55 protein-coding genes, 1 tRNA gene, 3 pseudogenes and 1 riboswitch are annotated in these 56,194 nt (G+C 59.8%); of the genes and pseudogenes, 26 read left to right on the forward strand and 33 right to left on the reverse strand.

Features of this window, described 5'->3' with window-relative positions; translation table 11 throughout:
• Window positions 1-180 (reverse strand): annotated as a pseudogene (locus C7534_RS24975) (IS110 family transposase); the annotation flags it as partial.
• A 203-nt stretch (window positions 181-383) separates the two neighbouring features.
• Between C7534_RS24975 and C7534_RS24980 the strand changes: the two are divergent.
• From C7534_RS24980 to C7534_RS24995, 4 genes are all read left to right on the forward strand, one after another.
• Window positions 384-1,478 (forward strand): serine hydrolase domain-containing protein, encoded by a 1,095-nt coding sequence (locus C7534_RS24980; protein WP_109787365.1) that lies wholly within the window; start codon window positions 384-386, stop codon window positions 1,476-1,478.
• Window positions 1,475-1,804 carry an amidase gene (locus tag C7534_RS24985; protein ID WP_077430759.1) on the forward strand — a complete coding sequence of 110 codons (330 nt, stop codon included), beginning with the start codon at window positions 1,475-1,477 and terminating at the stop codon, window positions 1,802-1,804. The genes C7534_RS24980 and C7534_RS24985 overlap by 4 nt, the downstream gene beginning before the upstream one ends.
• Window positions 1,805-2,041: 237 nt before the next feature.
• On the forward strand, window positions 2,042-2,632 hold the full coding sequence (locus C7534_RS24990) for a YceI family protein (protein WP_109787366.1): 591 nt from the start codon (window positions 2,042-2,044) through the stop codon (window positions 2,630-2,632).
• Window position 2,633: 1 nt separating this feature from the next.
• Entirely contained in the window at window positions 2,634-3,791 is a 1,158-nt protein-coding gene (locus tag C7534_RS24995) for a phospholipase D-like domain-containing protein (RefSeq protein WP_046029409.1), read from the forward strand.
• 144 nt (window positions 3,792-3,935) lie between these two features.
• Here C7534_RS24995 and bglX read toward each other — a convergent pair whose 3' ends face one another.
• Complete coding sequence (gene bglX, locus C7534_RS25000; RefSeq protein ID WP_046029410.1) at window positions 3,936-6,227, reverse strand: beta-glucosidase BglX; 2,292 nt, start codon at window positions 6,225-6,227, stop codon at window positions 3,936-3,938.
• A 236-nt stretch (window positions 6,228-6,463) separates the two neighbouring features.
• Here bglX and C7534_RS25005 point away from each other — a divergent pair, with 236 nt between their 5' ends.
• From C7534_RS25005 to C7534_RS25020, 4 genes are all read left to right on the forward strand, one after another.
• On the forward strand, window positions 6,464-7,072 hold the full coding sequence (locus C7534_RS25005; RefSeq protein WP_046029414.1) for a LemA family protein: 609 nt from the start codon (window positions 6,464-6,466) through the stop codon (window positions 7,070-7,072).
• 50 nt (window positions 7,073-7,122) lie between these two features.
• Window positions 7,123-7,878, forward strand: coding sequence for a TPM domain-containing protein (locus C7534_RS25010; RefSeq protein WP_046029415.1), 756 nt, complete (start codon window positions 7,123-7,125; stop codon window positions 7,876-7,878).
• Between the two features lie 28 nt (window positions 7,879-7,906).
• Entirely contained in the window at window positions 7,907-8,524 is a 618-nt protein-coding gene (locus C7534_RS25015; protein WP_046029417.1) for a TPM domain-containing protein, read from the forward strand.
• Window positions 8,525-8,799: 275 nt separating this feature from the next.
• Window positions 8,800-10,014, forward strand: a complete 1,215-nt coding sequence (locus C7534_RS25020; protein ID WP_046029419.1) for a class I SAM-dependent methyltransferase — start codon at window positions 8,800-8,802, stop codon at window positions 10,012-10,014.
• Window positions 10,015-10,097: 83 nt separating this feature from the next.
• Here the strand turns inward: C7534_RS25020 and C7534_RS25025 are convergent, their stop codons facing one another.
• Entirely contained in the window at window positions 10,098-10,988 is an 891-nt protein-coding gene (locus C7534_RS25025) for a DMT family transporter (RefSeq protein WP_046029420.1), read from the reverse strand.
• Window positions 10,989-11,283: 295 nt separating this feature from the next.
• On the opposite strand from C7534_RS25025, the gene C7534_RS25030 reads away from it, so the two are divergent.
• The 3 genes from C7534_RS25030 (at window position 11,284) to C7534_RS25040 (ending at window position 12,612) form a co-directional block, all read left to right on the forward strand.
• Complete coding sequence (locus tag C7534_RS25030; protein ID WP_046029422.1) at window positions 11,284-11,865, forward strand: DJ-1/PfpI family protein; 582 nt, start codon at window positions 11,284-11,286, stop codon at window positions 11,863-11,865.
• A 14-nt stretch (window positions 11,866-11,879) separates the two neighbouring features.
• Window positions 11,880-12,188 (forward strand): ribbon-helix-helix domain-containing protein, encoded by a 309-nt coding sequence (locus C7534_RS25035; RefSeq protein ID WP_109787367.1) that lies wholly within the window; start codon window positions 11,880-11,882, stop codon window positions 12,186-12,188.
• 79 nt (window positions 12,189-12,267) lie between these two features.
• Window positions 12,268-12,612 (forward strand): YegP family protein, encoded by a 345-nt coding sequence (locus C7534_RS25040; protein ID WP_046029425.1) that lies wholly within the window; start codon window positions 12,268-12,270, stop codon window positions 12,610-12,612.
• A 101-nt stretch (window positions 12,613-12,713) separates the two neighbouring features.
• On the opposite strand, the gene C7534_RS25045 is transcribed toward C7534_RS25040, so the two are convergent.
• A complete protein-coding gene (locus C7534_RS25045) occupies window positions 12,714-13,733 on the reverse strand; it encodes a DUF4917 family protein (protein WP_109787368.1) in 1,020 nt (339 codons plus the stop codon).
• Window positions 13,734-13,889: 156 nt separating this feature from the next.
• Here C7534_RS25045 and yiaY point away from each other — a divergent pair, with 156 nt between their 5' ends.
• Window positions 13,890-15,038, forward strand: a complete 1,149-nt coding sequence (gene yiaY / locus C7534_RS25050; protein WP_109787369.1) for an L-threonine dehydrogenase — start codon at window positions 13,890-13,892, stop codon at window positions 15,036-15,038.
• Here the strand turns inward: yiaY and C7534_RS25055 are convergent.
• Both C7534_RS25055 and C7534_RS25060 read right to left on the reverse strand, forming a co-directional pair.
• The gene (locus C7534_RS25055; protein ID WP_109787370.1) at window positions 15,035-16,201 is read right to left on the reverse strand and encodes a multidrug effflux MFS transporter; all 1,167 of its coding nucleotides are present in this window, start codon (window positions 16,199-16,201) and stop codon (window positions 15,035-15,037) included. The two genes, yiaY and C7534_RS25055, sit on opposite strands and share 4 nt — an antisense overlap.
• 17 nt (window positions 16,202-16,218) lie before the next feature.
• Window positions 16,219-17,454 carry an aminotransferase class I/II-fold pyridoxal phosphate-dependent enzyme gene (locus C7534_RS25060; protein ID WP_109787371.1) on the reverse strand — a complete coding sequence of 412 codons (1,236 nt, stop codon included), beginning with the start codon at window positions 17,452-17,454 and terminating at the stop codon, window positions 16,219-16,221.
• A gap of 200 nt (window positions 17,455-17,654) precedes the next feature.
• Between C7534_RS25060 and C7534_RS25065 the strand changes: the two genes are divergently transcribed.
• The 4 genes from C7534_RS25065 to C7534_RS25080 all read left to right on the forward strand — a co-directional run bounded on the left by C7534_RS25065 (window position 17,655) and on the right by C7534_RS25080 (window position 22,424).
• Window positions 17,655-18,563, forward strand: coding sequence for a LysR family transcriptional regulator (locus C7534_RS25065; RefSeq protein WP_109787372.1), 909 nt, complete (start codon window positions 17,655-17,657; stop codon window positions 18,561-18,563).
• A gap of 239 nt (window positions 18,564-18,802) precedes the next feature.
• Window positions 18,803-19,996 (forward strand): CaiB/BaiF CoA transferase family protein, encoded by a 1,194-nt coding sequence (locus C7534_RS25070; RefSeq protein WP_109787373.1) that lies wholly within the window; start codon window positions 18,803-18,805, stop codon window positions 19,994-19,996.
• A complete protein-coding gene (locus C7534_RS25075) occupies window positions 19,993-20,919 on the forward strand; it encodes a hydroxymethylglutaryl-CoA lyase (RefSeq protein WP_046029435.1) in 927 nt (308 codons plus the stop codon). Before C7534_RS25070 ends, C7534_RS25075 begins: the two co-directional genes overlap by 4 nt.
• Window positions 20,920-21,092: 173 nt before the next feature.
• Entirely contained in the window at window positions 21,093-22,424 is a 1,332-nt protein-coding gene (locus C7534_RS25080) for an MFS transporter (RefSeq protein WP_077430752.1), read from the forward strand.
• A 75-nt stretch (window positions 22,425-22,499) separates the two neighbouring features.
• Here the strand turns inward: C7534_RS25080 and C7534_RS25085 are convergent, their stop codons facing one another.
• The gene (locus tag C7534_RS25085) at window positions 22,500-22,988 is read right to left on the reverse strand and encodes a DMT family transporter (protein WP_109787374.1); all 489 of its coding nucleotides are present in this window, start codon (window positions 22,986-22,988) and stop codon (window positions 22,500-22,502) included.
• A 78-nt stretch (window positions 22,989-23,066) separates the two neighbouring features.
• On the opposite strand from C7534_RS25085, the gene C7534_RS25090 reads away from it, so the two are divergent.
• The 6 genes from C7534_RS25090 (at window position 23,067) to C7534_RS25115 (ending at window position 27,360) form a co-directional block, all read left to right on the forward strand.
• On the forward strand, window positions 23,067-24,008 hold the full coding sequence (locus tag C7534_RS25090) for a LysR family transcriptional regulator (protein WP_109787375.1): 942 nt from the start codon (window positions 23,067-23,069) through the stop codon (window positions 24,006-24,008).
• Between the two features lie 10 nt (window positions 24,009-24,018).
• Window positions 24,019-24,435 carry a fosfomycin resistance glutathione transferase gene (gene fos / locus C7534_RS25095; protein WP_109787376.1) on the forward strand — a complete coding sequence of 139 codons (417 nt, stop codon included), beginning with the start codon at window positions 24,019-24,021 and terminating at the stop codon, window positions 24,433-24,435.
• Between the two features lie 65 nt (window positions 24,436-24,500).
• On the forward strand, window positions 24,501-25,139 hold the full coding sequence (locus tag C7534_RS25100) for a LysE family translocator (RefSeq protein WP_109787377.1): 639 nt from the start codon (window positions 24,501-24,503) through the stop codon (window positions 25,137-25,139).
• 18 nt (window positions 25,140-25,157) lie between these two features.
• Window positions 25,158-26,507 (forward strand): sensor domain-containing protein, encoded by a 1,350-nt coding sequence (locus C7534_RS25105; RefSeq protein WP_109787418.1) that lies wholly within the window; start codon window positions 25,158-25,160, stop codon window positions 26,505-26,507.
• A 117-nt stretch (window positions 26,508-26,624) separates the two neighbouring features.
• Window positions 26,625-26,783, forward strand: coding sequence for a KGG domain-containing protein (locus C7534_RS25110; protein WP_077430748.1), 159 nt, complete (start codon window positions 26,625-26,627; stop codon window positions 26,781-26,783).
• Window positions 26,784-26,856: 73 nt separating this feature from the next.
• Window positions 26,857-27,360, forward strand: a complete 504-nt coding sequence (locus tag C7534_RS25115) for a DUF4142 domain-containing protein (RefSeq protein WP_109787378.1) — start codon at window positions 26,857-26,859, stop codon at window positions 27,358-27,360.
• A 66-nt stretch (window positions 27,361-27,426) separates the two neighbouring features.
• Here the strand turns inward: C7534_RS25115 and C7534_RS25120 are convergent, their stop codons facing one another.
• The 3 genes from C7534_RS25120 to C7534_RS25130 form a co-directional block, all read right to left on the reverse strand.
• Window positions 27,427-27,837 carry a low affinity iron permease family protein gene (locus C7534_RS25120; RefSeq protein WP_046029446.1) on the reverse strand — a complete coding sequence of 137 codons (411 nt, stop codon included), beginning with the start codon at window positions 27,835-27,837 and terminating at the stop codon, window positions 27,427-27,429.
• A 237-nt stretch (window positions 27,838-28,074) separates the two neighbouring features.
• Window positions 28,075-28,593 (reverse strand): AidA/PixA family protein, encoded by a 519-nt coding sequence (locus tag C7534_RS25125; protein ID WP_109787379.1) that lies wholly within the window; start codon window positions 28,591-28,593, stop codon window positions 28,075-28,077.
• Window positions 28,594-28,718: 125 nt separating this feature from the next.
• On the reverse strand, window positions 28,719-29,222 hold the full coding sequence (locus C7534_RS25130) for an inclusion body family protein (RefSeq protein WP_046029450.1): 504 nt from the start codon (window positions 29,220-29,222) through the stop codon (window positions 28,719-28,721).
• Between the two features lie 351 nt (window positions 29,223-29,573).
• Here C7534_RS25130 and tam point away from each other — a divergent pair, with 351 nt between their 5' ends.
• Window positions 29,574-30,344 (forward strand): trans-aconitate 2-methyltransferase, encoded by a 771-nt coding sequence (tam, locus tag C7534_RS25135; RefSeq protein WP_109787381.1) that lies wholly within the window; start codon window positions 29,574-29,576, stop codon window positions 30,342-30,344.
• 91 nt (window positions 30,345-30,435) lie between these two features.
• Here tam and C7534_RS25140 read toward each other — a convergent pair.
• From C7534_RS25140 to C7534_RS25225, 17 genes and pseudogenes are all read right to left on the reverse strand, one after another.
• Window positions 30,436-30,714: pseudogene (locus tag C7534_RS25140) on the reverse strand (type II toxin-antitoxin system HicB family antitoxin); the annotation flags it as partial.
• Window positions 30,715-30,788: 74 nt separating this feature from the next.
• Window positions 30,789-31,058 (reverse strand): hypothetical protein, encoded by a 270-nt coding sequence (locus C7534_RS25145; protein ID WP_046029454.1) that lies wholly within the window; start codon window positions 31,056-31,058, stop codon window positions 30,789-30,791.
• Between the two features lie 541 nt (window positions 31,059-31,599).
• Entirely contained in the window at window positions 31,600-31,965 is a 366-nt protein-coding gene (locus C7534_RS25150; RefSeq protein WP_109787382.1) for a DUF7079 family protein, read from the reverse strand.
• Entirely contained in the window at window positions 31,950-32,732 is a 783-nt protein-coding gene (locus C7534_RS25155; RefSeq protein ID WP_046029458.1) for a hypothetical protein, read from the reverse strand. The genes C7534_RS25150 and C7534_RS25155 overlap by 16 nt, the downstream gene beginning before the upstream one ends.
• 10 nt (window positions 32,733-32,742) lie before the next feature.
• Window positions 32,743-33,289 (reverse strand): annotated as a pseudogene (locus C7534_RS25160) (PAAR domain-containing protein).
• 294 nt (window positions 33,290-33,583) lie between these two features.
• A tRNA-Gly gene (locus tag C7534_RS25165) sits at window positions 33,584-33,657 on the reverse strand.
• 169 nt (window positions 33,658-33,826) lie between these two features.
• Complete coding sequence (locus tag C7534_RS25170) at window positions 33,827-34,711, reverse strand: alpha/beta fold hydrolase (RefSeq protein WP_109787384.1); 885 nt, start codon at window positions 34,709-34,711, stop codon at window positions 33,827-33,829.
• A 311-nt stretch (window positions 34,712-35,022) separates the two neighbouring features.
• Entirely contained in the window at window positions 35,023-35,715 is a 693-nt protein-coding gene (locus C7534_RS25175) for a pseudouridine synthase (RefSeq protein ID WP_046029461.1), read from the reverse strand.
• Window positions 35,716-35,772: 57 nt separating this feature from the next.
• A complete protein-coding gene (locus tag C7534_RS25180; protein WP_046029463.1) occupies window positions 35,773-35,967 on the reverse strand; it encodes a cysteine-rich CWC family protein in 195 nt (64 codons plus the stop codon).
• 5 nt (window positions 35,968-35,972) lie between these two features.
• Window positions 35,973-37,460, reverse strand: a complete 1,488-nt coding sequence (locus tag C7534_RS25185) for a sensor domain-containing diguanylate cyclase (protein ID WP_077430744.1) — start codon at window positions 37,458-37,460, stop codon at window positions 35,973-35,975.
• A gap of 214 nt (window positions 37,461-37,674) precedes the next feature.
• Complete coding sequence (gene atzF, locus C7534_RS25190) at window positions 37,675-39,447, reverse strand: allophanate hydrolase (protein WP_109787385.1); 1,773 nt, start codon at window positions 39,445-39,447, stop codon at window positions 37,675-37,677.
• Window positions 39,448-39,472: 25 nt separating this feature from the next.
• Window positions 39,473-43,105: an urea carboxylase gene (gene uca / locus C7534_RS25195; protein ID WP_109787386.1), complete on the reverse strand. Its 3,633-nt coding sequence runs from the start codon at window positions 43,103-43,105 to the stop codon at window positions 39,473-39,475.
• Window positions 43,106-43,407: 302 nt separating this feature from the next.
• Window positions 43,408-44,049, reverse strand: coding sequence for an urea amidolyase associated protein UAAP2 (locus tag C7534_RS25205; protein WP_077430742.1), 642 nt, complete (start codon window positions 44,047-44,049; stop codon window positions 43,408-43,410).
• Between the two features lie 11 nt (window positions 44,050-44,060).
• A complete protein-coding gene (locus tag C7534_RS25210; RefSeq protein ID WP_109787387.1) occupies window positions 44,061-44,786 on the reverse strand; it encodes an urea amidolyase associated protein UAAP1 in 726 nt (241 codons plus the stop codon).
• A gap of 12 nt (window positions 44,787-44,798) precedes the next feature.
• Window positions 44,799-45,587 carry an ABC transporter ATP-binding protein gene (locus C7534_RS25215; protein WP_109787388.1) on the reverse strand — a complete coding sequence of 263 codons (789 nt, stop codon included), beginning with the start codon at window positions 45,585-45,587 and terminating at the stop codon, window positions 44,799-44,801.
• A complete protein-coding gene (locus C7534_RS25220) occupies window positions 45,584-46,399 on the reverse strand; it encodes an ABC transporter permease (protein ID WP_109787389.1) in 816 nt (271 codons plus the stop codon). The genes C7534_RS25215 and C7534_RS25220 overlap by 4 nt, the downstream gene beginning before the upstream one ends.
• A 16-nt stretch (window positions 46,400-46,415) precedes the next feature.
• On the reverse strand, window positions 46,416-47,483 hold the full coding sequence (locus tag C7534_RS25225) for a putative urea ABC transporter substrate-binding protein (RefSeq protein WP_109787390.1): 1,068 nt from the start codon (window positions 47,481-47,483) through the stop codon (window positions 46,416-46,418).
• Window positions 47,484-47,545: 62 nt separating this feature from the next.
• A riboswitch (guanidine-I (ykkC/yxkD leader) is annotated at window positions 47,546-47,645 on the reverse strand.
• Window positions 47,646-47,928: 283 nt separating this feature from the next.
• Between C7534_RS25225 and C7534_RS25235 the strand changes: the two genes are divergently transcribed.
• Both C7534_RS25235 and C7534_RS32955 read left to right on the forward strand, forming a co-directional pair.
• Window positions 47,929-48,186, forward strand: a complete 258-nt coding sequence (locus tag C7534_RS25235; RefSeq protein ID WP_077430740.1) for a hypothetical protein — start codon at window positions 47,929-47,931, stop codon at window positions 48,184-48,186.
• A 168-nt stretch (window positions 48,187-48,354) separates the two neighbouring features.
• Window positions 48,355-48,834, forward strand: coding sequence for a hypothetical protein (locus C7534_RS32955; protein ID WP_109787391.1), 480 nt, complete (start codon window positions 48,355-48,357; stop codon window positions 48,832-48,834).
• A gap of 51 nt (window positions 48,835-48,885) precedes the next feature.
• Here the strand turns inward: C7534_RS32955 and C7534_RS25245 are convergent, their stop codons facing one another.
• Entirely contained in the window at window positions 48,886-49,998 is a 1,113-nt protein-coding gene (locus C7534_RS25245; protein WP_109787392.1) for an enoyl-CoA hydratase/isomerase family protein, read from the reverse strand.
• 132 nt (window positions 49,999-50,130) lie between these two features.
• On the opposite strand from C7534_RS25245, the gene ung reads away from it, so the two are divergent.
• Complete coding sequence (gene ung / locus C7534_RS25250; protein ID WP_046029483.1) at window positions 50,131-50,823, forward strand: uracil-DNA glycosylase; 693 nt, start codon at window positions 50,131-50,133, stop codon at window positions 50,821-50,823.
• A 28-nt stretch (window positions 50,824-50,851) separates the two neighbouring features.
• On the opposite strand, the gene C7534_RS25255 is transcribed toward ung, so the two are convergent.
• From C7534_RS25255 to C7534_RS25275, 5 genes are all read right to left on the reverse strand, one after another.
• On the reverse strand, window positions 50,852-51,739 hold the full coding sequence (locus C7534_RS25255) for a hypothetical protein (protein WP_046029485.1): 888 nt from the start codon (window positions 51,737-51,739) through the stop codon (window positions 50,852-50,854).
• Window positions 51,736-53,112, reverse strand: a complete 1,377-nt coding sequence (locus C7534_RS25260; protein WP_052961881.1) for an AAA family ATPase — start codon at window positions 53,110-53,112, stop codon at window positions 51,736-51,738. The genes C7534_RS25255 and C7534_RS25260 overlap by 4 nt, the downstream gene beginning before the upstream one ends.
• Window positions 53,113-53,177: 65 nt before the next feature.
• Window positions 53,178-54,215 (reverse strand): AbrB family transcriptional regulator, encoded by a 1,038-nt coding sequence (locus C7534_RS25265; RefSeq protein WP_046029486.1) that lies wholly within the window; start codon window positions 54,213-54,215, stop codon window positions 53,178-53,180.
• The gene (locus C7534_RS25270) at window positions 54,208-55,722 is read right to left on the reverse strand and encodes a tripartite tricarboxylate transporter permease (protein WP_046029488.1); all 1,515 of its coding nucleotides are present in this window, start codon (window positions 55,720-55,722) and stop codon (window positions 54,208-54,210) included. The genes C7534_RS25265 and C7534_RS25270 overlap by 8 nt, the downstream gene beginning before the upstream one ends.
• A gap of 1 nt (window position 55,723) precedes the next feature.
• Complete coding sequence (locus C7534_RS25275; RefSeq protein ID WP_077430736.1) at window positions 55,724-56,182, reverse strand: tripartite tricarboxylate transporter TctB family protein; 459 nt, start codon at window positions 56,180-56,182, stop codon at window positions 55,724-55,726.
• Window positions 56,183-56,194: the final 12 nt, after the last annotated feature.

A 56,194-nucleotide genomic window follows, 5' to 3' on the forward strand; every position in this document is an offset into this window, starting at 1 on the left:
GAAATGGGCGCCGCCACAGGCTTCCATCACGACGGTGCAGGGTTCCAGTTTCGCCAGATATTGGGTGAGCGCTGCCCGCGTAAACTTTTTGCGGTAAAGCTCATGACCATGATCATCTTGAGCATGCAGATGAAAGGAGTGTTTTCCCAAGTCGATGGCGGCAATAGCTACGTTGTTCATGGCAACGATCTCCGATGAGCCCCCTGTGAAAGCTTAGTGGGCGATCACAGGGGGCAGCGGGGGTAGCCATTTCATTAGTGGAATGCATTCCAAACTGTAGGAGCCGGGCTTGCTCGCGATGGCGGCCTCAAGGCCAATACAAATCCCAAAACTGTCATCAACCTCAACTAGGCTCAGCACGTTAATCCCTCCGAGCCCCTGCCATGTTCAAAGGCTTGTCCCTGACTTTCATGCTGTTGCTCAGCCTCCCGGCCCACGCCGAAAACTGGCCCGGCGAGCAATGGTCGAACGGCCCGACGGTTACCGGGCCGGCGCTTCAAGCCCTGGAAACCTACGCCTTCCCACCCCGCGACGACAGCACCCGAAAAGGCATTCGCACCGATGCGTTGCTGGTGATCCGCGACGGCCAATTGATCTACGAACGCTACGCCGGCCCGGCCCGCGCCGACACGCCACACTTGACCTGGTCGATCAGCAAAAGCCTCATGGCCACGGTGCTGGGCGTGGCCTATGGCGAAGGCCTGTTCAAACTCCAGGACCCGGTGCAGACGTTTTATCCGCCGATGAAACAACACCCCGGCGTGACCATGGCCGACCTGCTGCACTGGGCCTCGGGACTGGACTGGCAGGAAGATTACGAGTACGCCCCGTTGAAATCCTCGGTGGTGGCCATGCTCTACACCCGTGGCCATCAGGACATGGCTGCGTTCACCGCCGATCACCCCGAATACGCCGCACCCGGTCAGGCCTTTCGCTATTCCAGTGGTGAAAGCAACCTGCTCTCCGCCGCGCTGAAAAACATCGTCGGCCCTGCCCGTTACCCGGACTATCCATGGACCGCACTGTTCGAGCCGCTAGGTATTCGTCATGCCGTTTGGGAAACCGATGCCACGGGCACCTTCGTCGCTTCGTCTTACGTCTACCTCACGGCTCGCGATCTGGCGCGGGTCGGTTTGTTGATGGCGCGCGACGGGCGCTGGCAGGGGCGCCAATTACTGCCCCGGGATTGGGTCGCCTTCAATCGCGAACCGTTCGCCCACTATCAAGCCCATCAGGATGACAGCGTGCCCGGTGGTCAGTGGTGGCTCAATCGTGCGGTGGCGGGCGCGCCACAACCCTGGCCTGATGCTCCCGCCGATACTTTCGCCGCGCTGGGACATTGGGGCCAGGCAATGTACGTAATCCCCAGCGAAAACCTGGTGATCGTGCGCTATGGCGATGATCGCGACGGCAGCTATCGGCACAACGATTTGCTCAAACTCACGCTCAAGGCGTTTGCCCAACAGGTGCAGCCATGAGCCGCCAAAGTGTTGTTCGCCGCCGACCGTTGAGCACGTTGCTGGTGATCCTGCTGATCGCCTTGCTCGGCTGGGGCTGGCAGGAGCGGGTGGCGCTGTGGGCATTCCCCGACATCATCAGCGCCTACACCGCCAAGGAATATTGCTCGTGCCGGTATGTAATGAACAACGAGACCGAGTATTGCCGCAGCTATGTAAAGCAGTGGCTGCCCACCAGCCGCTTCGTCGATGACTCTGCCAGCAAACGCATCACGGTCAGCGGCATGGGCCGCACCCACAGCGCCGCGTGGGTCGGCGAACGCCAGGGCTGCCGCCTGAATCCCTGACTCCCACGAACCTTTGTAGCAGCTGCCGAAGGCTGCGTCGGCCGGTCCGCGCTCGGGCGAAGCCGTCGTAAAACCAGGCGCCGCGGTACTTCAGGTTGCCCCCGGTAGGCAGGGTTTGACGACTGCTGCGCCCGAGCGTGGACCGGCCGACGCAGGCTTCGCCAGCTGCTACAGGCTTGCATCTTGCTCACGGACGGTTAAGGTTCAGCACAGGTTTATCTGCCCCCATGAGTCTTTATGTTCAACCGCTTCCACGCCAAAACCTTCGCCTTCCTGCTGTTGGCCGGTGCCACGCTGTCGGCCCACGCCGATTGGTACCTGGACGGCGAGTCTTCGCGGCTGTCGTTCGTCAGCACCAAAAACGCCAACATCTCTGAAGTGCAGCGCTTTCTGGTGTTGCACGGCAAGGTCGATCCCAATGGCCTGGCCGAAGTGGAAGTGGAGCTGGAATCTGTGAACAGTGGCGTTCCATTGCGCGATGAACGCATGCGCAAGCAGCTGTTCGAGATTGAGAAATTTCCCGAAGCACTGATCACCGCGCAGATCGATCTGCGCCCGATCAACGATCTCGCGCCCGGTGCGCAGTTGGAGTTGCGTTTGCCGCTGACCGTCAACCTTCACGGTAAAACCCACGAGTACAACGCCGAACTGCTGGCGACGCGGCTCGATGACCGGCGATTTCAGGTGGTGACACTGGAGCCACTGGTGATCAATGCCGAAGACTTTGATCTGGTACCCGGACTGGAAGCGCTGCGCAAGCTCGCCGATTTGTCGGCCATCAGTCTGTCGGTACCGGTGGGTGCGGTACTGATTTTCACGGCGCGCTGACATGGCCGGTGCAATTTTCCCCTGGCGTGAAGGCAACCACTTTGAACTGCTGGTCGACGGTCCGCAGTTCTTCCCGCGCATGTTGGTCGCGATTGCCCGCGCCGAAGAACAGGTCGAGTTGGAGCTGTATCTGGTCGAGGCCGGTGCCTGCGCCGAAGCCATGGTCCAGGCACTGGTCCAGGCGGCTGAGCGTGGTGTTCGCGTGCGCTGCCTGTTCGATGATTACGGCAGCCTGGCGTTCACGCTGACTTTGCGTCAGCGTCTGACGGCGGCCGGGGTCGAACTGCGTTTCTACAATCGCCTGAACTGGCGGCGCTGGGTCGGCAACTTCTACCGCGATCACCGCAAGCTGTTGCTGGTGGATCAGAGCCTGGCCGTGGTCGGTGGCACGGGCGTCACCGACGAGTTCTGGACGCCGGGTGAAGACACCAGCGAATGGCATGAAGTCATGGTGGAAATCACCGGGCCCTTGGTCATCGACTGGCAGTTGCTGTTCGATCGCCAATGGATCGCCAACCGCCATCGGCGTGCCTGGAAACCGGCCTCGCATTTCGGCTTGCCGCGTCTGCCGCGAGTGCCGTCGATGGGCGAGGGCATGGGCCGGGTGGCCTATGCCGACGCCCGTCAGCATCGCGATATTCTGCAATCGCTGATCAGGGCGTTGAACAGCGGCCAGCGCCGGATCTGGCTGGCGACCCCGTACTTCCTGCCGACCTGGAAAGTCCGCCGTTCGTTACGCCGGGCCGCGGCCCGGGGTGTCGATGTGCGCTTGCTGCTCACCGGACCGCGCACCGATCACCCCTCGGTGCGCTACGCAGGGCATCGCTACTACCCGCGATTGCTCAAGGCCGGCGTGAAGATTTTTGAATACCAGCCGTGTTTCCTGCACCTGAAAATGGTCTTGATCGATGACTGGGTGAGCATCGGCTCGTGCAATTTCGATCACTGGAATCTGCGCTTCAACCTTGAAGCCAACCTTGAAGCGCTCGACCCTGGGCTGACGCGGGCAGTGGCGGGGAGTTTCGAGCGCGACTTTGCGCAGAGCCTGGAAGTCAGCCTCGAAGAATGGCAACGCCGGCCACTGTGGAAGCGGATCAAGCAACGGATCTGGGGATGGGTGGATCGGGTGGTGGTGAATTTGCTGGGCGGCCGGGGTTAGTGCTTACTCAGCCACACCCAAAAAACCACTGTGTGAGCCGAGCTTGCTCGCGATTGCGGCTTAACATTCAACGAAGATGCTGAATGTGATGGCCTCATCGCGAGCAAGCTCGGCTCCCACAGTTGTTATGTGTTTCCTACAGGATTACAGCAATTCAAAGCTCTGCTGCGTCACGTCCTCGGAGTTCAGGCCGATCTGCACGTTGAACTTGCCCGGCTCGGCTGCGAACTTGAGCTGTGCGTTGTAGAACTTCAGGTCGTCCTCGGTGATGGTGAAGTGCACGACTTTCTGTTCGCCGGCCTTGAGCATGACTTTCTGGAAGTTCTTCAACTCCTTGAGCGGCCGGATCATCGAACCGGTCACGTCCTGAATGTACAACTGCACCACGGTTTCGCCGTCACGCTTGCCGGTGTTTTTCACCGTGACGCTGGCGTCGAGCTTGCCGGTCTTGTTCAGCGTGGTCGACGACAGGGCCATGTCGCTCAGGCTGAAATCGGTGTAGCTCAAGCCGAAGCCGAACGGGAACAGCGGGCCGGTGGTGTCATCGAAATACTGCGACGTGTAGTTGCCCGGTTTGCCCGGTGTGAATGGTCGGCCAATGCTCAGGTGGTTGTAGTAGGTCGGAATCTGGCCTACCGAGCGCGGGATGGTGATCGGCAGTTTGCCCGACGGGTTGTAGTCGCCGAACAGCACGTCGGCAATCGCGTTGCCGCCTTCGGTGCCGCTGAACCAGGTTTCCAGAATCGCGTCAGCCTGTTCCTTCTCTTCGAGAATCGACAGCGGACGGCCGTTCATCAACACCAGCACCAGCGGTTTGCCGGTGGCTTTCAAGGCTTTGATCAATTCGCGCTGGTTGGGCGGGATGTTGATATCGGTGCGGCTCGATGATTCGTGCGACATGCCGCGGGACTCGCCCACCGCTGCGACCACCACATCGGCATCCTTGGCGGCTTTCACCGCTTCGTCGATCAGCACTTGCGCCGAACGCGGATCGTCTACCACTTCCGGGGCATCGAAGTTGAGGAAGTTGAGGTAACCGAGGACTTTGGGGTCGCTGGTGATGTTGGCGCCACGGGCGTAGATCAACGTCGATTGCGAACCCAATGCTGTGGTCATGCCGTCGAACAGCGTGACCGATTGCGCAGGGCGACCGTTGGCGGCCCAGCTGCCCATCATGTCGATCGGTGCCTTGGCCAGCGGACCCACCAAAGCGATTTTCGCGGTTTTTTTCAGCGGCAGGATTTCGCCCTGGTTTTTCAACAGCACCAGACTGCGGCGCGCGACGTCGCGGGCCTCGGCGCGGTGCAGGCGGCTATCGGCATTGGTGTCGGCCGGATCATCCTCGGCCTTGCCGATGCGCAGGTACGGGTCCTTGAACAGGCCCATGTCGTACTTGGCCGCCAGCACTTCACGCACGGCGTTGTCGATGTCGCTTTGTTCAATTTCGCCGGCCTTCAACAGCCCAGGCAGCTCTTTGCCATAGAGGGTGTCGTTCATGCTCATGTCGATACCGGCCTTGATCGCCAGCTTCGCGGCTTGGCGGCCATCGGCGGCAACGCCGTGCTTGATCAGCTCGAAAATCGCCCCATGGTCACTGACGGCCAGGCCTTTGAAGCCCCACTCCTTGCGCAACAGGTCATTCATCAGCCAGGTGTTGGCGGTGGCCGGCACGCCGTTGATCGAGTTCAGCGCAACCATCACCCCGCCAGCACCCGCGTCAATCGCGGCGCGGTAAGGCGGCAGGTAATCCTGGTACATCTTGATCGGGCTCATGTCGACGACGTTGTAGTCGCGGCCGCCTTCGACGGCGCCGTACAAGGCAAAGTGCTTGACGCTGGCCATGATGCTGTCGGCCGCATTTGCGCCGGTGCCCTGGAACGCCTTGACCATGACGCCGGCAATGCGCGACACCAGGTAGGTGTCTTCGCCGAAGCCTTCGGAAGTACGGCCCCAACGCGGGTCGCGGGAGATGTCGACCATCGGAGCGAAGGTGAGGTCGACGCCGTCCGATGAGGCTTCCTTGGCGGCGATGCGCCCGGACAGGCTAATGGCGTCCATGTCCCAGCTCGAGGCCAGGGCCAGCGGAATCGGGAAAATGGTGCGATGGCCGTGGATCACGTCGTAGGCGAAGAACATCGGGATCTTCAACCGGCTGCGCATGGCCGCGTCCTGCATCGGACGGTTTTCCGGGCGAGTGATCGAGTTGAACGTGCCGCCGATGTTGCCGGCCGCGATTTCCTTGCGGATCAGTTCGCGGGGCATTTCCGGGCCGATGCTGATCAGGCGCAACTGGCCGATTTTTTCATCGAGGGTCATCTGCTTCATCAAATTGTTGATGAAAGCGTCCTTGTTCTCTAGAGGTGCGGGCGTCGTGGCGGCCAATACGTTATGACTGGCCAGGCCGACGAACAGGCCCAGCAAACACAGCTTCTTCATGAATTTTTTTCTCAAAAGCCCAAACGGCTGTGAATACGCGCCGGTCAGCCAAAAGTTAGGGAGCGACTATTGTTGTTCAGGTAAATGCATGCACACTTGCCCAGCGTTTTGCGCTGGGGGCATCTTTTAGCCCATTGGCTCGATGCAATCCAGTGGCGGCGGCAGATTATGCCCCAAGTGCCCGGTCAGAGGGGTGCAGGTTGTTATTCAACGGAATGTGCCAGGGAGTGACCCAAATGAATGTACGACACCACTATCGGTCGAGCCTGCAGGTGGCCGCCTTGTTGTTGCTGGCCAGCGTGTTGACGGGCTGCGGCATCAATACGATTCCGACCCTCGACGAACAGGCCAAAGCCGCGTGGGGCCAGGTTCAGAACCAGTACCAGCGTCGTGCCGACCTGATTCCAAACCTGGTGGAAACCGTCAAAGGCTACGCCAAGCATGAAGAGGAAACCCTGACCGCGGTGATTGAAGCACGGGCCAAGGCAACGTCCATTCAAGTGGATGCCAAGACCCTCGACAATCCGGAAAAACTCAAACAGTTCCAGCAGGCCCAGGATCAACTGACCGGTGCCTTGAGCCGTTTGATGGTGGTGTCCGAGCGTTATCCGGACCTCAAGGCCAACCAGAACTTCCTGGCCTTGCAGTCGCAACTGGAAGGCACCGAGAACCGTATCGCTGTGGCGCGTCGTGATTTCATCCTCGCGGTGCAGAAATACAACACAGAAATCCGCACCTTTCCAGGGCGCCTGTGGCACAGCGTGATGTACAGCGATTTGCCGATCCGCGAAACCTTCGAGGCGACCACGCCGGATGCCGACAAAGCGCCCCAAGTGAAATTTTGATCGGTTGAAGTGCTGAGCGACTCAACGCATCACCACGGATGAGGTTGCCAATGCGCGTGTTGAAAGTGGGCCTGATGTTGTTGTTTTGGGTGTTTGCCCTGGCGGCCCAGGCTGAACTGAAATTTCCATCGCTGACCGGGCGTGTGGTCGATAACGCCCAGATGATCGAACCGTCGGTGCGCGAGCAGCTGACGCAGCAACTTCAGGCCCATGAATCGGCCACCGGCGAGCAACTGGTGGTGGTCACGCTCCCGGACTTGCAGGGCACCGACATTGCGGACTTCGGCTATCAACTGGGGCGTTACTGGGGCATCGGCCAGAAAGATAAAAATAACGGCGCGCTGCTGATCGTCGCGCGCGATGAGCGTAAATTGCGCATCGAAGTCGGCTACGGCCTCGAAGACCGCCTGACCGACGCGCAAAGTTCGGTGATCATCAACCAGGTGATCACCCCGGCATTCAAGACCGGCAACTTCAGCAAAGGCATCAGCGACGGGGTCGCGGCGATGCTGGTGGTGCTGGGCGGTAGCTCGCTGGATGAACCGTCCACGGTTTACGAGCCGCGAGGTGACGAGGACAGTGACTTCGTTGCGCGCCATCCCGGCGTCTTCGTGTTTCTGGTAATGCTGTTCATCCTGACGATTTTCGTCTTGCAGATGCTCGGGATTCTGCCGGTCGGGCGAGGAGGCTCGGGCGGTTCCAGCGGTGGCTTTGGCGGTGGCGGTTTTGGTGGCGGCGGTGGAGGCGGGGGCTTCAGCGGCGGCGGGGGCAGTTTCGGGGGCGGCGGTTCGTCGGGCGGCTGGTGATAACAATAATGATCAGGCACTTTTAAACATGGCATTACTGACTGAACACGAACAACGCAAGGTGGCCGAGGCAATCGCCCGGGTCGAGCGTGACACCGACGCCGAGCTGGTGACGGTCCTCGCGGCCCGCGCCGATGACTACGCGTACATCCCGCTGCTGTGGGCCAGCCTGCTGGCGCTGATGGTGCCGGGAATCGTGCATTACCTGACCGGCTGGTTGACCCTGCACAGTTTGCTGCTGGTGCAATGGATCCTCTTCATCGCGCTGTGCCTGGTATTCCGCATTCCAAAAGTCACCACCTACCTGATCCCGCGCTCGGTGCGGCACTGGCGTGCATCGAACCTGGCACGCCGGCAATTCCTGGAGCAAAACCTGCACCACACGGTCGGCAGCACCGGCATGCTGATTTTTGTCTGCGAAGCCGAGCGTTATGTAGAAATCCTGGTGGACGAAGGGATTTCCAGTCGGCTGGATAACAAGAACTGGGATTCGATTGTGGCGGCGTTCACCCAGCAGGTGAAACAGGGCCAGACGTTGCAAGGGTTTGTGACCTGTATCGAGGCCTGTGGTGAGTTGCTCAAAGTGCATGTGCCAGTGACGCAAGTGCGAAATGAACTGCCGAACCGGTTGGTGGTGTTGGGCTAAATGCAGGCCGCAACTCACTTCCCTGTAGCAGCTGGCGCAGCCTGCGTCGGCCGGTCCGTGCTCTGGCGCAGCAGTCGTAAAACCAGCACACGCGGTGCATCAGGAAGACCGTGCTAACCGGTTTACGACTGCTGCGCCAGAGCACGGACCGGCCGACGCAGGCTTCGCCAGCTGCTACAGATCGCACCGTTCGGGAAATTACCCGTGCCCTGCATCCACATCCCCCCTAAAATACCCGCCATTCCCCGATTCGCCCCGTCCGAGGCCGTTTTTACATGTCCGTCACCGCCACTCCCGCCAGCCTCGCGCCGGATCACCACGCCCAGTTCATCGACCTGCTGCAAACCAGCCTCGACGCCAACGCATTCATCAAACTGGTATTGGCCAAGTACGTCGGCACCGAAGCGGACTTGCAGCGGCTGATCATCAAGCAAACCACGGTCAAGGATCAGCCTTGCCTGTCCTTCGTCTACCGCTATAAAACCCGCGATATCACCAAAAACCTGGCGCTGGCCGAAGGCGTCGCGACCATTGCCGCTTTGCTGCCGGCCTCGTTCAAAAATGCGCATTTGTTGTCGTTAACGGACGAAGCCCAGCTCGAATACAGCAAAAAGGGCAAGTCTTCGCTGTTCAAGAGCAAACCTCAGCAATTACGTGAAGTGCCGTCCGCCGAGCACAACCGCGAGAAAAACCGCTTCCTCGACCTCAGCCGTCCGTTCCTCGCCGACCTTGGCGTGACCAACAGCAAGCACGAGCTGATCCCGGCGATGTCGCGCAAGTGGAAGCAGATCAACAAGTTCATCGAAGTCTTCAGCCATGCACTGACCACCTCGCCGCTGGCGCTGGACAAACCGGTGCAAGTGGCGGATTTCGGTTCGGGCAAGGGTTACCTGACGTTCGCCATCCATGACTACCTGCGCAACACCTTGAACGCCGAAGGTATGGTGACGGGCGTCGAGTTGCGCGAAGAAATGGTCAACCTGTGCAACGCCGCGGCTGCGAAGCTTGAGCATCCGGGGTTGGCGTTCAAGTGCGGGGACGTGCGCAGCGTGGCGCCGAGCGAGCTGGACGTGATGATCGCGCTGCATGCCTGCGACATCGCCACGGACTACGCGATTCACACTGGCATCCGTTCCGGCGCGTCGATCATCATGTGCTCGCCGTGCTGCCATAAACAGATTCGCCTGCAAATCCAGAGCCCGGCATTACTCAAGCCGATGCTGCAATACGGCCTGCATTTGGGTCAGCAGGCGGAAATGGTCACTGACAGCCTGCGTGCGCTGTACCTTGAAGCCTGCGGCTACGAAACCAAGGTGTTCGAGTTCATCTCGCTGGACCACACCAACAAGAACAAGATGATTCTGGCGGTCAAACGCGCCGAGCCGGTGGACCCGACTCAGCTGTTGGTGAAGATTGAAGCGCTGAAGGATTTCTACCACATCAGCGAGCATTGCCTGGAGACCCTGCTGCGGTCTGACGGCTTCCTCTAAACACGACACTCCTGTAGGAGCACAGCTTGCTGGCGATGGCGATTTCAAAGGCGCCATCGCCAGCAAGCTGTGCTCCTACGGGATTACGCGGTGGCCACACGCGCCGGTTTGACTGCTGTCTTGCGCCCCAACATCACCGTCACGATCACCCCTGCGGCAAACAGCCAGGTGATCGGCTCGATGTGCTCGCCGAAGAACAGTGCCGAGAAGGCGATGGTGAAGAAGATCTGCAGCAGCTGGATCTGACTGACCCGGGCAATACCGCCCATCGCCAGCCCGGCATACCAGGCAAAGAAACCGATGAACTGCGAGAACAGCGAGACGTAACCAAACGCCCACCAGGTCTTGGCCGAAATCTCGCCCTGATGCTGCAACGCCAGGTACACCACCGGCCCGATCAACAGCGGCGTCGAGAGCACCAGCGCCCAGCAGATCACCTGCCAGCCGCCCATTTCCTTGGCCAGCCGACCGCCCTCGGCGTAGCCCAAACCACCCACGGCAATCGCCCCGAGCATCAGCAAATCACCGGCCTGAATGCTGCCGGCGCCGCTGATCAACGCATAACCCAGCACCAACGCACTGCCCAGTGCGGCGCAGGCCCAGAAGGCTTTCGACGGTCGTTCGTGGGACAACCACGCGGCGTACAGCGCCACGCACAGCGGTTGCAGGCCGTTGACCAATGCCCCGTGGGACGCCGGCAAGGTTTGCATGGCCCACGCCGACAACACCGGAAAACCGAGAATGACCCCGGCGATCACCAGCGTCAGGCCTTTGACCTGCTTCCAGGTTGGCCATTTCTCCCGCCGCCACAGCAACAACAACGCCGCCGGCACCGCCGCAAACAGCGCCCGGCCCAGGCCGTTGAGCAGCGGATGCAGTTCCTGCACGACGATGCGTGTGAAGGGCAGGGTGAGGCTGAAGATCACAACGCCGAGCAGGCCGAGGGCCATGCCGGTGTTTTCGCGCGAGGACATGATGGCAACCAGAATCGAGGGTGGCGGGAAGAGTCTTCATCTAGCCACAAACCGCGCCGGCTGCGCTGTTACAGCTAGGCGCAGAGTTATCCGTACAGTTTGAGGACGTTATCGCGGGCAAGCCATGCTCCCACAGTTGACCGCATTCCAAAGGGAGACTCGGTCAACTGTGGGAGCATGGCTTGCCCGCGATGAACGATGACGCGATCCGTCAGGTAGTAGCTGGTTATTACCCGACCTGCCGGATAGGGACTACCTTGAATACTCCCAAGCATTTCCCAGAGGAGTTCTCCCCATGGCGGCTAAAAAAATCCTGATGCTGGTCGGCGACTACGTCGAAGACTACGAAGTAATGGTGCCATTCCAGGCACTGCTGATGGTCGGTCATACCGTGCACGCCGTCTGTCCGGACAAAACCGCCGGCCAGACTGTGCGCACGGCCATCCACGATTTCGAAGGCGACCAGACGTACAGCGAAAAGCCCGGCCACCTGTTTGCCCTGAACTTCGATTTTGCCAAGGTCGCTGAAGCGGACTACGACGCGCTGCTGATACCGGGTGGTCGTGCGCCGGAGTACCTGCGCTTGAACGAAAACGTCCTGGGCCTGGTGCGAGCGTTCGACAAGGCCGGCAAGCCGATTGCCGCCGTTTGTCACGGCGCGCAATTGCTGGCCGCAGCTGGCGTACTCGAAGGTCGCGAATGCAGCGCCTACCCGGCCTGTGCTCCGGAAGTGCGTCTGGCCGGCGGTACGTACATCGACATCCCGGTGACACAGGGCCACGTTCAAGGCAATCTGGCCACAGCCCCGGCCTGGCCGGCACACCCGAGCTGGCTCGCGGGTTTCCTGGGTTTGCTGGGCACCAAAATCACGCTGTAACGAGGGAATTGTCCATGTGCGAGCTCTACGTCAAGGCCGATCCGATCCTCTACGAATCGCGCTCTCGCTCGCTGCGCATCTGCGGGGTGGTGACGACCCTGCGGCTGGAGAATCAGTTCTGGGACATCCTCAGTGAAATCGCCGAGGTCGACGGCATGAGCACCAACCAACTGATCGCCAAGCTGTACGAAGAAGTGATGGATTACCGGGGGGAAGTGGTGAACTTTGCGTCGTTCTTGCGGGTGAGTTGCATGCGGTATCTGAGTCAACGAAGGGGGGTGGCGCCAGAGTTGTCGGTGGTTCGGACGGTGACCCGACAATGAGGTCGGTTCAGGCGACAAATGTCCCTGGCGGGTCTTTACTCTGAAGCGCCAAACCTCTCAATTGCCAAGGAGAAAGAGCATGTCTGGATGGTACGAATTGAGCAAAACCAGCAGCGGCCAGTTTCGCTTTGTATTGAAAGCGGCCAATGCCGAAACCATTCTGAGCAGCGAGCATTACACGACCCGTGGCGCTGCTGAAAACGGCATTGCCTCGGTGCAGAAAAACAGCCCGCTGGATGAGCGCTACGAGAAAAAGACCACCAAGGATGGCCATCCTTACTTCAACCTCAAGGCGGCCAACCACGAAATCATCGGTAGCAGCGAAGCCTATTCCTCCGAGGCCGCGCAGGAAAAAGGCATCGCCAGCGTGAAGGCCAACGGTCCGACCACGGTGATCAAGGACAAGACGTTACCGGTGCTCTAAACAACAACCTGCTCTCACACTGGATCTGAGGTGTTCACATCCTCTGTGGGAGCGGGCTTGTTCCGGGCGGCATTGCGACAAAGGCGTCGAGCCCGTCAACGCTAAACCTCTACCGGAACCGTCAGCTTCGGACTGCCCAGGGCATGGGTTTTAGAATCAAAGAACCGCAGCTCACTTCCAGTCCCCTCAAACACCTTCGCGTAATGGCGCTTCTGATGCTCAATAAACGCCTTGCTGCGCGGGTAGATCGAGATCGCCACCACCTTCGGCTGCGCTTGGCGCAACGCATGAACAATGTGGCTGTCCTGCTCGCCCAGGGCATGACCGAAGAGGCACAACCCCTCTGCGTGCCCCAATAACTGCTCATAACAAAACGACAAATAGTCCGAGCTGCGAATGGTCTTGAGCTTGTCCTGCGCCGGCCCTTCGTTGACGAACAGCGGCACGTCATCAAGGGTCTTGATCGTATTGTTGATCGCAAAACTGCCGAGCAGCGTGCCCTCGGTCGACATCAGTTTGCGCGCCGTGCCGTCCTGGTTGCGCACCAGATGCAGGCCGCCGTGCAGGTACAGCAAACGGGTTTTATCGGTCGCCGTGGCGCTCAGGTCAAAGCCCGGCTCGGTGCCCTGGAACAGGTCGCTGACCGCGCCCGGTTGATGCTGGATGGCCCAGTAGTTGAGCAGGTCATAGTTGGTGGTGAACACCGTCCGGTAGCTGGCCAGTTCCTGGTTGATAGCCGCCAGGGTCGAAGGCACCACCAGTCGCCACGGAATGTGGACCGCATGCACGGTGTTGATCAGCGCTTCCTTGATCGCGTAGTAGCGATTGCGCGGTGCGGCAGAACTCACGGCCAGCGCCTTGTTGACCCGGCTCGTGGTTTTCAGGGCGCTCAGCACTTGTTCGAAACTGCGTGTCTGCATCGCCTCGAACACGCTCAGCTCCGATTGGCTCAGCGGTTTTTCTTCGACGGTGCGTGCATTCTCGAACAGCGAGTCGTAACCAAAATCGTCCCACACGGCGCGGCTGGCGCCGTTGCCCACCAGCAAACCGCTGAACGAGGCGGTGGCGCGCAAGGCGTTCCAGTCTTCAAGTTGGGCATCAACATCCTGGAAATCGGTCATTGCGGTCAATGTCTCAAAGCAAAAGGTCTGATGGGCGGCGACTTTATCACGACCATGACTTGAGCCAGATCAAGTTACTGCGTGAGCGAAGGGTCGAAGCTGTGGGCGTACCGCTGGATCGGCGTCGCCGATTCGGCCCAGCCAGGAGAATCGCTCATGAGCAGCACGTTTTTCATTCCCTCCGTGAACATCATGGGCACTGGTTGCCTCGACGAAGCCATGGACGCCATTGGCAAGTACGGCTTTCGTAAAGCGCTGATTGTCACCGACGTTGGGCTGGCCAAGGCCGGCGTAGCGAAAATGCTTGCGGAAAAACTGGCGATGCAGGACATCGACTCGGTGATCTTCGACGGCGCCAAACCAAACCCGAACATGGCCAACGTCGAGCTCGGGCTGGGCTTGTTGAAGGAAAACCTCTGTGATTTTGTGGTGTCTGTCGGTGGTGGTTCGCCCCACGACTGCGCCAAGGGCATCGCGTTATGTGCGACCAACGGCGGGCAGATTCGCGACTATGAAGGTGTCGATCAATCGAGCAAACCACAGCTGCCGCTGATCGCAATCAATACCACCGCCGGCACCGCCAGCGAGATGACACGTTTTTGCATCATCACCGACGAATCGCGCCACGTGAAAATGGCCATTGTCGACCGCAACGTCACGCCGCTGCTGTCGGTCAACGACCCGGCGCTGATGGTCGCCATGCCCCAGGGGCTGACGGCAGCCACCGGTATGGATGCATTGACCCACGCCATCGAAGCGTACGTCTCCACCGCAGCCAACCCGATCACCGATGCCTGCGCCCTGAAGGCGATCACGTTGATCAGCAACAACCTGCGACTGGCGGTACGCAACGGCGGTGACATGGCTGCGCGGGAAAACATGGCCTATGCGCAGTTCCTCGCTGGCATGGCGTTCAATAACGCGTCTCTGGGTTATGTCCACGCCATGGCTCACCAACTGGGCGGGTTCTATGACTTGCCTCATGGAGTCTGCAACGCGGTACTGCTGCCCTACGTTCAGGGCTTCAACGCTCAGGTTTGCGCCCCACGCCTGACCGAGGTGGCTCATGCGATGGGCGCCGACATTCGTGGTTTGAGCCCTGAAGAGGGTGCTCAATCGGCTATTGCAGCGATCCGTCGACTGTCCAGTGATGTGGAAATCCCTGCCGGGTTGCGTGAGCTAGGCGTCAACCTCAACGACGTCCCCATGCTTGCCACCAATGCGCTGAAAGACGCCTGCGGTTTTACCAATCCCCGGGCGGCGGATCAGAGCCAGATCGAGGAGATTTTCCGGAGCGCCTTTTAGGCCGTTTTGCGACCGGGCGCGAGCATGACACACAGCATCGCGCCCAACGCCAGCAAGGTGCAGAGCAACGACAACGGCCAGGCCTGTTCACTGGCGATCAGGCTGGCAATCGCGCCAATGGACGCGGCCATCAGCTGATGAATGAAACCGCTCAACGCCATCGCATAAGCGCCGCCGACCGGTGAGCCGTCGTTGGCCAGCGACAGGCTGATCGGGTAGGTCAGCGACTGCCCGAACACCGCCACGCAATAGGGCAACCAGAACAGCAGGGCAATGGAGGTGCCGGCGATGCTGCCCAATAACATCACCGCACTCCCGGTCAGCACCAGCCCCACGCCGGCTTCCATCAGTCGACGCTGACCAGTGCGCAGTACCAAGGCATTGACCCCCAACGCCCCCAAAAAATACGCCGCGCTGATCGGCCAGCCCAACAGCCCGTATTCCACCGCCGACCAGTTGAACGGTCCTTGCAGAATCAACGGCGCGGCAGTGTTGAAGGCGACGATCACCCCATAACCGAGGCCGCCGGTGAGGGCCGGCAGCAAGAAGGCACGATCGCGCAGAATGCGCCTGTAACTCGGCCAAGCAGACGACTGCACATTACCCTCGGTCAAAACCGCAAACGGGACCCGCGCCACGACCGCCGCCATCAGCAGGCTCACGCCACCCAGCAGATAGAAAATCGCCGGCCAGCCCAGCGCCACCTGAATCACCGACCCCAGGTACTGGCCGATTCCCAGCGCCACCACGAATGAAATCGAAATCCATGACAACGCCTTGGCCAACAGATCGCCGCGGAAACTGTCGCGGATCAACACCCGTGCCATGACTGAAATCCCGCTGGCACCAATGCCTTGAAGCAGCCGAAAAAACAGAAACGATTCAAGTGTTTGGCCCAGCGGCAGTGCGAGGTTTCCCAACCCATAAATGCCCAGCGCCGCGAGCAATACCGGTTTACGACCGATGCGCTGACCGAGGCTGCCCCAGAACAACATCGGCAGCGCCATCCCGATCAAGTACACCGCCAGGCCCCAGGATACTTGCGAGGCGTCGGCGGACAGATGCCGAGCCATCTCCGGCAGCGCCGGCAGGTAAATGCTCATGCCCAGTTGAGCGAGAAAAACCGTGCTGCAGGTGACGAGGAGGGTGGTGCGGCTCTTCATGACATCTTCCCTGGTGTTCAGTCGCCGAGGACTGCGGCGGGTGTACATAAAAGCTCGGTGAGGAGCTGACAAAAGTGGCGGATCAGCATCGGTTCCATGTCCGCCCGCAAAGTGATTCTGAGAGCGGCCTTGCCTTGTGCAACCACAGGGAAAAATACCGCCGAGGTCAAGAAACCGAGGTTGGCCAATTCGATGGCGATGCGGTTGGCCGGCGCCGCATCCCCGCAGTGGATCAAGCGAATCGCCATGTTGCTGCCGTGCTGTGCGGTTCGGATCAGGCTGTCAAAGAGGCGGATATTAACCTGAAGTTTTTCCTGTAACGCAGCAAATGCCGGCGTTTGATGCAGCTGGATGGAGGCTCTGCCCGCGCCGATGGCCGCGCTGTTCAGGCTTTGCGACCAATTGCTGGGGCCGCCGTAGCGTTGAATCAGCTTTTTCTGCCGTTCATTGCCCAGCATCACCAGCCCGCCGCTGGCGCCAAATGACTTGGCCAATGAGGCGACGATCAGGCCGTCATCTTCCAGGGCCTGAAACCTGGGGCGCGCCAGGCCGGCACCGAATGTACCAACGGTGGATAGAGCATGGGAGTCGTCAAGGTAGAGAAACAACCCATAACGGTCCTTTAGATACAAAAGGCTGTCCATGTCGGCGACCCCGCCCATGCTGTACGCACCGTCGGCAACATACGCGACCCTGCTGTTTTGCTGGCACTGGGTTTCGAGGAAGTCCATGTCGTTGTGCGGACTGGTCACGACCCTGGTTTCATCGGCGCAGGCGGCTTTGAGGTGATTCATCGAGTAGTGCGCCAAACGGTCAAACACCATCACCGGCGGCCGGTTCTCGGTGAACACGCCGCTGGCCAGCAGCGGCAGGATGCCGGCACTTGCTGCGCTGCACGACAAGGTGCTCAAACAGGTGGCGCCGAACAATGCTGATAGCTCGGTTTCGTACTGATCGAGGATCGTCAGTTTGCAGCGGTTTTTTGAGTTGGCGACGCGCAGAGTGCCGGTTTCCCATAAGGTGGTCATGGCGCCGTCGAGCAGATCAGGGTGGTGATCCAGGCCCAGGTAGGAGGTGGTGCAGAAGTGATGAAACGCACGTCCGTGCTGGTCAACCATGCGGTTGCTGCTTCTGATGTCGACATTCAGTCCCGCGACTTTCCCCGCTTCTGCGGTTTCCCAGTCGTGATCGGCCAGCGCGACCAGTTTTCGATAGTTGGTGAAGGTATTTGCCGCGTGCGTTGTCTGGTCCATTTGAAGTGTCTGTCCTTGAGTGGTGAAGCCGTCCGTGTGTGTTGCCAGACTTTACAGAGTGCGACGTTGCCGCTGAATCGGCCGTTTCCGCTTCGGTCGAGTGTTACAAGAGATTTATGTGTAGGGCGATAGCGGTGTGGATGTGGGGCAAAACCCGGTTATCCTGCCCATTCAGCCGCGCAGAAGTCATCGAGCCCTCCATGCTGCAAAAAAGCCTGATCCGCCGTCTCGACCTGCTCACCCTGCAACTGTTCGTCGCCGTCCATGAAGAGGGCACGCTGACCCGTGCCGCCGCGCGTGAAGCCATCGCGGTGTCGGCGGCCAGCAAGCGCCTGGTGGAGCTGGAAGACGCGTTGGGAATCAGCCTGTTCGTGCGCCAGGCGAAGGGGATGACCCTGACGCCGGCCGGCGAAACCTTGCTGCACCACGCGCGGCAGATGCTGTTCAACGTCGAGAAAATGGGCCTTGAACTGGGCGAGCACAGCCACGGCATTCGCGGCTATGTGCGGATGCTCGCCAACCTGTCGGCGATCATTCAGTTTTTGCCCGAGGACTTGCGCGACTTTTCCGAGCGTCATCCGCAGGTCAAGACCGACCTCGAAGAGCGCCCCAGCAGCGGCGTGATTCAAGGGGTGCTGGACGGTGTGGCGGACCTGGGCATTTGCTCGATCGACAGCGACACCAAGGGTTTGCACAGCGTGCTGTACCGGCAAGACAAGCTGGTGGTGTTGATGCTGCCCGATCACCCGTTGGCGAGCCGTTCGAACCTGGCGTTTGCCGACACCCTGGACAGCGATTACGTGGGTTTGCATGCCGCCAGTTCGATCAACATGCGCACCCATGCCGCCGCTCGCAAGGCCGGCAAAGTGCTGCGGTTGCGCATTCATGTGCCGGGATTCGACGCCATGTGCCGGATGGTGCAGGCCAACATGGGCATCGGCATTCTTCCGCTAAAGGCTTATGAATTGTTTGGCCGGGCGCTGGGGTTGCACGCAGTGCCGTTGACGGATGACTGGTCGGATCGAGCGTTGATCATCGTGGTGCGGGACGAAGCGGCGTTGTCGCCGGTGAGCCGGATGTTGTTTGAACAGTTGCGCGGGCAGGTCTGATCATTCTCGGTTGAATGGGCGGGCCTCATCGCGGGCAAGCCCGCTCCCACAGGGTTTTCTGGCGTGACATAAATCCAGTGTGGGAGCGGGCTTGCCCGCGATGACTGACCTGAGTTTGCCGACAATCTCCAACCGAGCGTTCGCGTTTCACGAACGCCCGTTGCCAACTGAAGGTTGGATTCCTTGACCCCCGCTCCTCTAGCCTTGGCACATATTCCAAGAATAAGAGGTAACTTGCGATGTCTGCCCCTTTAAGCGCCATCAAAGTGATCGAGATCGGCACGCTGATCGCCGCGCCATTCGCCGCGCGCATGCTTGCCGAGTTCGGCGCCGAAGTCATCAAGATCGAAGCCATGGGCCAGGGCGACCCACTGCGCAAGTGGCGCAAGCTGCACGAAGGCACGTCGCTGTGGTGGTACCTGCAATCGCGCAACAAGAAGTCGCTGGCACTCAACCTCAAATCCCCTGAAGGCATCGAACTGGTCAAGCAACTGGCGACCAGTGCCGACGTGCTGATCGAAAACCTGCGCCCCGGCGCCTTGGAAAAACTCGGCCTGGGCTGGGACGTGTTGCACGCCCTCAATCCCAACCTGACGTTGGTACGCATTTCCGGTTACGGCCAGACCGGCCCGTACCGTGATCGCCCGGGCTTCGGCGCCATCGGCGAGGCCATGGGCGGGATTCGCTATACCACCGGTACACCCGGTTCACCACCGGCGCGGGTGGGTGTCAGCCTCGGCGATTCCCTCGCTTCGCTGCACGCGGTGATCGGCGCCTTGATGTCCTTGCTGCGGGTCAAGACCGGGCAGGGCGGTGGGCAAGTGGTCGATGTATCGCTGGCTGAAAGCGTGTTCAACGTCATGGAAAGCCTGGTGCCGGAATACGACATGCTCGGCCATGTGCGTGAACGCAGTGGAGGCGCCTTGCCGGGCATCGCCCCGTCTAATACGTACCTGACGGCCGATGGCGCTTACGTGGTGATCGCCGGCAACAGCGACCCGATTTACAAGCGTCTGATGGAGGTCATCGGTCGGCATGATCTGGCCGAAGCCCCCGAGTTTGCTCACAACGACGGGCGTGCATTGAAAAGCAATGTGCTCGACGCCGCCATTACCCACTGGACCAGCAGCCTGCCGATCGATGCCGTGTTGGCGGCGCTGGAAGCGGCCGAAGTCCCGGCCGGTCGTATCTATTCAGTGGCCGATATCGTCGCCGATCCGCATTATCAGGCGCGGGACATGTTGCTCAGCGCCGAACTGCCGGGTGGCGCCACCGTGAAAATGCCGGGGATCGTGCCCAAACTGTCCGAAACGCCCGGCGGCGTGAACTGGTCGGGACCTGGCCTGGGCCAGCACACCGATGACATCCTCGGGACGCTTGGCCTCACGAGGGCAGACATCGAACGCCTGAAAGCTGAAGGAGTGGTGCAATGATTACTGATTACTCCCAGACCCTGATCGTTCAGGAAGTCTCCCCGCGCGATGGTTTGCAGATTGAGCCAACCTGGGTTGAAACCGTCGACAAGATTGCCCTGATCGATCAACTGTCGCTGGCCGGCTTCAGCCGGATCGAAGCCGGCTCGTTCGTGTCGCCCAAGGCCATCCCGGCGTTGCGTGACGGTGAATCGGTGTTCAAGGGCATCACCCGCCAACCGGGCGTGATCTACGTTGCGTTGATCCCCAACCTCAAAGGCGCGCAACGGGCGTTGGCGACGCGGGCCGATGAGCTGAATCTGGTGATGTCCGCCAGCCAGACGCACAATCTGGCGAACATGCGCATGCGTTGCGAAGACTCGTTGGCCGCATTCGGTGAGATCGTGCACTACGTTCAGGGCACGCCGGTGCGCCTTAACGCCAGCATCGCCACCACCTTCGGCTGCCCGTTCGAAGGCAAGATCGATGAGGACCGGGTGCTGCAAATCGTCGAGGCCTATCAGGAACTCGGCATCCAGGGCATCACGTTGGCCGACACCACTGGCATGGCCAACCCGCGACAGGTCGACAGGCTGGTGCGCCGGGTGTTGCAACGGGTCTCGCCAGCGGATTTGACCCTGCATTTCCACAACACTCGCGGCCTTGGCTTGTGCAATGTGCTGGCCGCCTACGAGGCCGGCGCCCGACGTTTCGATGCCGCGCTGGGCGGGCTCGGCGGTTGTCCGTTTGCACCGGGTGCGTCCGGCAACATCTGCACCGAAGACCTGGTCAACCTGTGCGATGAAATCGGTATTCCAACTGGCATCGACTTGCCTCTGCTGCTGAAACTGTCCCGAGGATTGCCGGCGCTGCTGGGTCACGAAGTGCCCGGTCAACTGGCCAAGGCCGGACGCAATTGCGATCTGCATCCCGTGCCTTCCTGACCACACCTAATCCCTGTAGGAGCCGAGCTTGCTCGCGATGACAGAGTCGCATCCAACATTGATGTCGACTGAACCACCGCTATCGCGAGCAAGCTCGGCTCCTGCAAAAAAGCATCTCAACCAGACAACAAAAACAATCGGACACCCACGGGAAGTCCGCCTGGAGAATCATCATGAGCCTCAATGTACTGGAGGCGGGCGTGAGCCCGTCCGTTAGCCACGACGAAGAAAAAGCCCTGGTCAGCAAGGTCGCCTGGCGCCTGATGCCGCTGATCATGGTTTGCTACCTGTTCGCGTTTTTCGACCGCATCAACATCAGCTTCGCCAAGTTCCAGTTGCAAACCGACCTGAGCCTGAGCGACACCGCTTACGGCCTCGGCGCCGGGTTGTTCGTGGTCGGTTACGTGATATTCGAAGTGCCCAGCAACATGATGCTGTACAAGGTCGGCGCGCGGCGCTGGATCGCCCGGATCATGATGTCCTGGGGCCTGGCCACGGCGGCCATGGTCTTCGTCAACAGCGAATGGCAGTTCTACGCGCTGCGCTTTGTGATTGGCGCGATGGAAGCCGGGTTTGCGCCGGGCGTGCTGTATTACCTGACGCTGTGGTTCCCGCAGCACTATCGCGGACGCATCACGTCGATGCTGTTTCTATCGTCGGCATTTGCCGGCCTGGTCGGCGCGCCGTTCTCCGGATTGGTGCTGCAACACCTCGACGGTTTCCTCGATATGCGAGGCTGGCACTGGCTGTTTTTGCTCGGCGGCGTACCTTGCATCGGCCTCGGCTTGCTGGTGCTGACATTGCTCAAGGACCGCATCGAAGATGCCCATTGGCTGACGCCGTCCGAGAAGACGCTGCTGGCCAGCCGCATCGCTCAGCATGAACCGCACAAGAGTGGCGGCTCGTTGCTCGCCGCGCTGCGAATTCCGGGTTTCCTGACGCTGGGGCTGATCTACTTCCTGATCCAGGTGGCGTCCTACGGCTTGAATTTCTGGGCCCCGCAACTGATTCGCAGTGCCGGCACCGAGAGCCCGGTGATGATCGGTTTGCTGACCGCCATTCCTTACATCTGCGGCGCCATCAGCATGGTGGTGATCGGGCGGTTGTCTGACTCGACCGGCGAGCGGCGCAAGTTTGTCGCAGGGCTGGTGGCGGTGGGGGCGGTGGGGTTCTTCTGCGCCGGGATCTTCGCCAACCACACGACCTTTCTGATTGTCGCGCTGGGCCTGCTCGGTGCCGGCATTATCGCGTCCATCCCGAGCTTCTGGACCCTGCCACCCAAACTGCTGGCCGGTGCTGGCGCAGGGGCCGCCGGCGGGATTGCGGTGATCAACACCCTGGGTCAGTTCGGCGGCATCGTCAGCCCGGTGATGGTCGGGCGGATCAAGGACCTGACCGGCAGCACCACACCGGCCCTGTATGTCATCGGTGTCTGCGCGTTGATCGCGGTGGCGCTGCTGTTGTGGGGGTTGCCGCAGAAGTTGCGCACGCTGGACAAGTTTTAAAGATCGTCCTCCGGCAGCACCTACGTGGACCACGCATCCACGCAGGCGCTGCCGGAGGGTGCGATCTTTAGGTTTTCAAGGCGTTGCGGCGATGGCTTTTTCCGTCATGCCGCCCAACTGAATCAACACCACCCCCGCCACTAACAAGACGGCCCCGAACGCCCGAGGCAACGTCATGTGCCGCTCCATCAATCCAAACCACCCAAAGTGATCCAGCACCAGCGACGCCACCACTTGCCCCGCCAACGCCAGCGCAATAAAGCCTGACGCTCCCAGCTTGGGCAGCAGCATCAACGCCAACGAAATAAAGCACACCCCAAACGCGCCTCCTGCCCACATCCACAGCGGTGCCCGGGTGATAAAGGCCAGCGACGGCAACGGCAAGCGCAGCGCCACGATGATCGGCAGCAACACCACAATACTCACCAGCAACGAGGCGAGCGTCGCCCACAACGGATGGCCCAGACCTCGCGTGAGGTTGGCGTTGATCGCGCTCTGAAAGGGCACCACCGCCCCGGCAATCAGCGCCAGCAGCAACAGACCGGCCCAGTGCAATGTACTCATGATGTGTTCTCCAACAGGTTTCGCTGGACTGTAGGGTATTCGTCACGCAAATTTAAATTCCGGTTTGCTATACAGAACATGCATCAAATGAATGATCTTCGACGCATCGACCTCAACCTGCTGGTGATTCTCGACGCATTGCTCAGCGAACAACACGTGACCCGGGCTGCCGAGCGCCTGCACCTGAGCCAGCCGGCGGTCAGCCACGCGCTGGCCCGACTGCGCGACATGCTCGGCGATCCGCTGCTGGTGCGCGCGGGCGCCACACTCGTGCCGACGCCACGTGCGCTGGAACTGGTCGCACCGTTGGCCGAAGCCCTGGCTCAGGTGCAATCACTGCTGGCGCCAAACACCTTCGATCCCGCCACCGCCAAGCGCACCTTTCGCCTGGCGATGTCGGATTACGGCGCGGCGATTATCTTGCCGGGGCTGATTCGAACCTTGCGCCGGGAAGCGCCGGGCATTGACCTGCAAATCAGCCACGCCAGCCGCGAAGGCATGATCGAGGGCGTGCTCAATGGTGATATCGACGTCGCGGTGGGGGTCTTTCCCGAATTGCCGAATGAGTTGCGCAGCACACCGCTGTTCGAAGAGCACTACGTGTGCCTCGTCGACCGTTACAGCCTGCCCGCCAATGGCATCCTCGACCTGCCAACCTACCTCGCGCGACCGCACGTCCTGCTGGAAATGCGCGGCAGCGGCACCCCGGAAATCGAACGGGCCCTGACCGCACTGCGCGAACGCCGTCGCGTGGCGATCAGCCTGCCGCACTGGAGCGTCGCCCCGGGATTTATCAGCGGTACTGATCTGATTCTGACAGTGGCGTCCCGTGGGCTGCGTGATATTGATGAACAGTCGCTGGTCGTCGTGCCGCCACCGTTTGATATTCCGTCGTTCACCTTTGTGTTGGCGTGGCACAAACGGCGGGGTGGGGATCAGGCGTTGAATTGGTTGAATGGGCGGATTGCGCAGGGGATAGTGCGCGGTGACATGTCCACTGACTCAACTCCAAACTCTTGAGGCGATCAAATTGCTCACAGGCCTCAACCACCTGACCCTCGCCGTCACCGACCTGAGCCGCAGCGTGGCGTTCTACCAGAACCTCCTGCAACTGCGCCTCGAAGCCACGTGGGACTGCGGCGCCTATCTTTCGCTGCCGGGTTTGTGGTTGTGTCTATCCCTCGACCCGCTGCGCCATCCCGAGCCTGCTGCCGACTACACCCATTACGCCTTCAGCCTCGATGCGGCGGATTTCCCACGCTTCGTCGAACGTCTGCGATCCACCCACGTGCAGGAATGGCGCGACAATCGCAGCGAGGGCGCGTCCTTCTACTTCCTTGATCCGGACGGCCACAAGCTGGAAGCCCATGTGGGTGACCTGGCGTCGCGCCTGGCGGCCTGCCGGCAGCGGCCGTATGCGGGGATGAAGTTCTTCGACGATCTGTAAGTCGATGTTGCTGGACCTGATATAGACTGGCGTCCATTCACTAAGTGGTTCAAAAGAGTTTTTCTATGACCCCATCCCTGCTAATGGCCGTTCTTGCCTCGGGTTTTATCTACGGCATCACCCCCGGGCCGGGTGTGTTGGCGGTATTCGGGATCGGTGCGGCGCATGGGCGACGGGCGGGGGCGGGTTTTTTGTGCGGGCATTTGCTGGGGGATGTGGTCTGGTGCAGCACGGCACTGATTGCGATTGTCGGCGCACGCGAAATCGGTAGTACTGCGTTTGATGTGTTGGGTGTGCTCAGCGGACTGTATTTGTTTTGGCTGGGTTTACGCGCGGTACGGGCCAAACGCAGCAGTGCCGAAGCGCCTCAGGGCCCGGCTCGCCAGCCGTTCTGGCACGGCATCATGTTCGGTTTGACCAATCCCAAGGCTTACCCGGTGGCGGTGGCCACCTTCACCGCATTGTTGTCGAGCCGCGCAGAACTGCTGCACTGGTCGATGCTGCCGTGGCTGATCGTCCTGAGCTTTGTTGGAGGCCTGATCGCCTACGCTATTCTCATCGGCATCGTGGGCGCGCGGCAGGTCCGCACCTTGTATCAGCGCCATGAACTGGCGATCACCCGGTTGTGCGGGGTAATGTTTATCGGTTTTGCCATTAATGCCCTGGCGCACGCGTTGCCGGGGCTGGTCACGAACAAGGCTTGAGGCCACATGCAGGGCACCATGGCATCCAGAAACTCCGCGCCGTTGGCGAGCTACATCGATCTTTTGCTGGACGCCGTGTGTGCCGTCGACAAGCAAGGTCGCTTCGTTTTTGTCAGTGCGGCCTGCGAACGCATTTTCGGTTACACCCCCGACGAACTGATCGGCCAGCCAATGATTGATCTGGTGCACCCGGCCGATCGCCAGCGCACCCTCGACGCCGCGCGGGAGATCATGGGCGGTGAGCCCAAACTCAATTTCGAAAACCGCTACGTACGCAAGGACGGCCAGGTGGTGCATATCCTCTGGTCGGCGCGTTGGTCGGAAGTCGATCAGTTACGCATCGCCGTGGCCCGGGACATCACCGAACGCAAGCTGGCCGAGTCCCGACAAGCGGCGTTGTACGCGATCTCCGAAGCGGCTCACGCGGCGGAAGATTTGTTGGCACTGTTCAAGCGCATTCACTTGATCATTGGCGAATGGCTGCCGGCGCTTAATTTCTCGGTGGCGCTGTATGACGAGCACTGCGCGCAGCTGAATTTTCCGTATCACGTCGACGATCAGGAACTGCAACCCGAACAACCCGGCACCATGACCGGGCGTCTGTGTGCGGAAGTGATCCGCAGTGGCCTGCCGATTTTGCTGACCCCGGGCCAGGAAAATTCGCACGAAGGTTTTGAGATGTTGGTCTCCGGGCCGAATTCGCCGTGTTGGCTGGGCGTTCCGCTGAACTCGAAAAACGGCACGATTGGCGCGCTCATCGTCAAAAGCATTCCCGGCGGAGAGCGCTACACCGAGCGGGACAAGGAATTGCTGCAATACGTCTGCGCCCAGGTCGCGACCGCCATCGAACGCAAGCAATTGCATGCCAGGTTGCAGCGCATGGCCCAGTACGACCAACTGACGCAATTGCCCAATCGCGAGCTGCTGCGTGATCGTCTGAAAGCGTCACTGGAGCTGGCTCGGGCAGATAGCGGGCGCATGGCGTTGCTGTACGTCGACCTTGACCGCTTCAAAAACGTCAACGACACACACGGCCATGCGGTGGGCGACATGCTGTTGCAAGCGGTCGCCAATCGGCTCAAGGGTTGCGTGCGCGAAACTGACACCGTGGCGCGCATCGGCGGGGATGAGTTTGTGGTGTTGTTGCACAGCATCCAGGCCGCGGAAGACGCCGACAGCGTGGCGGGGAAAATCCTTCAGATTCTGGCGCAGCCGCTGCGTCTGGACGGGCACAGCCTGAACATCCAGGTCAGTATCGGTGTCGCTCATTACCCCGAGCACGGTACCGAAGAAAAGCAGCTGTTCCGGCATGCCGACGAAGCCATGTACACCGCCAAGCGCCGGCATCACCTGCGGCTCGACACCTGAAATATCCGCTGCCGTTCGTCGCGGCGTTATCAGGTTTTCTAAACCTTTCAGTGCGCCTCAATTCTGATTCTATGCGGGCTGCTGCTCGCCTGGGTCATTACCAAGAGGTAGAGAATCATGCCTAACTCAAGAAACTCGAACTCGGGAAACTTCGCCAACGATCGAACGAAGGCGTCTGAAGCCGGTCGCAAGGGTGGGAAAACCACCACTACGACTGTCGACAAAGACCCTTCGAAGCCCGAAATGGGCCGCAAAGGAGGTCAGAAATCCAAGTAGTGATTGAAGGTGGTTTTGATGAGAGGCGGGGGCGAAAGCTCCCGCTTGAATTTTTCAGAAGGAGGGCGCGACCATGATCCGGATGGCCACCCGAATACGATATGTATGTTTTGCTACGTTGCTGGGCCTGTGTGCCGGCAGTGCCTTTGCCCAGTCCCCCGCAGAATTCATCAACGAGGCCTCGGCCCAAGGCATGGCCGATATTGAAACCAGTCGCCTGGCCCATCAGAAAACCGAATCCAAAGAGGTCAAGGACTACACCATTGTCGTCATCAACGACCGCACCACCGCTAACCAGCACCTGGCGAAAATCGCCAAACAGCTGGATTTGTCGGTAGCCCCGCGCGAAGAGGTGGTCGACAAGGCCAAAGCCTTGATGCCGCAAGTGATGGACGGCGAAACCTTCGATGAGGCGTACGCCGCCAGTCAGGTGAAAACCACGCAGGAAGCCATCGAGCAACTTCAGCAAGAAGCGCAGACCACCGACATCCCGCAAATCAAGGCGTTTGCTGAAGAGACCCTGCCCAAACTGCAAAACCACCTGCAGATGGCCAAGGCGTTGCAAGCCGGTCGCTAGCACCAGGTTTGGGGGTGTTTAAAGCAAACGGCGCGTCATTCACATCACGCGCCGTTTTGTTTGGGTTCAGCACTCGTTCAAATCCTGCTTGCGCTGACTCGACGTCGCCAGCCCTGCCAGGCCATGCACATCTTTTTCGCCCATGGCGCGATAGTGTCTGCGCAGTGCTTCCAGTTGCTTGAGATCGAGCAACTCCAGCCCCAGCATGGCGTTCTGCGCCTCCTTGTTCACCCGCAGCAACTCATCGATTTTCAAGTGCAAGATGTCGGTATCGCGGTTCTGCGTGTTCTGGATCAGGAACACCATCAGGAACGTGATGATGGTGGTCGACGTGTTGATGATAAGTTGCCAGGTGTCGTTGAAATCAAAAATCGGCCCGCTCAGGCCCCACAAGCCAATAAGAATCAGCGCCCCCATGAATGTCTTTGGGCTACCGGCCCAGAGGGCGAGTTTCTGCGAAATCTTTGCGAATTTCATGGCCGTGTTCCTTGTTGGGGTGTGTCTGATTTTCAGACAGCGACGGCGTGTTGAAAATTCTATCCACATTTCCAGATTCGCCAGCGACGCGACTTTTGTAGCAGCTGGCGCAGCCTGCGTCCGGCTGCGCAGCAGTCGTGAAGCCATGCGACCGGTGTTTCAGGGAGACCGAGAACTCAGGATTTACAACGGCTACGCAGCCGGACGCAGCCTGCGCCAGCTGCTACGTATGTGCGCCTAGTCAGCCATTTCCACTTCAACCGCCCAACTGAAGTAGCCCAGCGCCTCGCAGTTTTTGTCGATCAGCATGAAATTCAGCTCACACGTCTCCACGCCTGAGGACCGTCGAGTGCATTTCCAATAATGATCATCGGCCTGGTGGTTACCCGGCTCCGTCGGCGTTGCCGGGTCGGGCACAGGCACCGTCAGGTTGCCATGGACCACCAATTCGGGCGCTGACAGTACGCCGGCATCGCCCACTGATATCTCGTAAAACACCACGCTGTGTTCGGCCAGCAGGCTGATGGTCCTTCCACGGAGATGGAATGTCGTTTCTTTACTCGTGTGTAACGTAATTTTACTGTCATTTATTGTACTTTTACCTCCAGCGATGACGAGGATGAAACCCTCTTCAATCACCGTTGGTAATGGCGGTTTCAGACTGGGTTGCGGATAACGTGAAAGCAGTGATTCGGCATCCACGATCAGCAATATATTGTTCGCGGAGGAGGGGGCGTTGATCGGTTCGGAAGTCATCATGGATTCCTTTCATGATGGTGGTACATGACGGCAGCCGCGTCGGTTCATGCAAGACATCCCGGTTCCTGTCGAGGCGGCAACGTGTTCGGCAAGCCCCTTGTCGCCAAGGGGCCAGACCCTCGTCAGTTACGGATGGTAATGAACGGATCCCACGAACAGCAGCCGACAATCTTGCACTCGCGATCCACGATCAAAAAGTTGAAATGGTAGGTCACGCTACCGCACGCCAGTGTTTCCGACGACCAGTAATAGTTGTCGACTTTCTGGCAGCTCGGCACTGAAGGATTACTGGTGTTGGGGACGGCCACGCAAGCAGTGGCCTTGCGTGGCGTGGGGGTGGAGATCAGCTCGTTGCCGACATTGCCGATGAATTTGTAGAAAATCACCGCTGTTTCAAAGCTCTGCGACAGGCTGGTTTCCCGCCAGCGGATCAGGTCGCCCACTTGTGCTTTCAAGTTCAGTTCGCCACCCGCCTGACCATTAATCACGTTGTTCTGGTTGGTCACCATGTACACATGATTGACGTCGATCATCGTCGGCGCGGCAGGGTTTTTGCTGATGTTCGGGTAGTTTTTCAGGATGGTTTCAGTGTCGATCGAAACCAGTACGTCCGTGACTCGAGACATAGTAAAGCTCCTTCTTCATAGTGAACGCCTGGCATCTTTCCAGGCACAACAACGCTTGCTTGCCTTGCGGTCGTTGCGCAAACACTACGGGCGGAACCCACCTGTCACGAACATGAGCTGGCCTTGCTCCTTGCGTGCAAACTAACGGGTTCGGGTTCCTTCCGACGGGCCGCGATTGGACTATAGATGCGAAATTGAGGCTGTCAAAACTACCTCGTGTATGGCTCGACGAGCGGTCAAGTTGTCATGGTTGGACAAAGGTCGGGGATAGGGCCTTGAAGGTTGGTCGAGGTATCGTAGCGAACCGGTTGTGCGCCTCGGGCCACAACACCGCACCTGCAGGAGAACGCAATGAGTTGGTCCGCCAAACAATACGTCGCTTTTGAAGATGAACGCACACGCCCGGCGCGAGACTTGCTCGCCGCCATCCCGCCCGTGGAGGCGCGCTCGGCCATTGATATCGGTTGCGGCCCCGGCAACTCGACCGAACTGCTGGTCGAGCGCTTCATCGGCGCCACGGTGCGTGGCGCGGACAGTTCGCCGGACATGATCGATGCGGCTCGCAAGCGCTTGCCCAACGTGCAGTTCGACACCGTCGATATCGGTACCTGGAACGATAGCGGACCGTTCGACGTGATTTTTGCCAATGCGGTTTTGCAGTGGCTGCCCGATCACGCGACGTTACTGCCTTCGCTGGCCGCCAGACTGACGCCGGGCGGCAGCCTGGCCATCCAGATGCCTGACAACCTCAACGAACCGTCCCATCGCCTGATGCGTGAAGTGGCCGCCGAGGGCCCGTGGGCCGACAAACTGGCGAGCGCAGCCGGGCAGCGCACCGAAATGGCCAGTGCCAGCGATTACTACTCGATGTTGCGACCGCACTGCGCGCGCGTCGATGTATGGCGCACCACCTACCATCACCCGCTGGCGGGCGGGGCGTCGGGCGTGGTTGAGTGGTTCAAGGGCAGCGGTTTGCGGCCGTTTCTCGAACCGCTGGATGACGCGGAAAAGGCGCAGTACCTCAAGCAGTATCAAGCCGCGATCGAGCAGGCTTATCCGGCGTTGAGCGATGGTTCGGTGCTGCTGCCGTTTCCACGGTTGTTTATTGTGGCGACTCGGTAAAAGCACACTGAACCTGTGGTGAGGGAGCTTGCTCCCTCGCCACAGTGGTGCTTCGGTCATTCTGACGGAAGGGCGTCAACTATCAATGCTACCGGGCTTCCCCCGAGTATTTAGTCCTGTCGATGTCCAAAACTGCCCATACACATTCCGCGTACTGCGGATTCGATATGTGCAGGGTGACATTGTTTGCCAGTGGAATCGGGGATCCTTGGTCCGCGAGAATTTCGAAATGGCCTTCAATGGCTTCGCGCGCCATGGCTATTGCATCGTTCAGTCCTTCTCCAGCCGAAAAACAACCCCGGACATCAGGCACTTCTACGCCCCACGCGTGTTGGTCATCGCCTGCTGAAATCGCAATTGGAAAAAGCATGTTCATCGTCCTCCTTTGACTGGCTGTCAGGCCATGAAAGGCAAAGGGCGCCCCGAAAGGCGCCCGGTATCACCTCAGGACGGTTCGGCATCCATGCGTCGAGCGATAACGTCCAGCACATCGCAACCGTCGCGCAAGGGCACGCAGCAGAGCAATGCAAAGTCGCTGAGGATGACCGCGTCGGTGGTGATGTCGCCTCGCATGGCGAGGTTTTCGAGGATCTGCGTCACGGCTCGTATTCTGTAGCTGGCCGTGCTGAGCAGTGAGTGCAGCGGTTGGGTGGTGTTGACGAAGAGGGAGGGCAGATCGTCGGCGTTGCTGGTTAGAGCCATATATTCTTTCAAGATTGATCACCATGATAGGAGGAAGACCTACCACTCAATCGTCGCCAAACAATAGGGTGGTAGCTGTACGCGGGTTGGCGAACCGGGCCATGGTAAAACCGGCAGACCCTAAGGTCTCCCACGCACAGCCACCATAAATGAGGTAGCAACGTACGTTCAAAAGCGCTCCGAGAAATTCTCGGAGGCTCCTGTACCAAGGCATCGAGTCGCCAAACCCGATACGCCATTTGGGCGCGCTCGGACTATAGGCCTCGTGACAAAGGCACAGCAATGCGCAAGTGTACGGACAATTCCCAGCGTCGTGTAGGACGTTGCCTTTTCGGAAATTGGCCACTTTCGTGCCATCAGGGAATTGGGTGATCGACGCGTGATTGGGCAGACGTTGACTGCTTTGTTCAGGATGAAGAATCAGCGTTTCACTAAATCCCGCCCACAAAAAAACCGGCCACACAGGACCGGTTTTTTCGTTATGGTCGCCCGTCAGGCAACAGCAGGGAACAAACTCTCATAAGGAATTCGTAATTCATTCTTAGGGGGGCAGTTACTGGAAACGATGAAATTTCATGAGCTCCTTCCAGATGTAACCGTAGCTGTAGCGTAGCCATGCCACTTTTAACTGGTCGAAGCGACGTCGAAACCAACTGTGTTCTCGCGCTTTGAGTTCTTTGGCTATTTCCTCTAGTAACCATTCATCCTTAAAACCACTCCAAACAGGAGGGGCGGGCGTTTCAAGGTTGCTGAAGCAGACAGGCGCGACCTCTGAGTACAAGATTTCTTCAACGTCCTTTGGGTCATAGCCTCGAATTCGTTCTGCGATAGAGGCGTAGTCGACAGTGCTGTCTACAAAGGCCTCTGCCAGCGCGATCTGGATGTTCGCTCGTTCCGTAGGCGTCAGAATATGTCCCAATGGGCCAGCTCCTCTAGCTCTGCGTCGAACGTGTCAGCCGCGACCCCGCCGGCGATGCCGCCAACAACGCTACCGATGAGAACTACGGCGATTGCGCAGGCCGGAGCTCCAGGACCACAAAGAGCGGATATGCCCAAACCTGCCAGAAATCCACCCGCCGCACCACCACCCAGGATGGTGGCTTGGCGAGTGGTTTCCTTGGCCTTGTCGTCTGCGTTCAGTATTTGGTAAGTGGCCAGCACCGCTGTCATGATGATGCCAACCTTGCCCATGACAGACATGATTTTTGTGCCAGAGGTGAACTTGGCATTGGCACTGCCGGACCGCTCCAGAGCTCTGTACAAGACTTCTTTCTGTTGAGCCTTAGAAAGTTGTTCGTAGTTCTTGTGGAACTGGGTTTGAGATTTTTCGTTCAGGATGTCGCTGTGTGTTCCGCCGGCCTTTTTCTTTTTTTGCACGATGGCCAAACCCTGTGCAGAGGTCAGCTTGCGGTGTTCGAACATGATTTTGTTGCGCATCTCATTGCTGAACTTTGTCGCGTCCTCGACGCTGATATTGCCAGCTCTCACCTCAGCGAATATCTGCTGTGACATTCGTCGAATATTGCTCTCGTAGCTTGCGCGGATGCGTTCGTCCTTGATGGCATCGATGGAAAAACGACTGGCCGCCCCCTCCATGCCTGCAACCGCCATCTCAAGGGGAGACCGGTCGAGCGTATGTTCGCTTTTAACAACATAACTTCCGGTTACCAGGTTCGGTTCCGTCACTAGAATATCCTTATCCCAAAATGTCGTTCAGCAGTCCGTCGATACCTGCGGTTGTGCAGGTGTTTTCGTGTTGGGCAAATGCCAAGGTATGGCATGCCTTTCCGGTGGGGTTGGAAAATTTGACCGAGTTGTTTGCGTCAAAGACGCCGGGCATGGAAGACCCATCGTCAAAGTGAGCCGTGCAAGCAAACCCTTCGTAGCTTTCTTCTGCGGGAATCTTAAAGCCGATCCAGTTGCCGTGAATGACCATGGGCATAGGAGGAATAAAGGGGGCAGGGGTATGGGAGCTTCCGATGATGACCGTGCCCGAACCGCCGATCACGACATCGCCATGATGTGCCGACAGTACCGACCAGCGCGGCATTTTTGCCGTTGATTAACACTGTGCCGGACACTTCTGAAGCTAACGCACTACCGCAGGTGCAGGTGTCACCTTTGCGAGCGGCTGCAAGGCCGTCGAAGAACACATCAGGAGAGCCAGAGGCGATAGCTTTGGAGCCGTGCCCCGGCATGGGACAACTGGTTGGGTCGGTGATACGTGCAGCTGGCTTTGCCATGCTTGACTCCCTGTCAACGAATTTAACGGGGACGACTGTATCAGACCTACTCTGAGAAATGGCTCGCGAAGATGTCAGCAAGGTCATGCCTGGGGCATGCGGCGGGAGTTGATAAGCCAGAGATGCACAACCATGCTTATTCAGCTGTGGAAAATTGGGGACTGATCTATTTATCAAAGATTGGCCAAGTTGACCACATACCCGAGTCCACCAAACCCCAGACACAAAAAAACCGGCCATCAAGGCCGGTTTTTTTATCCCCCGTCAAAAAACAACGTGAGACTGAAGTCTGAGTGGAGCGGGTGAAGGGAATCGAACCCTCGTTATCAGCTTGGGAAGCTGGAGTAATGCCATTATACGACACCCGCTCAGAGCGGCTGACTTTGTACCAGATGTGCGCACGGATTTGAAGTTTTTCTTTATGCGCGCTGCATTTAGCACGGCTGAAACGAAAGCACGGTCTATCGCGGGCAAGCCTCGCGCCTACAGGACTGCATTCAACACTGTAGGGCGAAGCTTGCTCGCGAGGACGCTGTTTCAGATAGCCAGTGCATGGTGGTCCTGAACGTAGTGGTAACGCGGTCGGCTTTCATGCTGTGCCGGTCTCAGGAACCCCATCAGTGCATTGCGGCTGTCTCGGCAGGCGGCTTTGTGTTCCATGTCGAGAAAGTGGCCGGTCGCTTCCAGGGTCGTGAAGGTGGCGTGTTGCACATGGTTGGCGAACAATCGCGCGCCGTCGGCGGCGGTGTATTCGTCCCATTCGCCGTTCATGAACAGCACCGGTACGTTGATTTTCTCCGCAGCCTTCAGAAAGCATTGGCGATCACTGTGCAGCAGGTCGCTGATGTGGAAGTGCATCTGCCCGTATTCATGATCGGCCAGGCTGCTGACGTGCCGATAGTTGAAGCGCTTGAACAGAGTCGGCAAGTGTTTACCGATGGTGCTGTTCACCAGGGTGCCGACCCGGTCGCCGTCCCGGCTGCCGAGGTAATCGACGCCTCGCTCGAGGTAGTCGAGCATGTGCGCATTGATCTCCGGGGAGAACGAGCTGATTACGGCTTTTTCGATCCGTCGTGGCCGGTGGGCGAGGGCGACCAGGGTCGCGGCACCGCCCCAGGAAAACGACAGAACGTGTTCGGCGCCGAAGTGGTCGATCAGCTCCAGGAGGATCTGCCCTTCGACTTCCTTGGTCAGCAATTTCTCGTGCAGGTTGTGGGCCTTGGACTTGCCCGCGTAGGGCTGGTCGTAGCAAACCACGTTGAATTGCGGGTGCAGGTTTTTCACGGTTTGTGCAAACGACGCAGTCGTGGCCATCGAGCCGTTGACCAGAATAATGGTCTTCTCTGCGGCGTCTGCGCGATAGAACTCCGTGTAAACCCGATACTGACCTTGTATATCCAGCACAGCGATTTCTGGCCTCATGTCATAAGACTCCTGGCAAGCGGGTATGCGCGCAAATGAGATTGCACGAGCTTTGTGACAGGTAGGCATACGCCTGGAATTTGGAGGCCCATGTCGATCCATGCAGCAGGTCGACGGGTATTATTATTGGCGGGCAGTCTGTCGGTCTGAGGCGGAACCTGAGGGTTCTCTAACCGGCAAAAAGTTTCTTAGAAGTATGTTGTGACTCGTCAGTCACATTTCGGCTGACGACCTGATTCAAGCAGGGGAGGCGGCATCGCGCAAGTGTCTTTCGTAAATTGTTCGACAACTTCTGCTGAGCGGTTGCCTGCTTAGATCAAATGAATCTCTTCGGTGCGCAATGGGCGGTACTCGCCCGGTTTTAGCGCATTGTCCAGCGCCAGCGGGCCCATGCGCTCGCGGTGCAGGCGTAGCACCTTGTTGTCGAAGTGGCCAAACATGCGCTTCACCTGATGATAGCGACCTTCAACAATGCTAAGGCGCGCCGACTTCGGCCCCAACAGCTCTAACCCGGCGGGTTGAGTGGTGAGGTCCTCGAAAGCGAAATACAGCCCTTCTGTGAATTTCAACGCATATTCCGGGCCGATCTCCTGCTCGGTCTCGACGTAATAAACCTTGGGCAGTTTGGTCTGCGGTTGGGTCAGGCGTCGTGACCAGCTGCCGTCATTGGTAATCAGCATCAGGCCGGTGGTGTTGAAATCCAGGCGACCGGCGATGTGCAACTCATCCTTGTCGGGCTCGTGAATCAGGTCGAGGACTGTCCGGTGTTCCGGGTCGCGGGTGGCGCTGACACAGCCGGCGGGCTTGTGCAGCATGAAGTGGCGCAGCGGCTTGCCGGCTTGCAGCACGTCGTCGTCCACTTCAACACGACTGAATTCGCGGACGTCGGCGTGCGGGTCGCTGACGATGTTTCCGTCGATCCGCACGCGCTTTTCCACCAGCAACAGGCGCACCTGCTTACGGTTGAAGCACGGCAGATTGCTGAGGAAACGGTCAACGCGCATGGCAAGGGATCGGTGGGAAAAGGGGCGCGTATCTTACGTGATCGGCCGGAGGCCTGCTTACAGCTGTGCCTCGACCTGCGCGCAGCGCGGGCACAGGCAGGAGGCGTCGCGCAGTTCGGCCGGCAGTGCTTCGAGCACGGCCGGGTCGATGCTGACGCCGTAGCACCAACAGGCGCGATCAGCGGTTCGCGGGTCGGCCAGGCTGCAGTCGTTGGAGGCGCCGCAGGCCGGGCAGTGTTCAGGCCGGTTCATAAAGGTCATTCATAGCTGGAGTGAGACATTTCCACGCAGGTGCGATTACGGCCCGATTGCTTGGCGCGATACATCGCATGATCGGCTCGTGAGAGCAGGGTGTGCAAGGTGTCATCCGGCTGCAACGTGGTCAAGCCGATGCTGACGGACAGCTGCAAGGCTTGATCGTTGTAGGCATAACGTTGTGTTTCGACATGCTGGCGAATCTTCTCGGCGATCATCAGGCCGGTCTCACCGTCGGTGTCCTTGAGCAGCACGATAAATTCTTCACCGCCCCAGCGGCAGACGATGTCGGAATGGCGCAGACAGCTCTCCAGATCCCGCGCGAAGCCGATCAGCACCTGATCGCCGGCCAGATGCCCGTAGGTGTCGTTCAACACCTTGAAGTGGTCCAGATCCAGCAGCAGCGCGGTTAGCGGTTTCGGCTCGCGCTGGGCTTCATGCATGGCCTGTGCGGCCAGCAGATCGAAGCCGCGACGGTTCGGTAATTCGGTCAGGGTGTCGAGGGTGGCCTGGGCCTGGATCTTGCCCTGAAAACGCTTGATTACCCGGTTCAGCAGGGCCAGCACAATCAGCGTGACGAGCAGGCAGATCAGCAGGTTGAGGTACAGCGACTGGCGGATTTCACTGAGGGCGCCGTCTTCGCGTTTGTCGACGAACAGGTACCAATTCAGCTCTGGAATGAAGCGCACGTTGAGGAAATGTCCCTGGCCCTGAACGGAATATTCGTAGCTGCCGCTGTGGGGTTTGGGCAATTGGCTGACCAGGCTTTTCATGCTGTCGAGCTCGCTGAGGCTCTGCCCGATGTGTGCACCTTGTGGGCCACCCTCGGCGCCAGTGAGCACCAGGCGCCCGAAGTTGTCGACGAAATACACGCTGCGCTGGTAGCGCTGCTGGTACTTGTCGATCAGCTTGATCACCGCATCGACCGTCAGGCCGACACCCGCCGCGCCGATGAAACGGTCGTTGTAGTCGTAGACCTTGTAGTTGATGAAGAAGGTCAGGTTGTCCTTGTTGGCCATGTCCGGGTCGACATTGATTTCGTAAGGCTCGGCCATGTCCCGCACGCGAAAATACCAAGTGTCACGGGGCTCGGTGGCCTTGATCTGTTTGAGCACGCCTTTGGCGTGGTAGTAGGTCAGCGTGCTGTTGGAAATGAAGAACGAGGTGTAGGCGCCGTAGTGCGTCATGACTTCGTTGAGGTAACGAGTCATTTTCTCGGGGTCGTGCTCGCCGTTCACCACCCAGTCCCGCATGAAGGTGTCGCGGGACATCATCGAGGAAATCAGGATCGGTCTGACAAGGTCTTTCTGGATTTCCGAGTAGACAGTGTCCGATGTCAGCGGCAGTTCAGTGTTGACGATGTTGTCGCGAATCGACGCGCGAGAGGCGTAGTAACTGAGGAAGGACGTGGCAAGAAACCCGGCGCCCAGCAGCGCGATCAGCGTGAGGACCAACGAACGTTGAGAATACAGAGGCGAGCGGGGCGACATGACACTTCCGTGGGCAATGGTCCAAGGCAGGCATTCTAATGGCACTGCCGGGAAATAACTGCTCTATGTCGAACGCGAATGATCGCTCACGGGCCTCAACGGAATGATCGTTCCCACGCTCTGCGTGGGAGTGCCGCCCCGGACGCTCTGCGTCCCTTTGCGAGCGTGACGCGGAGCGTCACAGCATGCATTCCCACGCAGAGCATGGGGACGATCATTGAGCGAGATAAGCTCGCCATCCGCCAAGATGGCTGATATCGGTGGCACCTTCCAACCCATACGCCTCACAGATAAACCCGCTCTCCCATCGCCCATCCGCCAGTTGCACCTTGCCCAACCCCAGCGGCGCCGGAATTCCGGTCAAAAACGAGCCCAATTCACTGCTTGGCAGTTCCCAGACTTCCACCGCAATCGCCACGCCACCGGACTTTACGCGAACCATCCCCGGACGAAATGGCGGACCACCGGCCAGCGCATACAGTTGATAGTCCGGCGAACTGTGAGTCGTCTCGATCAACCGCGCCCCGCGCCGCTTCAATTGCCAGTTCAACGCCAACCCGTTCAGATGTGCACCACACACCACCAACCGCGCGCGGTCATTGCGCGCAACGGTTGTTGACGTGGGCGCCGTCACACCGTGCTGACGCTGGAACGCATCCGCCACGCTCAACAAGTACTGATCGGTGAACGCCCGACCAAACAGGGTCACGCCCCACGGCAGGCCATTGCCCATGAAACCGCTGGGCACGGCGACGGCGGCGTAATCGAGCAGGTTCATGAAGTTGGTGTAGTAACCCAACTCCGAATTGCGCAGCACCGGTTCGGCGTCCAGTTGCGCCCGTGTCACCGGGCGGCCGATGGTCGGTGTGACCACGCAATCGAGGTCTGCCAGTGCGGTGTCGCACAGCGCCTTCAAGGCTTGCAGGCGATACTGGGCGCGGAAGGTTTGCACGCCCGTCACCGCCGGAGCCTTGGCCAGCACCGCACGGATCACCGGCAGCACCGCTTCCGGGTTTTGTTCCATCAATTCGCCGGCCACGCTGTAACGCTCGGCCACCCACGGCCCTTCGTAAAGCAGACGTGCGGCTTCGAGAAACGGCGACAGGTCCAGTTCGACGGCTTCACCGCCCAAAGCCTTGAGTTGGTCGATGGCATCACCGAACAACAGCGGGCCTTCGGGGCAACCGAAGAACTCCAGATCTTGCGCACGGGGTACGCCAAAGCGGAACGGGCGCGGTGTGCCGAATGCCGCGCCGTCATTCCATTGCGGGTTGCTGCGGCTGTATTCATCGCGCGGGTCGAGGTGTGCCGTGAGCGCGAGCAATTGGCTGGCCTCCCGAGCCGTCGCGGTGAAGGTCGTTACGCAATCAAGCGTGCGACAGGCGGGCACCACGCCTGCCGTGGAGATCAATCCTTTGGTCGCTTTGAGCCCCACCAGATTGTTCAACCCCGCGGGTACACGCCCCGAACCTGCGGTGTCAGTGCCCAGCGAAAAACTCGCCACGCCCAGCGCCACCGCCAGCGAAGACCCGGCGCTGGAACCGCCTGACGGATACTCCGGCAACACACTGTTGGGGCACGCGCCATACGGCGAGCGACTGCCGTTGAGGCCGGTGGCGAACTGGTCGAGGTTGGTCTTGCCCAACGGGATCGCCCCCAGCGCCAACAACTGTTCGACGATGGTCGCCGAACGCTCGGGCACGTAAGCAAACTCCGGGCACGCCGCCGTGGTGGGAATGCCCGCCAGGTCGATGTTGTCCTTGATTGCAAACGGCACGCCGTACAGCGGCAGGCTGTCGATGCTGTGGCCGTCGAGGGCGGCGAGGTACGGCTCCAGTTCTTCAACACTGAGCAAATGGATGAACAGGTGATAGTCCGGGTTCAGCGCCGCCGCTTTATCGCGCAGGCTCAGCAGCAATTGCCGGGGCGTGAGGGTCCCGTCGCGGTAAGCGCTGCGCAGGGCGTCGAGTTGTAGATTGATGTTCATGGCGTTAATCCTTTTCGAAATGGGTTCAGTCGAGTTCCAGCACCACGACGCGCTGCCCGGCACGTACCGCCGAGCCCGGTTGCAAACGAATCTCGCGCACCACGCCGGCCATGGGGGCCAGCAGTGGGATTTCCATCTTCATCGACTCCAGAATCACCAGCACGTCACCGACGGCCACGCGGCTGCCGGTTTGCACCTGAACCTGCCAGAGGTTGCCGGCGATGTGGCTGTCGACGCTCTGTTGACCGTTGGCCAGTGGCGCATCTTCGGTGGTTTCGGCGACCCGTTCTTCGCTGTCGAAGTGCGCCTGACCGCTGGCGATCCAGCGCTCGCGCTCGGCGTTGAACGCGCCTTTTTGCTGATCACGAAACGCAGCAATGGTGTCGGCTTCTTTGCTCAGGAATGCCTGGTAATCCGCGAGGTTCAACTGGCTGTGCTCGATGTTCAGATCGAAACGTCCGAGCGGGAAATCCCGGCGGATGCGCAGCAGTTCATCGGCGCTCACCGGGTAGAAACGGATCTGGTCGAAGAAGCGCAACAGCCACGGTTTGCCGTCGAACGCGGCGACTTCGCGGTAGCGGTTCCACATCTGCAACGTGCGACCGACAAACTGATAACCGCCGGGGCCTTCCATGCCGTAGACGCACATATAGGCGCCCCCGATGCCCACCGAGTTTTCCGCGGTCCAGGTGCGGGCCGGGTTGTATTTGGTGGTCACCAGACGATGACGCGGGTCGAGCGGCGTGGCGACCGGTGCGCCGAGGTAGACGTCGCCCAGGCCCATCACCAGGTAACTGGCGTCGAACACCGTGCGCTGCACTTCATCGAGGTTGGGCAGGTCGTTGATGCGGCGGATGAACTCCAGATTGCTCGGGCACCACGGCGCGTCCTTGCGCACGGTGGTCATGTATTTTTCGATCGCCAACTGACAGGCCGGGTCATCCCAGGACAGCGGCAGATGGACAATGCGCGACGGCACTTGCAGGTCCTTGGCGGCGCACACGGCGTCCCATTCCCCGGCGACGATGCCGAGCAAATCGGCCAGCGGCAGTTGCTCGGGTTGGTAGTGCACTTGCAGCGAGCGAATGCCCGGCGTGAGATCGATCACGCCGTGCAGGTGTTTGCTTTCCAGCGCTTGCATGAGGGCGTGGGCGCGGAAACGCAGGACCAGGTCGAGTTCGGGGGCGCCGATTTCCAGTAGTAGATGAGTATCCCCAGAAAGACGCGCCACCAACCGCGTATCTCCCTGACCCAACTCCAACACCACAGGCGACATAAGACTCTGTGGGAGCTGGCTTGCCAGCGATGAAGTTGAAGCGGTGTCTGGACGGGCCCCATCGCTGGCAAGCCAGCTCCCACAGGTATTCCACTTGCAGGCGAGATTGCGGGCGGTTTTGATATCGACCGGGATGAACTGAACCTTGTCTCCAGCCTTCAATTGCCCCAGCTGCCAAAGGTCCGCCTCGATCACCGTCACCGGGCACACAAACCCGCCCAGGCTCGGGCCATCCGGGCCGAGGATGACCGGCATGTCCCCAGTGAAATCCACTGCGCCGATGGCATACGGATTGTCATGAATATTCGACGGATGCAGGCCCGCTTCACCGCCGTCGGCGCGCACCCATTCAGGCTTCGGCCCGATCAACCGCACACCCGTGCGGCTGGAGTTGAAGTGCACTTCCCATTGGGTCGAGAAGAACGTGCCGATGTAGCGTTCGGTGAAGTATTCCGGTGCGCCATGCGGGCCGTAGATCACGCGGATTTGCCGCACCGCGGGCAACGCGGTGACTTGAACCTCGGGCAGTTCTGCACCGGCACTGCGGTCGCTCAACGCTGGCACATGCAACACGTCACCAGCGCGCAAGGCGCGACCACCATGCCCGCCAAACTGACCGAGGGTGAAGGTGCTTTTGCTGCCCAGGTAATCCGGAACCTGCAGACCACCGCGCACGCACAGATAGCTGCGGGCGCCGGCGCCGGCCATCGTGCCGAGGCTCAACGTGGCACCGGCCGGGATCAGCAGCGCGGTGTTCATCGCGACAGTTTCGCCGTTCAACGTCAGCGGGATAACCGCGCCGGTGACCGCCACCACCGCATCACAGTTGAAGCGCAGCAACGGCCCGGTCATGGTGATTTCGAGGGCGGCGGCACCTTCTTCGTTACCCAATAGGAGATTGCCCAGACGCAACGCGCGACTGTCCATCGGGCCCGACGGCGGCACGCCCACCGCCCAATAGCCGAGGCGACCGGGATAGTCTTGAACGCTGGTCTGGGTCCCGGCGCTTAACACTTCAAAAGTGTTGGCCTGATAGATCAGGCCTTCCAGGCAACGCGTCCACGGCTGGCCACTGGCGAACGGCGCATCCAGCAGAATCTGGCGCAGGTAATCGCGGTTGGTTTCCACGCCATACAGCAGGCTGTCGCTCAATGCCTGATGCAGATCAGCGCGTGCTTCTTCGCGGGTCGGCGCCCAACTGATGACCTTGGCGATCATCGGGTCGAAGTACGGCGGGATCTCGCAACCGGCCTCGACCCAGGTGTCGATGCGCAGTTGAATGCCGTTGGCGGTCGGGAAATTCACGGCGGTGAGCAAGCCCGGGCTGGGCTGGAAATCGCGTCCCGGATCTTCGGCATACAGTCGCGCCTGAATCGCATGCCCTTCGGCTTTCAAACCTTGGCTCAACTCGCGCAGCGGCGGCAGATCACCGGCCGCGAGTTCGACCATCCAGCGCACCAGGTCAACGCCCCACACTTGTTCGGTGACGCCGTGTTCGACTTGCAAACGGGTGTTCACTTCAAGGAAGTAGAAGCGCTGATCTTCGCTGTCGAAGACAAACTCCACGGTGCCGGCGCTACGGTAATTCACCGCTTTGGCCAGTTTGATCGCCGCCGCGCACAGGTCTTCGGCCATGCCGTCGGGCAGGTTCGGCGCCGGGGTTTCTTCGAGGACTTTCTGGTTGCGGCGCTGCACCGAGCAGTCGCGTACGCCGAGGGCAATCACTTCGCCCCGGCCATCGCCGAACACCTGGACTTCCAGATGACGGGCGCGCTGGATGTACTTCTCGATGAACACCCCGGCGTCGCTGAAGTTATTCTGGCCCAGACGTTTGACCGCTTCGAAGGACTCGCTCAACTCAGCCGCACTGCGGCACACGCGCATGCCGATGCCGCCACCGCCGGCGGTGCTTTTGAGCATCACCGGGTAGCCGACCTGTTCGCCTGCGATCAGGGCCGCGTCGAGGCTGTCGAGCAGTTCAGTGCCTTCGAGCATTGGCACGCCGTGTTGTTTGGCCAGGGCGCGAGCCGTGTGCTTGAGACCGAATACGCGCAGCTGTTCGGGTGTGGGGCCGATGAAGGCGATGTTGGCGTCTTCACAGGCCTGGGCAAACGCGGCGTTTTCCGAGAGGAAACCGTAGCCGGGATGAATTGCCGTGGCGCCGGTGGTTTTGGCGATGGCGAGGATCTTGTCGACCGCCAGGTAAGTGCCGGCCGCCGCGCCTTCACCGAGGCTGTGGGCTTCATCGGCTTGCAGGATGTGCAGGCTGGCCGCATCGGCCTCGGAGTAAACGGCGACGCCTTTAACCTGCAATTCACGCAGGGTGCGCAGGATGCGGCAGGCAATCGCGCCACGGTTGGCAATCAGGACTTTTTCGAACATGGCATAACCCCCGGAGGCGATAGCGCATCAGCCTCGACCTGGGATGCGGGCCGTCCCGCAGTTTTTCGAGATGCATCCGGGCCGTCCCGGATGAAAAATCAGATTTCTCAAACGCCGCCGTCCCCCTGTAGGAGCGAGCCGGCTCGCGATAGCGGTGGGTCAGTCGACATCAATATCGAATGTGCTGGCCCCTCCGCGGGCAAGCCCGCTCCCACAGGTTCGGCGGTGTCAGGGTTGTTTCAGGCACTGGCCGGAGCGGGCCTGGCACAGGGCGAACAACCATCTGCGCAACCGCGCTAATTTCAATTCCATACCAGCAGCTCCGCAGGGGTCGGGTTGTAGGCGTTGCACGGGTTGTTCAGTTGCGGGCAGTTGGAGATCAACACGATCACGTCCATCTCGGCCCGCAGATCGACGTATTTGCCCGGCGCCGAAATACCGTCTTCAAAGGTCAGCCCGCCGTCCGCCGTGACCGGCACGTTCATGAAGAAGTTGATGTTCGGCCCGATGTCGCCCTTGCCCAGGCGCCCGTCGTGAACGCAGGCGCGCAGGTAGTTGTCGCGGCAGCTGTGCATGTAGCGTTTTTCCAGGGCGTAGCGCACGGTGTTGCTCTCCTGCGCACAGGCACCGCCGAGGGTGTCGTGACGTCCGCAGGTATCGGCGACAATGGTCAGCATCGGTTTGCCGAGGTTGGAATACAGCACGCTGCCGGTGCTCAGGTACACGCTGTTTTGCCGGCGTAAGGTGCGCTGCACGTCGTAGCGTTCCTTGGGATTGGCGACGCTGTAGAACAAGGTGTCGACGGCCTGGTTGCCTTCCAGGTCGAGGATGCGCAGGGTCTGGCCGGCCTTGACCTCCATCAGCCACGGTTCGCCGGCGGGGATGGTGGCGCGGTAGATCGCGGTGTCGGGTTCGTTATGAACGGTAGCGATTGCGAGTGACATGGCAGCGATCCTCAGGCGAACAAACGGTCGGTGTTGATGAAGCCGCGCTCGTTTTCCGGGCGCGAGGTGCGGCAGTGTTCGGCCACGCTGGCGTCGGCGTTCATCCAGCTGAGCTTCAGCGGTTTTGGCGCGTATTCAGGCGATGGGTCCATCGGGTGTTGCAGGGCCGTGAGCACCACCAATGTGTCCATCGGCGCGTACAACTCGATGTAATCGCCAGCCCGGGAATTGCCTTCGACGAAGTGGAAGCGCCCGGCTTCGTCGACATCGACGCGGCTGAACAGGTTGAGGGTCATCAGCAAATCCGACAGGCCCAATCCCCACTTGCCGAGTTCCACCAGCAGGTTGTCAGTGCCGTTGCGGAAGAAGCCGTTGCGCAGTTCCTGATAGCGCCCCGCGCCGTATTTTTCGGCGACTTCTTCAGCGCAGAGCACACCGCCGAGGCTGTCGCTCCAGCCGCAGGTGTCGGCAGTGATGGCGGCCAGTACGCGGCCCATGTCCGAGTACAGGCAATGGCAGCGAGTGAGCTTGGCGGTGTGTTGGCATTTGAGGCTGTCAGGCAGGTTCAGGCGTTCGGTTTTTTCGTTGGCGTTGAGCAGCGTCAGGCTGACGTTGGCCCCACCGCGCAGATCGGTCAGGCGCAGCAGTTGGCCGCGTTTCAACACGAACGAACGGTGGCCACCACCGGGCAGCAATTCTTCGGCGAAGGGCGTGAACAGTAAGGTCGAGTCAGTCATTTGCAGATTCCTCTAAGCGGTACGAAGCGTGCCTGCCAGCGGCATCGGCAGGGCGTCGACGGCGGCGCGGGTGGCGCGGCGGTCGCTGTTCAAAGGGATGTCGTAGGTGATGCGTGCGCCATAGGCGCCGGGGGCGTGCGGGTCGACACGAACCTTGTCGAACACCAGCAGGCGCGTGCCGAGACTGAAACCTTCGGACAGGTCGTGGGTGACCATGAACACCGTCAGTTGCGTCTCGCGCCACAGCTCCAGCAGCAAGGCGTGCATGTCTTTGCGGATGCCCGGATCGAGTGCGCCGAAGGGTTCGTCGAGCAGCAACACGCGCGGTTTCATGATCAGCGCCTGGGCAATGGCCAACCGTTGTTGCATGCCGCCGGACAATTGCGCCGGGCACTTGTCCAGCGAATGACCGAGGCCGACTTTGTGCAGCAACACCGAAGCCTGTTCCCGAGCGTCACGTTTGGCGCTGCCAAACAGGCGTCCGAGCAGGGGCGAGCGCGGCAGTTCGAGGCCGAGGGTGACGTTGTCCAGCACCGTTAAATGCGGGAACACCGAGTAGCGCTGGAACACCACGCCACGGCTCGAATCCGGCTCGCCGGCCAGGGCTTGGCCGTCGAGCAGAATCTCGCCGCGACTGGCGCGTTCCTGGCCGAGCAACAGGCGCAAGAAGGTCGATTTGCCGCAACCGGAGGCGCCCACGAGGGTGCAGAATTCACCCTCGTTGACGTTGAGGTTCAGGCCTTCGAGCACCACCTGATCGGCGTATTGCTGCCAGACGTTTTTCACCGTGATGAAGCTCATGCGCGCGCTCCTTCATACCAAGGGAACGCACGCTGGGTCAGGCGCTTGAGGCCCCAGTCCATCAGCCAGGCGAGGAGGGTGATCCACACCACGTAAGGCAGGATCACGTCCATCGCCAGGTAACGGCGCACCAGGAAAATCCGATAGCCGAGGCCATCGGTGGAGGCGATAGCCTCGGCGGCAATCAGGAACAACCACGCCGAACCGAGCATCAGGCGCAACGAGATCAGCAGGCGCGGCAACAGTTGCGGCAGCACCACGCGCAGCATCAGGGTCCAGGTCGAGGCGCCAAGGGTCTGGGCCTTGATCAGCAACTCCACGGGAATTTCCCGGGCGCGCTGTTCCAGATCACGGGCCAGGGCCGGGGTGATGCCGATCACGATCAGCATCACTTTCGACAATTCCCCCAGCCCGAAGACGATGAACAGAATCGGCAGGATGGCCAGCGGTGGCACCATCGACAGCACCGTCAACAACGGTGACAATGGCGCGCCGAACAGCGGCAGGGTCCCGGCCGCCATGCCCAGGCACAGCCCGGCCAGGGCGCTGATACCGAGGCCGATGGCCAACCGACGCAGGCTGGAGGCGCTGTCCTGCCAGAGCAGGTATTCGCCGGTTCGTGCATCGGCCACGAAGGCCAGGCGCTTCACTGCATCGGTCATCTGCACGGCGCTGGGCAGCAGCTTGTCGTTGGGGTTGTCCGTCAGCCGCTCGGCCGAGCCCATGAAGTAGGCGAACAGCACCAGAGCGAACGGCAGGATCACCAACAACAGGCGGCTCGGACGATCCGGATGGCGATTGATCAGGCGCATGGCCAGCTCCTCGTGATTACAGCTTGGCGTCGGCAGCCATCTGCACGTAGGTCGGGTCGAAACGCAGCTTGAGGTTGCCCTTGTCGCCGCTGGTCACGCCATTGGCGAACGCCATGCCGACGGCACTGGTGTCCTTGGCGCCTTCGCCGAGCAAGCCGTGCTGGAACGAAAACTCGGCCACTTTGCGCATGGTTTCCGGCAGTTGTTTGCTGGTGGAGAAGTCCAGGGCCTCTTTGGGCGTGGCGAACAATTTGGTGGTGTCGAGTTGCGCCTGGAAACCTGGCAGGTCGGTGCCCGAGGCCTTGGCCATGTGTTCGAGTGCGGTTTTGCTGGCGGCGTTTTTCGCGTTCATCAACTCGACGACTTCAAACCAGGCACCGGTCAGCGCTTTGCCCAGAGCCGGGTTGTCTTTGAGCGTGGCGCTGTTGACCACCATCATGTCCATGATTTCGCCGGGGATCTGGCTGGAGTTGAAGACTTCGGTCACGGCAGGCTTGGCCTTGATGTCCGAGAGCATCGGGTTCCAGGTGGTGACGGCGTTGACCTGTTCGGTGTTGAACGCGGCGGAAATGTCGGCGTCGGAGGTGTTGACCACTTTCAGGTCTTTCTCGGTGAGGTCCACCGAATCCAGCGCGCGGGCCAGCAGGTAGTGGGAAACCGACAGCTCCACCAGGTTGACGTCCATGCCCTTGAGGTCGGTGACTTTCTTGCCGTCACCCTTGAGCACGATGCCGTCGTTGCCGTTGGAGAAGTCGCTGACGATCAACGCGGTGCTGTCGACGCCGCCCGCGGCCGGAATGGTCAGCGCGTCCATGTTGGTCATGGTGCAACCGTCGAACTGGCCGGCAGTGTATTGATTGATGGATTCGACGTAGTCATTGAGCTGCACCACATCGATCTTGATGCCGTACTTCTTCGCCCATTTGTCGACGATGCCTTGGCTGCCGGCGTATTCCCAGGGCATCCAGCCGGCATAGATTGTCCAGCACACGCTGAAATGGTCTTTCGGTGCAGCCTGGGACGAGACGCTCACGAGGGCGGCAAAGGCCGCGGCGAGCAGGGCGGGGAAACGTAGCTGGGACATGGGTGGTTCTCCAGTTGATCGAGGGCGGGCAGGAGTCAACGCGGCACCGCGAACGGTGGCTTGTCTCCCGGGCTTTTGTCCCGCCGTGTAACCTCAACTGGAGGTCGCCAACTCTCGGACCAGTCACTCGCTCAGCGAGCCGGAACCCTAGTCAGCCATTGCAAATTGTGGTGCCGCGAACCTGTAATGAACTCCTGCACGCAGTTGCTAAAGCGAGAGGCGTGCCAACTCCTCTTGAGCGCTCTAGCGTGGGGGATGGCGCGTAGCCGCGTCGGTAAAGAGGCTTACGGTTGCCTTGTGATGGTGCGCGATTGCACCGCAATGGGACGCATCGCCCGCTGATCTGAAGGATTTTGCGGCACAGCACTTGATGGCGGATTCTCAGTCAAAAGCAGTGTCAGCCGGCCATTGTCGGCTGCTGTCCAGGGTCTTTTCGGAGGCCGTCATGCTGCGTCGAATCGTGTTCTATGTGTTGCTCGGTCTGGGGGTGTCTGGCTGCTACTACTACGCAGACCCTTACGATGCGTACTCCGCACCTTATTACTACCCCGGTTATTACGCGCCTTACTACTACTCGCCTTACTACAACCACGGCTATTACGGCCCGCGTTATTACGGGGGTTATCGCTACTACAACCACGGCTATCACGGCGGTCACGGCTCGCGTTATTACGGCGGTGGATATCACGGCGGACACCATTAATCAGGGGGTGAATAGATGAAAAACCTTTCATCGGACAGATGTTTCAATCTGTTTCGTGAACGCACCAGATTCAGGAAACGGAGGTCTGATCTTTCGACAGTCACCGAATAATTGACTGCCGCCTGCCAGCGTCGCTGGTACGGCTCACTCGCGGTCCAGGAGGCCGCCATGCTCTGTCGAAAACAGCTCCGCCAAATTCTGCTGATTGCTTTATCGGGATTGTCTCTTGGTGCGTGCGTGCCCTATTCCGATGGAGGAGACAGCTACTATTCAGATGGCTATACCTCGCCTGCACCCGCCTATTACGCTGGTGGCAGTTCCTACTATTCAGGTGGCGGTGGTTATTACTCGCCACCGCCCCGGTACTACGCGCCCCCCGCGCGGTATTACCAGCCAACACCGCGTTATTACTATCAGCCGCGCGTCTATCAACCGGCCCCGCGTTATTACCAATCCCGGAGCTATTACCGGTCTCATCAGAATCAGGGCTGGGACGGTCATCATCGAGGTGGCTGGAATAATGACCACCAAGGGAACCAAGGTAACTGGAACAATGGCAGCCGAGGAGGCTGGGATAATGACAATCGAGGGGGTGGACGCCATCACGACGGGCGCGGCGATCACATGGGCCGAGGCGGCAACCGGTAATCGCTCAAACAAAAGCGGCGCATCAAGCGCCGCTTTTTTTATGCCCGGATTTCAGTATTCCGACAAATCCGCCAACGGGTGCCGTCCTTCCCAGACTTTATGAAAGTGCGCCAGCACCACGGCATCCGGCACGTTGTTGATGTCCGGCCAGTGCCAGTGCGGTTTCTGATCCTTGTCGATCAACCGTGCGCGCACGCCCTCGCTGAACTCCGGATGTCGGCAGCAGTTGAGGCTCATGGTGTATTCCATCTGAAAAACCTGAGCCAGCGACAGGTGCCGGGCCCGGGCGATTTGCTCCCAGACCAGATGAGCGGTCAGCGGCGAGCCTTCACTCATGGTTTTTGCAGCACGATTGAGCAGCAGGTCGGCGCTGTCGCGTTGCAGGCTGATGGCTTTCCAGGCGCAACTCACATCACTGACGTCCAAAAGTTCGTCGATGCGCTGGCGCCGCGGTAGCCACTGGGCTTCGGGCAGTTGCGCAACCGCTTCTTGCTGCAAGGCCTTGAGCAAACTGTTGAGCTGCATCGGCGTCTGTTCCTGCCAGTTCAATTGCAGCAACCCTTCGATCAGCTCCTCCTGTTGTTCATCGAGCAAGAAGCGGTCGGCCAGGTCCAGGTCGATCGCATCGCGCCCGTTCATATGGGCGCCGGTCAGGCCCAGAAACAATCCGAGCTTGCCGGGCAGCCGCGACAGGAACCAACTGGCGCCGACGTCCGGGTACAAGCCGATGCTGATCTCCGGCATCGCCAGCCGACTGCTTGGCGTGACAATGCGGATACTCGCCCCTTGCAACAACCCCATCCCGCCACCGAGCACATAACCATGGCCCCAGCAGATCAACGGTTTCGGGTAGGTGTGCAGTTTGAAGTCCAGGCGATATTCCGCCGCAAAAAAGTGCGCGGCCAGCGGTGGCACCTCCCCGGGATGGGCGCGACAGGCCTCCACCAGGCTGCGCACTTCACCGCCGGCACAGAATGCCTTGGCGCCGTTGCCACGCATCAACACGCAGACAACTTGCGGGTCTTTGGCCCAGGCGTCCATTTGATCGCGCAGGGCGTTGATCATCGGCAGGGACAGGGCGTTGAGGGACTTTTCGGCATCGAGGCTGGCGACGCCGATGCGAGCGCCGTCGGTGCCAGTGAGTTCTTCGAAGTGCAGATTCATCGTGACCTCGATCGGGAATTTGAGGGTTAAGTATGATCGCTGTGTGGGAAAGTGCCGGATGTGCGTCAGATCAATTGACAAGCGTGATGGGCTTTCCTAGGGTTCGCCCCATTGTTTTTGCCGGATGTAACCATGACTGCTGACGACCGTATCAAACTCGAACCGAGCTGGAAGGAGGCACTGCGTGCCGAATTCGACCAGCCCTACATGGCAGAGTTGCGTAATTTCCTGCAACAGGAGCGCGCGGCGGGCAAGGAGATCTATCCACCGGGCCCGATGATTTTCAACGCGCTCAACTCTACGCCGCTGGACAAGGTCAAGGTCGTCATCCTCGGTCAGGACCCGTATCACGGCCCGGGCCAGGCGCACGGCTTGTGCTTCTCGGTGCAACCGGGCGTGCCGGCGCCGCCGTCGCTGGTAAACATCTACAAGGAATTGAAGCGCGACCTGAACATCGATATTCCCAACCATGGCTATTTGCAGAGCTGGGCCGACCAAGGCGTGCTGATGCTCAACACCACCATGACCGTGGAGCGCGCCAACGCTAACGCGCACAAGGACAAGGGCTGGCAGTTTTTCACGGACCGGATCATTGAAGTGGTCAGCCAGCAGCAACCGCACCTGGTGTTCATGCTGTGGGGCGCCCATGCCCAGAGCAAACAGAAGCTGATCGATGCCACCAAGCATCTGGTGCTGACCTCGGTGCACCCGTCACCGCTGTCGGCCTATCGCGGTTTTCTCGGATGTGGACACTTCAGCCGCACCAACAAGTTTCTTGAGCAGAATGGCGAGACGCCGATTGAGTGGCGGTTGCCGCCAGTTTGAGAGGTTTCGGTTTCGCGTAGGCAATAAATCAGGGCGTCAGCGGTTGTTTTGTTAACAGCGCCTTGATGATGAATCTGGCCATTGTTTCCGCCACTGGATAATCGGTTTGACTGAGTAAAAAAAAGGCAGACACACATGAACTGAATGCACTTTCAGGGCTGCACATCAATGCGATTGTGTCGTCATACATTTGCTTGTCTTGCGGGACGTTTCTCGACATTTGCAGTGCTAGCCAACATGTCCTGATTTCTTCGGCCCGGCGTGAAGTGAGGTCCTCATGGTTAAGCTGAAAGAACTCGATGTTGGTGACTGCACGTTCATAGGCGGGGCCGGAGTTGTGTTTCGGAACGGCTAGCACGCCATTGAAGGTGATGATGTCTTGAGGGTCGTCGGCGTCGGTCATTGAAACCGGATAGAGCAACAGCGCCGACTCATCCTGCATGTCCGCCGGATCGCCGTTCTGAGTGTCGCGATTGCCGCGAATCGGAAAGTAGCTCGACTTGAGCGTGGAGTTGCAGCGGGTGCAGGCAATGGCATAGTTCAAGTGATGGTAAGCGAGCTTGTAATACCCGACTTTGCTGCCTGCACCAGTCGTCCAGGCAGGTTTGAATTTTTTCCAGTGCTCGACGTTGTGGTTGGGCCAGGTCTTGACTTCGCTTTTGGGGCGATAGTGTTCCACTTCATGGACTTTGCTCGCCAATACCGCGCCTTGAAGCTTGGTCTCGCAGTACGCGCATTTTTCGTGCTGCAGCGTAATGTAGACCTGTTTGATTTCTCCCCAGAAGTCCGAGTCATCGGTATAGCCGCCCGCATCGACGTAGTGCTGGGTTCGCTGCTGGGCACGACCCAACCAGTTCGGTTTCTTGCCGTTGATTAATGCAATCAGCTCAGCTTCCGAAATGGGGTAACGGATCATTCTTTGGACTCTGCCTGCTTACTGCGCTGCGGTTGAGCAACAACTTCAGGCTTGGCTTTGACAGCGCGCGGGCGTCGAACACGAGCAGTGGCCACTTGGACCTTTTGCGGTTTTGCCATGTCTTCGAAGGACATGCCTTCGGCGAGCACTCTCAGGTAGTCGACAGAGGCTTTAACATTGCCCGACACCGCTCGACGAGCCAGTTCGTTGAGCTTATCCGCCACGGGCGCCGCCCGAGTGCTATCAAGGCCGAAGTAGGGCGACAGCAGAATTTGCTCGGCGCTTTTTCCACGCACATGTTCGGGCAGCCGCTTGACAATGGTCGAGCCGTTTTCCTCTGCCAGCACAAACAGGTTTTGCGACATCAATGAGCCGACGACCAACGGACTATGGGTCGTCAGGATGAACTGAACATTCGGGAGTGCCTTGGCCAGTGTGGGCACTACGCTGCGCTGCCATTCGGGATGCAGGTGCAGATCGATTTCATCGACCATGATCACGCCGCGCATTTCTCTCAGTTTCAAGCCACTGGCGATACCTTTACAGACGTGGAACAGCATGTCGCCGATCCAGCCGATATAGGCCCTGTAACCATCAGACAAGGCGCGGAAGGGCAGAACGATGCCGTTCATTTCGAACAAGTGTTCACGGCCCGTTGGCTGCGTTTGAATTTGGCAGGCCGGTGGCAGCAGTTCATTGATCAGATTGATAACTTGCTTGTAACGGCCCTTGTTTTCCACGGAAAAGGCCGGCAGCCAGTAAGACAGCGGCATGAGCGTCAGGTGGTCTTCGAAAAGGCCTGCAACGCGTTCGTAACGACGTAGACGGGACCGGGTTCGGGCACTTTCATCCACCCGTGCGGATGCTTCCACACGGCGGGTAGCTCCATATCCGACAATGAAAAAGGCCGGGCTTTTTTCATCGAGCTGCATCGCCTCGATCGTTTCATCCGCGCTCTTTGGCGACATATGCCAGCTCATCCGCTCTACCGAGCTGACCGTGCGGACTTCGGTACTCACTGAAAACGTTTCGGGCATGAGGTCCGTCGCAGCTTTCAGCGGTCGTTCTTCTACGGTCGAGATGATGTCGGCGGTCAGAATGGCTGTGTTTTTCTTGAGGTTGACCTTACCGGCGATCTTCGCCGGAGCACGCCGGATCAAGCCTTCAGGTACAAAACCAGAGTTGCCGCTCAGCAACGGTCCGAGTACCGCAAGTGCAACAGCTTTTAGAATGCTGGTCTTGCCGAGACCATTGTCCCCCAGCAATACGTTGACGTTAGGGTATTGGAGGTCTTTGGTGCCCGGCAGATTGAATTCAAGGGTGGCCTTCTCGAAAGACCGCAAGTTTTCTATCTGTAGTTTGCTGATGTGCATCTAATCACCTCTCCCGAAGCAGAGATGGTAGCAAACTCTTTCCTGACGGGTATCACAAGCCTCCGCTAAGGCATGCTCTCGCGGTTCCAGTATTTGAACAACGGCTCGGCCAGAAACAACACAAACAACAACCGCATCACCTGCATCGCCGTTACCAGCGGTACTGACAATTGCAGGGTCTCCGCCGTCAGGCTCATCTCCGCGATCCCGCCGGGCATCATGCCCAACGTCAATGAACGCAGATCCAGATGAGTCAACGCACTCAACCCCAAGGCAGCCGCCGTGGCAATCAACATGGTCAGCACTGTGCCGATCAAGGTCCGGCCCATGAAGGAAGGCGCGCGCCGGAAAAACTGACGGTTGAAGTGACAACCCAGGCCGCTGCCAATCAGCCATTGGCCGATCTGGCTGCCGCCGTGTGGCAAACCGATATGCAGATCCCAACCGATGCTCACCGCCGCACTCACCAGCAACGGCCCGAACAACCATGGGTTGGGTTGACGCAAACGCTCCCAGAGCCACGCCGCCAGGGCGCCTGCCGGGAATAAAAAGGCCAGCCACCGCCAGTCGACGGCCGTTGCGTGCAACACCGGCGCGCCGTCACCCAGCAAGTATTTGAAGGCTGCCGGTACGCACAGCACCACCACCAGCACCCGCAGGCTTTGCCCTGCCGCCACGCGACTGAGCACTGCGCCATTGCGCGCGCCGAGGTTGACCATCTCGCCGGAGCCGCCGGGCATGCTGGAGAAAAATGCGGTGGCGCGATCCTCACCGGTACGCCGCATCAACCATACGCCGACCACGGCGGACAGGCTGGTGACCAACGCACCGAAGAAGATCAAGCCGAAGTGACTGAGTACCTGCTCCATCACCACCGGGGTGAAGTGCAGGCCGATCCCGATTCCGACGATCCACTGGCCGCACTTGCGGCCGCCAGGGATTTCCGCCAATTGCCAGGGCGTCAGGCAGCGCACCAGGATGATCGCCAGCAACGAGCCGACCATCCAGGGCAGCGGCCAGCCGATCTGGCTGGCGAGGTAACCGCCCAGCAGACCGACCAGCGGAGTTCCCCACCAGGCTTTGAGCGGTGTTCGATCAGACATCGGCGATTGCGCGCTGAGCGGCCGAACGTTTGCGCCAGATCCGCAGCAGTGGCATCAGCAGCATGATCGCGGTCAGGACCCAGCAACCGAAGGTGATCGGGCTGGACCAGAGTATTTCCAGTGCACCGTTGGAAATCGACAGGGCGCGACGCAGGTTCTGTTCCATCAGGCCGCCGAGGATGAAGCCCAGCAGGATCGGCGACAACGGGAAATCCAGCTTGCGCAGGATGTAGCCGAAGATACCGATGCCGATCATCAGGAACAGGTCGAACGTGGTGGCGTGCACCGCGTAGACGCCAATCCCGGTGATGATTGCGATCACCGGCACCAGCGCCCAGTTCGGCACGGCGAGGATGCGGGTGAAGATGCGGATCATCGGGATGTTGAGGATCACCAGCATGATGTTGGCGACGAACAACGAGGCGATCAGGCCCCAGACGATGTCGGGTTGCTGTTGGAACAGCAGCGGCCCCGGCGTGATGTTGTACAGCGACAAAGCGCCGATCATCACCGCCGTGGTGCCCGACCCCGGAACGCCGAGGGTCAGCATTGGCACCAGAGCGCCGCATGCTGCGCCACCGATGGCGGTTTCCGGTGCCGCGAGGCCACGCATATCACCCTGGCCAAACGTGCCTTTGGCCCCGGCGATGCGTTTCTCGGTCATGTAGGCCACGGCGCTGGCCAAGGTTGCGCCGGCACCCGGCAACACACCCATGATGAAGCCCAGCACGCCGCAACGCAGGTTCACCACGAACACTGCCGAGGCTTCCTTGAAGTTGAACATCATGCGGCCGGTGGCTTTCACGGCTTCCTGGCCATGATGGGTTTTTTCCAGCAGCAGGAGGATTTCGCTGATGGAGAACAGGCCCAACACCAACACCACGAATTGAATGCCGTCAGTCAGGTGGATGTTGTCCCCGGTGAACCGGTACACGCCGCTGTTGGCATCGATACCGACGCTCGACAGAAACAGACCGATCAACGCAGCGATAAAGGTTTTCAGCGGTCGGTCACCGGCCATGCCACCCAGGCAGACAATGGCGAACACCATCAACACGAAGTACTCCGCCGGGCCAAAGGCAATCGCCCATTTCGCCAGCAGCGGGGCGAACAGCACCATGCCGCAGGTGGCGATGAACGCACCGATGAACGAGCTCCACGCGGACAACGACAGTGCGACACCGGCCAGGCCTTTGCGGGCCATCGGGTAGCCGTCGAGGGTGGTCATGACGGTAGAGGCTTCGCCGGGAATGTTCAGCAGGATCGAGCTGATCCGCCCGCCGTATTCGCAGCCCAGGTAAACCGCCGCCAGCAGGATCAGTGCCGATTCCGGTGGCAGGCCGAGGGCGAATGCGATCGGGATCAACAACGCCACGCCGTTGATCGGACCCAGGCCCGGCAACAAGCCAACGACGGTGCCGATCAGGGTGCCGCACAGGGCAGTCACCAGGTTGTACGGGCTCAGCGCAACGCCGAAACCCTGACCCAAATAGCCAAGAGTATCCATATCAGTTCTCCAGAACATCGAGCACGCCAAGCGGCAGCGGCACGTCCATCAACTTGTCGAACAGCAGATAAAGGCCGACGGCCATTAGCGTGATGATCACGATGCTGGGCAACCAGCGGCCGCCGTACAGGCGCGCCATCGGGATACCGATCAAGGTGCTGGCGACAATGAAACCCAGGGGTTCGAAGGTGCCGGCGAATACCAAGAGCAACACGACGCAGATGCCGATTTTGGTCAAGGTTTCGCGGTCCATCGGTGGTGCATCGTCGTCATGTTTGATCGGCGCCGGACGAAATACCATGTACAGCAGCGCCAGGCCCATCAGCCCGAGCATCAACAGTGGAAAGGCCCGAGGCCCCACCGGTTCGTAGGAAAATGCCGCTTGATACGGCCACGCCATCAGCGCCAGGCCAGCGCAGGCCAGCAACAGCACCGCAGCAAAAATGCGTTGTAAGAGCATGGGAAACTCCTG

Origin of the sequence: Pseudomonas sp. OV226, assembly GCF_003148705.1 — a bacterium.
Taxonomy (GTDB): Bacteria; Pseudomonadota; Gammaproteobacteria; order Pseudomonadales; family Pseudomonadaceae; genus Aquipseudomonas.

Coding starts and splice junctions, on each gene's coding strand:
- C7534_RS24980 (WP_109787365.1), top strand. CDS start 384: ATGTTCAAAGGCTTGTCCCTGACTTTCATGCTGTTGCTCAGCCTCCCG.
- C7534_RS24985 (WP_077430759.1), top strand. CDS start 1,475: ATGAGCCGCCAAAGTGTTGTTCGCCGCCGACCGTTGAGCACGTTGCTG.
- C7534_RS24990 (WP_109787366.1), top strand. CDS start 2,042: ATGTTCAACCGCTTCCACGCCAAAACCTTCGCCTTCCTGCTGTTGGCC.
- C7534_RS24995 (WP_046029409.1), top strand. CDS start 2,634: ATGGCCGGTGCAATTTTCCCCTGGCGTGAAGGCAACCACTTTGAACTG.
- bglX (WP_046029410.1), bottom strand. CDS start 6,227: ATGAAGAAGCTGTGTTTGCTGGGCCTGTTCGTCGGCCTGGCCAGTCAT.
- C7534_RS25005 (WP_046029414.1), top strand. CDS start 6,464: ATGAATGTACGACACCACTATCGGTCGAGCCTGCAGGTGGCCGCCTTG.
- C7534_RS25010 (WP_046029415.1), top strand. CDS start 7,123: ATGCGCGTGTTGAAAGTGGGCCTGATGTTGTTGTTTTGGGTGTTTGCC.
- C7534_RS25015 (WP_046029417.1), top strand. CDS start 7,907: ATGGCATTACTGACTGAACACGAACAACGCAAGGTGGCCGAGGCAATC.
- C7534_RS25020 (WP_046029419.1), top strand. CDS start 8,800: ATGTCCGTCACCGCCACTCCCGCCAGCCTCGCGCCGGATCACCACGCC.
- C7534_RS25025 (WP_046029420.1), bottom strand. CDS start 10,988: ATGTCCTCGCGCGAAAACACCGGCATGGCCCTCGGCCTGCTCGGCGTT.
- C7534_RS25030 (WP_046029422.1), top strand. CDS start 11,284: ATGGCGGCTAAAAAAATCCTGATGCTGGTCGGCGACTACGTCGAAGAC.
- C7534_RS25035 (WP_109787367.1), top strand. CDS start 11,880: ATGTGCGAGCTCTACGTCAAGGCCGATCCGATCCTCTACGAATCGCGC.
- C7534_RS25040 (WP_046029425.1), top strand. CDS start 12,268: ATGTCTGGATGGTACGAATTGAGCAAAACCAGCAGCGGCCAGTTTCGC.
- C7534_RS25045 (WP_109787368.1), bottom strand. CDS start 13,733: ATGACCGATTTCCAGGATGTTGATGCCCAACTTGAAGACTGGAACGCC.
- yiaY (WP_109787369.1), top strand. CDS start 13,890: ATGAGCAGCACGTTTTTCATTCCCTCCGTGAACATCATGGGCACTGGT.
- C7534_RS25055 (WP_109787370.1), bottom strand. CDS start 16,201: ATGAAGAGCCGCACCACCCTCCTCGTCACCTGCAGCACGGTTTTTCTC.
- C7534_RS25060 (WP_109787371.1), bottom strand. CDS start 17,454: ATGGACCAGACAACGCACGCGGCAAATACCTTCACCAACTATCGAAAA.
- C7534_RS25065 (WP_109787372.1), top strand. CDS start 17,655: ATGCTGCAAAAAAGCCTGATCCGCCGTCTCGACCTGCTCACCCTGCAA.
- C7534_RS25070 (WP_109787373.1), top strand. CDS start 18,803: ATGTCTGCCCCTTTAAGCGCCATCAAAGTGATCGAGATCGGCACGCTG.
- C7534_RS25075 (WP_046029435.1), top strand. CDS start 19,993: ATGATTACTGATTACTCCCAGACCCTGATCGTTCAGGAAGTCTCCCCG.
- C7534_RS25080 (WP_077430752.1), top strand. CDS start 21,093: ATGAGCCTCAATGTACTGGAGGCGGGCGTGAGCCCGTCCGTTAGCCAC.
- C7534_RS25085 (WP_109787374.1), bottom strand. CDS start 22,988: ATGAGTACATTGCACTGGGCCGGTCTGTTGCTGCTGGCGCTGATTGCC.
- C7534_RS25090 (WP_109787375.1), top strand. CDS start 23,067: ATGCATCAAATGAATGATCTTCGACGCATCGACCTCAACCTGCTGGTG.
- C7534_RS25100 (WP_109787377.1), top strand. CDS start 24,501: ATGACCCCATCCCTGCTAATGGCCGTTCTTGCCTCGGGTTTTATCTAC.
- C7534_RS25105 (WP_109787418.1), top strand. CDS start 25,158: ATGGCATCCAGAAACTCCGCGCCGTTGGCGAGCTACATCGATCTTTTG.
- C7534_RS25110 (WP_077430748.1), top strand. CDS start 26,625: ATGCCTAACTCAAGAAACTCGAACTCGGGAAACTTCGCCAACGATCGA.
- C7534_RS25115 (WP_109787378.1), top strand. CDS start 26,857: ATGATCCGGATGGCCACCCGAATACGATATGTATGTTTTGCTACGTTG.
- C7534_RS25120 (WP_046029446.1), bottom strand. CDS start 27,837: ATGAAATTCGCAAAGATTTCGCAGAAACTCGCCCTCTGGGCCGGTAGC.
- C7534_RS25125 (WP_109787379.1), bottom strand. CDS start 28,593: ATGACTTCCGAACCGATCAACGCCCCCTCCTCCGCGAACAATATATTG.
- C7534_RS25130 (WP_046029450.1), bottom strand. CDS start 29,222: ATGTCTCGAGTCACGGACGTACTGGTTTCGATCGACACTGAAACCATC.
- tam (WP_109787381.1), top strand. CDS start 29,574: ATGAGTTGGTCCGCCAAACAATACGTCGCTTTTGAAGATGAACGCACA.
- C7534_RS25170 (WP_109787384.1), bottom strand. CDS start 34,711: ATGAGGCCAGAAATCGCTGTGCTGGATATACAAGGTCAGTATCGGGTT.
- C7534_RS25175 (WP_046029461.1), bottom strand. CDS start 35,715: ATGCGCGTTGACCGTTTCCTCAGCAATCTGCCGTGCTTCAACCGTAAG.
- C7534_RS25180 (WP_046029463.1), bottom strand. CDS start 35,967: ATGAACCGGCCTGAACACTGCCCGGCCTGCGGCGCCTCCAACGACTGC.
- C7534_RS25185 (WP_077430744.1), bottom strand. CDS start 37,460: ATGTCGCCCCGCTCGCCTCTGTATTCTCAACGTTCGTTGGTCCTCACG.
- atzF (WP_109787385.1), bottom strand. CDS start 39,447: ATGAACATCAATCTACAACTCGACGCCCTGCGCAGCGCTTACCGCGAC.
- uca (WP_109787386.1), bottom strand. CDS start 43,105: ATGTTCGAAAAAGTCCTGATTGCCAACCGTGGCGCGATTGCCTGCCGC.
- C7534_RS25205 (WP_077430742.1), bottom strand. CDS start 44,049: ATGTCACTCGCAATCGCTACCGTTCATAACGAACCCGACACCGCGATC.
- C7534_RS25210 (WP_109787387.1), bottom strand. CDS start 44,786: ATGACTGACTCGACCTTACTGTTCACGCCCTTCGCCGAAGAATTGCTG.
- C7534_RS25215 (WP_109787388.1), bottom strand. CDS start 45,587: ATGAGCTTCATCACGGTGAAAAACGTCTGGCAGCAATACGCCGATCAG.
- C7534_RS25220 (WP_109787389.1), bottom strand. CDS start 46,399: ATGCGCCTGATCAATCGCCATCCGGATCGTCCGAGCCGCCTGTTGTTG.
- C7534_RS25225 (WP_109787390.1), bottom strand. CDS start 47,483: ATGTCCCAGCTACGTTTCCCCGCCCTGCTCGCCGCGGCCTTTGCCGCC.
- C7534_RS25235 (WP_077430740.1), top strand. CDS start 47,929: ATGCTGCGTCGAATCGTGTTCTATGTGTTGCTCGGTCTGGGGGTGTCT.
- C7534_RS32955 (WP_109787391.1), top strand. CDS start 48,355: ATGCTCTGTCGAAAACAGCTCCGCCAAATTCTGCTGATTGCTTTATCG.
- C7534_RS25245 (WP_109787392.1), bottom strand. CDS start 49,998: ATGAATCTGCACTTCGAAGAACTCACTGGCACCGACGGCGCTCGCATC.
- ung (WP_046029483.1), top strand. CDS start 50,131: ATGACTGCTGACGACCGTATCAAACTCGAACCGAGCTGGAAGGAGGCA.
- C7534_RS25255 (WP_046029485.1), bottom strand. CDS start 51,739: ATGATCCGTTACCCCATTTCGGAAGCTGAGCTGATTGCATTAATCAAC.
- C7534_RS25260 (WP_052961881.1), bottom strand. CDS start 53,112: ATGCACATCAGCAAACTACAGATAGAAAACTTGCGGTCTTTCGAGAAG.
- C7534_RS25265 (WP_046029486.1), bottom strand. CDS start 54,215: ATGTCTGATCGAACACCGCTCAAAGCCTGGTGGGGAACTCCGCTGGTC.
- C7534_RS25270 (WP_046029488.1), bottom strand. CDS start 55,722: ATGGATACTCTTGGCTATTTGGGTCAGGGTTTCGGCGTTGCGCTGAGC.
- C7534_RS25275 (WP_077430736.1), bottom strand. CDS start 56,182: ATGCTCTTACAACGCATTTTTGCTGCGGTGCTGTTGCTGGCCTGCGCT.